Source organism: Clostridium sp. NkU-1 (assembly GCA_001312405.1).
Window position 1 is genome coordinate 170909 of record BBDR01000004.1, and the last position, 57671, is coordinate 228579.

Below are 57671 nucleotides of genomic sequence, written 5' to 3' on the forward strand. Positions count from 1 at the left end.
GCCCAAAAGGATCGGTATCATGCTGACGGACAGCCTTCTCATGACTCCGTCAAAGTCCGTCACCGCGGTGATGGGTGTCAGCGGAAAGCCTTACCGCTGTGAGATAAAGGGATGCGAATCCTGTGGAAAAACGGACTGTGCATACCGGAGAGATTAAAAGATACGAACGCAGATGGAGGAATGTATGGCAGGGATTTTAAAAGAGATAAAAAAGAGGATGGTATTTTTTTGACGGAGGTACAGGAAGTCTTTTGCAGGCCAGCGGCCTTGAGCCGGGAGAACTGCCGGAAACATGGAACGTAAAGCATCCGGATATCATTACAAAGCTTCACCGTGATTATCTGGAAGCGGGTGCGGACATCATAAAGACCAATACCTTTGGAGCCAATGGGCTGAAATTCCATAAAGGTGCGGAATTTGATCTGGAAGAGGTGGTGACCGCAGCGTTGCAGAACGCCAGAAAAGCGGTGGAGACAGCCTCTTATCCGGCCGGAAAGGAAAAGGGGTATATTGCCCTTGACTTAGGGCCTACGGGAAAGCTTTTAAAGCCTCTGGGAGATCTGGATTTTGAGGACGCCTATCAGATGTTTTCCCAGGTAGTTAAAATCGGGGAACGGGAGGGAGCAGACCTGGTGCTCATTGAGACCATGAGCGACAGCTATGAGGCCAAGGCGGCTGTGCTGGCTGCAAAGGAGAACTGCAGCTTCCCGTGTTCGTGACCATGATCTTTGATGATAAGGGAAAGCTTTTAACCGGAGGAAATGTTGAATCCACGGTTGCCCTTTTAGAGGGCCTGGGGGTCGATGCCCTGGGCATTAACTGCGGCCTGGGTCCGGTGCAGATGAAGGGCATATTAACAGACATCATGAAGGTGGTTTCCATACCGGTTATCGTGAATCCCAATGCAGGACTTCCGAGAAGCGAAGGCGGGAAAACGGTATATGATATTGATGCAGGAGAGTTTGCGGCTGCCATGAAGGAAATTGCAGAAGAGGGAGCCTGTGTGATCGGCGGATGCTGCGGAACCACGCCGGAGCACATTGAGAAAACAGTGGCCCTTTGCAAGGATTTTCCTGTAAGGATGCCGGATAAGAAAAACCGTACCGTGATATCTTCCTATGCACAGGCGGTTGTAATTGACAATGACCCAGTCATCATCGGGGAGAGGATCAATCCAACGGGAAAATCCAAATTTAAACAGGCGCTTCGGGATCATAACCTGGAATATATTCTCAGAGAGGGAGTGGCCCAGCAGGACAATGGAGCACACGTTCTGGATGTGAATGTAGGACTTCCGGAAATTGATGAGCCTTCCATGATGGTGGAAGTGATAAGGGAGCTTCAGAGCATCATTGACCTGCCTCTTCAGATCGATACCTCCAATACAGAGGCAATGGAACGGGCAATGAGGGCCTATAACGGAAAGCCTCTGATTAATTCCGTAAACGGGAAAAAGGAAGTAATGGAGGCTATTTTTCCTCTGGTAAAGCGGTATGGAGGCGTTGCGGTCGCCCTGGCCCTTGATGAAGACGGCATTCCGGAAACCGCAGAAGGCAGGATCACCGTTGCAAAGAAAATCTATGAAAAGGCCGCAGAATATGGAATTGAGAAAAAAAGACATTATTATAGATGCTCTCTGCATGACTGTCAGCTCCGACAGCAGAGGAGCACTGACCACCCTTGAAACCTTAAGACGTGTCCGGGATGAACTGGGAGGCAGAACCATTCTGGGCGTTTCCAACATTTCCTTCGGGCTGCCTCAGAGGGAGATCATCAATGCCGCCTTTTTTACAATGGCCCTTCAAAATGGCTTGAGCGCAGCTATCATAAACCCCAATTCGGAAGCATGATGCGTTCCTACTACAGTTTTCGGACTCTTGCGGATCTGGACCCTCAGTGCAGCGGTTATATCTCAGTCTACAGCGGTCAGGTAGCCACTCTGGGTGAGACAGTGAGGCAGGGAAACACTTCCTTTGCAGGAGGCATGTCCGGAGGTGAGATGACACTGTCGGAAAGCATTGCAAAAGGTCTTAAGGACCGGGCATATACGGCGGTGACAGAGCTCTTAAGGGAGCAGGAGCCTTTAACTATTATAAACGGGGAAATGATCCCGGCCCTGGACCGGGTGGGAAAAGGCTTTGAAAATGGAACGGTATTCCTTCCCCAGCTTCTTATGAGTGCGGAAGCGGCAAAGGCAGCTTTTGAAGTTATAAAGGAGAAAATGGCTGAGGGCGGCGTGGCCCAGGAGAAAAAAGGAAAGATCATCCTGGCTACGGTCAAGGGAGATATTCATGATATCGGAAAGAATATTGTTAAGGTCCTTCTGGAAAACTATGGCTATGATGTCATTGACTTAGGAAAGGACGTTCCGCCGGAAAAAATCGTAGAAACAGCGGTAAAGGATGAAGTAAAGCTGGTAGGCCTAAGCGCCTCATGACCACCACAGTTCCCAGCATGGAAGAGACCATCAGGCAGCTTAATGAGACTGCTCCTTTTGTAAAGGTAATGGTAGGAGGTGCGGTGCTTACGGAAGGGTATGCAAAGACCATTGGTGCCGACCAGTACTGCCGGGATGCCATGGCTTCGGTAAACTATGCAGAGGGAATTTTTCAGGCAAAATAAGCCGTTTCATTGACAAATATAGAATGAATGGTATAATATCCACGAAAGCAATGAGTAGTGCGAAACAGGGCAGGAGAAGATTTTCGTTGTGCTCGCACATAAGAAAATCTTCTCCTGCCCTGTTTCATAGGGCGAATGCCCGTGAGCGAAGGAATCCTACGGATTCGTTCGCTGCACTACGGACTTACGATATAAAAATCTGGAGGAACAAACATGGGAAAGATTATTTTAACAGGGGACCGGCCCACCGGAAAGCTTCATATCGGCCATTACGTTGGTTCATTAAAGCGCAGGGTGGAGCTGCAGAATTCCGGTGAATTTGACGAGATATTTATTATGATTGCGGATGCCCAGGCACTTACGGACAATTCCGATAATCCTGAAAAGGTCCGTCAGAATATTATTGAGGTTGCGCTGGATTACCTTTCCTGCGGGCTGGACCCGAAGAAATGTACCCTTTTCATCCAGTCACAGATTCCTGAGCTTACAGAGCTGTCCTTTTACTACATGAATCTGGTAACCGTATCCAGGCTGCAGCGCAATCCCACTGTAAAATCAGAGATCGCCATGCGGAATTTTGAAACCAGCATTCCGGTAGGCTTCTTTACCTATCCCATCAGCCAGGCGGCTGACATTACGGCGTTCCAGGCCACCACAGTGCCCGTAGGAGAAGACCAGGAGCCAATGATAGAGCAGACCAGGGAAATTGTGCGTAAGTTTAATTCCGTTTACGGAGAAGCATTGGTAGAGCCGGAGATTCTCCTTCCTGATAATAAGGCCTGCTTACGGCTTCCAGGTACCGATGGAAAAGCCAAGATGAGCAAGTCCCTGGGAAACTGCATCTATTTATCCGATCCGGAAGAAGAAGTAAAGAAAAAGGTCATGAGCATGTATACAGACCCCAACCACATCCAGGTATCCGACCCAGGAGAAGTGGAAGGAAACACAGTATTCACCTACCTGGATGCATTCTGCAAGGATGAAGATTTTGAAAAGTATCTGCCGGATTATAAAAATCTTGACGAGCTAAAAGACCACTACAGACGTGGCGGCTTAGGCGATGTGAAGGTAAAACGGTTCTTAAACAGCATCCTTCAGGCAGAGTTAGAGCCTATCCGCAAAAGGAGAAAAGAATATGAGGCCAACATTCCTTACGTGTACCAGATATTAAAAGAGGGAAGCGAAAAGGCAGAGGCAGCTGCGGCCCGTACCTTAAAGGGCGTGAAGGAAGCATGAAAATCAATTATTTTGATGATCAGGAATACATTGAGGAGCAGGCAAGAAAGTATAAGGGCCAGGAATAGAGGCATATATGAAGATAGTTTCCATTACCGAGATTTTGGAATGCAATGAATTTATAAAAGGCAAAGGCCTGGAATTTAAGATTCATTTAAGAGATGCCTGCGGCAAACAGTCCTGCTGGATCGAATCATTTCATGATAAAAACAGCAGCGGGCAATGGGAGGAGCTTTATAAGGCTTTGGAGGAGTTTTTTTGCAGGCTCCGGTTCCGACTGGAATACGGAGAAGATAAAACAAACTTCTGGCTGTTGTAATACGATCGACAGAAATGCCGGGGAAGTGCAAAGGGATTTTTTTCTTTGCACTTCCCCGGCATTTTTTTGCAGTGTAAAAGATCCTTTTAAATATTTTTCCCTGATACCAATTATCAACCTCATCAGCCGGACCATATGAGCCCCCCCGAAATAAGCCTGTCTGCTTCGTCGGTTGTATAAATTCCCAATGAAAACGAAATAGCTAGTTCCAACAACCCTTATAAATAAGTGTAATTAATGAAATATTTATTATATATTAGTAAAACTAATAAAATGAAATTAATATAAATAATAAATAAAGCATTAAAACTTTATTAAATTTTCTTGAATAAATAAGAAAAAAAACTTTATAATTATGTGGTAATTAAGAAACGGCAGTCTCTTAAAATAAAATCAAAAAGGAGCTTTACCATGGAGCAGTTCTTTAAACTCAAGGAAAATGGAACGAATGTCACAACTGAGGTTATAGCCGGAATCACCACATTTTTTGCCATGGCGTACATAGTTATAGTAAATCCTAATACATTAAGCCAGGCAGGCATGGAGTGGGGAGCAGTATTTTTAGCGACCATCATTTCTGCGATTATAGGTACCTTAATTATGGGCCTTGTGGCCAATGTGCCATATGCTCAGGCACCTGGTATGGGATTAAACGCATTTTTTTTGTTTACACGGTTTGTTTTGCACTAAAGTTCACATGGCAGCAGGCTTTATCAATGGTTTTCATCTGCGGACTCCTTAATATTTTTATCACTGTGACCAGTATCCGTAAGTATATTATTAAAGCCATCCCTCTAAGTCTGCAAAATGCCATCGGCGGTGGGATTGGTATCTTTATTGCATACATAGGTCTTTTGAATGCAGGTGCCATCAATTTTACGGCAGGCGTCCCTGCAATGTCTGTGATCTCAACAAAAGCACTTATATTATTTATCATAGGTCTTGTATTAATTGTTGTATTGACTGTGATGGACGTAAAGGGGGGTATTTTAATTGGCATTATCTTAACAACTTTGATCGGTATTCCATTAGGCATTACAAAAACAGGCGATACCGTTAATTTTTCAGAAGCCTTGTCAGTGCTTCCAACTACTTTTGGCGTAATTTTTACGGCAGACGGACTTCCTGCCTTATTTAACGATATGACAAAGCTTCCTATTGTTCTGATTACTATTTTCTCTTTCAGCTTATCCGATACATTTGATACAATCGGAACCTTCATTGGAACAGGCCGCAGAAGCGGAATCTTTAGTGCGGAGGACGAAGCTTCCTTAGAGTCAGGTAAAGGGTTCTCTTCCAAGATGGATAAAGCGTTATTTGCAGATGCCACAGCGACTTCCATAGGAGCCATTTTTGGCACCTCAAACACGACTACCTATGTGGAAAGTGCGGCAGGAATCGGAGCCGGCGGACGTACCGGCCTTACTTCCGTAGTTGTAGCTGCCTGCTTTGCTTTAAGTGCATTTTTATCCTCCTTTATCAGTGCAATCCCATCTGTGGCAACGGCACCAGCCCTTGTTATTGTTGGCTGTATGATGATTTCTTCCTTTAAGGAGATTGATTGGACCCAGCTCGAAGAAGCAATTCCGGCTTTTTTTGCAGGCGTTTTCATGGCGCTTTGTTACAGTATTTCTTATGGAATTGCAACGGCGTTTATTTTCTACTGCATCGTAAAGATCTGCAAAAAGAAAGCAAATGAGCTGAATCCTATTATTGTAGTGGCAACAATTCTGTTTATTGTAAACTTTGTATTACAGGCATTTCTGTAATTAATTTAACCGAATCAGGCAGTGAAGCGGATTGTGAATATCCGCCTGACAAACTGTTGTAACAAAAGTAAGAAAAATAGGACCATACAATTTTAAGCTTTTGTCTCTGTGTAATGCAGGGGCAGAAGCTTTTTTTCTTTTATGGAGAAGTTAGTAATAATTATCAGTGTCAGTATTGAAGTTTCTGGTAAAATGTGCTATAATCACAATGTGAATTAGGAGTAACTAACTCATAATAATTATGGAAATAAGCCATATTAATGTAGTATGGCTGCCAAAGCGGTCCATTCCTGGAATTTGGAATGAGGCTGCAGCTTACAGAACGGCATCAGAAAAGTTTTTTATATGATGATCAATGATGAAACATGGAAATTGGAAAGACTTCCCTTAAGGAATCCTTTCCATTGTAGAAATCATTTAAAAGAAAAGGAGAAAAACCATGAATTATCTGGAGATTGAAAAAGTAATAGGAAGAGAAATTATTGATTCCAGAGGAAATCCTACCGTAGAGGCTGAAGTACATCTGGCAGACGGAACCATAGCCAGGGGAGCGGCGCCCAGCGGTGCTTCTACCGGTGAATTTGAGGCTCTGGAGCTTCGGGATGGGGACAAGGCCCGCTATGGCGGAAAAGGTGTCTTAAATGCAGTTCATAACATCAATACAGTGATTCATTACGCAATCACGGGAATGGACGCTTCCGATATTTATGCCATTGACCAGGCAATGCTTTCTGCAGATGGGACAACGGATAAGTCAAGACTTGGAGCCAATGCGATATTAGCAGTGTCCATCGCCTGCGCCAGAGCAGCAGCTATGAGCATGGGAATTCCCCTTTACCGCTTCTTAGGCGGAATAACCGGCAACCGTCTCCCGGTTCCTATGATGAATATTTTAAACGGCGGAGCCATGCAGCCAATACAGTAGATGTGCAGGAATTTATGATCATGCCGGCAGGAGCCTCCAGCTTTAAGGACGGACTCCGGTGGTGTACGGAAGTATTTCATTGCCTGGCATCCATATTAAAGTCAAAGGGCCTGGCTACTGCTGTAGGAGATGAAGGTGGTTTTGCACCGGATCTGGATAGCGACGAGGCTGCCATTGAACTGATTCTTGAGGCCATCAGAAAGGCAGGCTATGAACCTGGACGTGACTTTGTCCTGGCTGTGGACGCAGCTTCCAGTGAGTGGAAGGGAGCCAGCAAGGGAGAGTATATCCTTCCCAAATGCGGGAAACATTTTACTTCTGAGGAACTCATTGAGTACTGGAAAAAGCTTTGCGAAAAATATCCCATTTATTCCATTGAGGATGGCCTTGATGAAGAAGATTGGGAAGGCTGGGAAAAGCTTACAAAAGAACTGGGCAGCAAGGTCCAGTTGGTTGGTGATGATTTGTTTGTAACCAATACAGAACGCTTAAAGAGAGGAATCATGAATGGATGCGGCAATTCTATCCTGATTAAGCTTAACCAGATTGGTTCTGTATCAGAAACTCTTGAGGCGATTAAGATGGCTCACAGCGCAGGTTACACGGCAATTACCTCCCACCGTTCCGGTGAGACGGAAGATACCACCATTGCAGACCTGGCAGTCGCTCTTAATACGTGTCAGATTAAGACAGGAGCACCAAGCAGAAGCGAACGTGTGGCAAAATATAACCAGCTGCTTCGGATTGAAGAAGAACTGGGAGGAAGTGCGGTTTATCCGGGAATGGAAGCATTCCATATCCGGCGGTCATAAGAAATGGGGGAAGACCCGGCAGGTCTTAAATGACAGACCTGCCGGGTCTGTTTTATAGAGTGGAAAAGGAATTGATGAAAGAGGCAAAAGATGATATGCTATAAGCCATAAGAAATCCAATGAGGAGACGTTTGAACCATAAAAAGATGGAAGTCAGATCTGGGGTCTACCTGTTTGAAAAAAACCGGAAAACAGGTGCTTTTAAAGCTGGTACTCCCTAAGATGGAAAATGGAGTAATCGATTGTATATACAGAAAAAGATAGAAAAAAAATCGTGAATATACAAGGCCTTCTTTCAATACAATGAACAATAGCGTAATGGCGCCAAAGGCAATCCTGAGCCGGGCTCATTGCCTGCAGAAATAAATGTATTTGAAAGAGAGATGAAAAAGTTGGCAGAAGTAAAACGGATCAGGTGCGGGAGTGTGAACAGCTATCTGATTGAGGAACATGGAAGAGCCATTTTTGTGGATACAGGAAGGAACGGATCGGAAGAAAAAAATACTGGCACAGTGCCGGAAAACAAAAGTGGAACTGATCCTGCTCACCCATGGTCATGTGGATCATGTGCAGAATACGGCCTATCTTAAGAAGAAACTGGGAGTGCCGGTAGCCATACATAAGGAGGATTTAAGCCTTATAAAGGATAATTTTAGTGAACCTCTCCGTTTTCAGGGGATGCTGGGAATGGCGGTTGCAGAGGTTTCAGCGAAAAGCTCAGAAACAGACCGGATACCTGAATTTACCCCGGAAATTTTTATAAATGAGGGAGACTGGCTGAAGGATTATGGGATCAATGCCAGGATCATGGGGCTTCCTGGCCATACCAGAGGTCCATAGGAATTGATATTGATGAAAAAGCTGCTATTGTTGGTGATGCACTGATGAACATGTTTTATCCGGGGTTGTCCCTGGTGTACTGGGACAGGGCGGAGATGTTAAAAAGCGCGGATAAGATCAGCGCCCTTGGCGCAAGAAAGGTATATTTCGGCCATGGAGGTCCGGTGGAAAACCGGGCGTGGAACAAGGCAGGGATTTAGACAAAGGTTTAAGACGGTATGGTACGGATTTATCTGGAACGGTATGAAGCCTCCCAAGGAAAGAAAAAAATGGGAGCAGGAGCACGAGCTTGGAAAAAAAGCTTCTTTATACGGGATTGAAGGATTTATATGGAATCAGTTCAGAATTACAGAATCAGCCGGTCATTTTAAAAGGGGAGCATGGCAAACCCTATTTAAAGGACTTTCCTCACATCCATTATAACATCAGCCATACAGATGGCATGGTGGCCTGCGCAATTGGAGACAGGCAGTTGGGAATCGATGTGGAGAGGATACGGTCCTTCCGGCAAAATATCCTTAAAAAGGTTTTTTCTGATGCCGAAAGACGCCGTATGGAGGAAATATCGGAGGAAGAACGTTCCCAGTATTTTTTCCGAATATGGACATTAAAGGAAAGCTACCTTAAGGCGACAGGCTTAGGTATTACCATTCCCCTGTCCACCATTTCTTTTGAATGGAAGGAGGAGGCTTCTTTTGCATGCTCTGTTCCAGGTGCGTCTTTTCACCAGACCATGCTGGAGGGAGGCTATGTTCTTTCCATATGCACCCTGGGAGATGAGGAAATTAATTTTGGGCAGAACCTTGTTTTTTTCCGCCAAAGACGAAAGCCTTTAGACCGGGCTTTGCTTTCAGAAACCATAAGACCTGAAAGTGTCAGCACGATTCCCCAGGCAGACTGGAAGCTGACGCGTTCATTTAGCAGGAGCATGGATGAGATCACGGTGATTACCGGGACCGCATAGATGTAAACACTGGTCTTTACAGAGCCCAGATCCTTTACGGCAAAATTCCAGGTGGCAAAGCATAGGGCGGAAGCGCCCAGGCCCAAAAACAGAATATTTAATAAGTTCTTTGTGTCAGCAAATCGGTAAAAGCCCAGACGGAAGGGGAGAATTGCCAGTACAGGAACCATGAACAGAAGGCCATAAAAGAAAATGTGCCTTGTTGTTTCAACGGTTCCATGGCCGTATTCGCCTATTTTTTTTGTGATTACGGAATAAGCGGCCCAGGTAACAGCGGCAGCCAGTGCAAGAAGATCTCCCTTGGGGTTTGTCCTCATACCTGATGATCTTTGAAAGCTGATCAGGCTGATTCCAAGAATGGCAATCAAAAATCCGGCCAGAAAACGGGGGCCGGGTTTTTCTCCTTTTAAGAACAGCCAGTCAAACAGGGCTGTAAAAAAGGGGGCTGCGGCTATGATCACGCTGACGTTGGCAGCAAGAGTAATGGTAAGGGCAAAATTTTCCATTAAAAAATATAAGGTCACGCCGCAGATTCCGGCAGCTGCGAAAAGGCATTCCTGCTTTTTGCTTTTCGTCCGCAAAAGGCGGGGACAAGCCAGCCATAAGGTGGCATAGCCGATGAGAAAGCGGAAAAACAAAATTTCAAGAGGGGTAAAGGCCTCAAGAAGAACTTTGGTAGAGATAAAGGTGGTCCCCCATACGAATATGGAGAATCCTGCGGCCAGGTGTCCGTATAAATGGTTCTGCTCATTCATGATTGTCTGCTCCTGTAAGTAATATTATGCCACCTTAAAGGAAGGGCAGTTATCTCGTTATATTACTGGCTCTTCCTTGCCTGGCGGTTGATTAAATTTTAGCACAGAACATAAAAAAATGTCCTGCAGAATGCCTCTGATATTGGAAAAATGGTATTTTGCCAAAAACAAGGCTTATGAAATCATAAAAAACGGGCAAAAATCTCATAAGGAATAAAAAGCAGATTGGAGGAAAAATCATGAAAACCATGACAGACAACTTTTTAATTTCCTTTTTACAGAGATTTGACGAGCATCCTTTTGATGTAAAGCTTCGCGGAGAGACTTATCATATCGGAGAGGGCAATCCGACGTTTATCGTGGATATGAAAGAGGACATCCAGGGCAAGGATTTACTGACCAGCACTTCTCTGGCACTGGGAGAGGCCTATATGAAAGGAAACCTTGATGTGGAAGGGGATCTGTTTCACGCACTGAATCATTTCCTGGGCCAGATGGGGAAATTTTCAATGGATCAGGGAAAGCTTAAGAAGCTGATTTTTTCATCCCAGTCCAAAAAGAATCAGGAAAAGGAAGTCACTTCCCATTATGATATCGGCAATGATTTCTACCGCCTGTGGCTTGACGATACCATGAGCTATTCCTGCGGCTATTTTAAGACAGAAAGCGATACTTTACACGATGCCCAGTGCAATAAGGTGGAGAGGATATTAAAGAAGCTGTACTTAAAAAAGGATATGACCCTTTTGGATATCGGCTGCGGCTGGGGATTTTTGCTGATCAGGGCTGCCAAGGAATACGGGGTACGGGGAGTTGGGATCACCTTAAGCAAAGAACAGAAAAAGAAATTTGAAGAACGGATCAGGGAGGAAGGCCTGACGGGCAGGGTGTCGGTGGAATTAATGGATTACCGGGATTTAGAAACCTGGGGCAGGACCTTTGACCGGGTTGTCAGCGTTGGCATGCTGGAGCATGTGGGAAGGAATAATTATGAGCTGTTCATAAAAAAATGCGGAGACAGTGCTAAATCCCGGCGGATTGCTTCTTCTTCACTATATCAGCGCCCTAAAAGAATATCCCGGCGATCCATGGATGAAGAAATATATTTTTCCGGGAGGCACCATACCAAGCCTTCGGGAGATCATCAATATTTTAAGTGAACACCGGTTTTACACCCTGGACGTGGAAAGCCTCCGCCGCCATTATTGCAGGACCCTGCTTTTGTGGGGAAGGAATTTTAATGACCACCGTTCCGAGATCGAGAAAAAATGGGAACAGAGTTTGCCAGAATGTGGGACTTATATTTAAGCGCCTGTGCCGCTACTTTCAATAACGGGGTCATTGATCTCCATCAGATTCTTGTATCCAAGGGAGTAAACAACCAACTTCCCATGACAAGATGGTATGAATAAATGAAAACAGCCGTGGCTGCCCATGTGTGTCAGCCGCGGCTTTTGCCGACCATTGGATCATCTGCCTGTCCTGTCTGTTTTGATGAGGAGAAATAGTTGCCGTATTTTGGAAAGCATGTTATGATTCCATAGGATAAAACTGACAGGAAGTGGAAAGGGATTTTTGTGGAACAACATGAACAAAAGAAAAAAAGAACTGGCTCCTGGTTCTGATTTATACAATCATGATTCTCCTTTGTTTTGGCATTGTCATGGTTGTGGATCATCTGGATACCTCCGACCGCGACAGGAAGGAAACCTCCGGCAGTCCCTATGAGGAAAGCCCAGACAGCCCGGGGCAGGAGGAAAGCACAGATAATAAAGACGATACAGCCTCTGAGACAGAAGCAGGCGGCGGGATGAGGGAGCCGGAAAGTAAGAAAGAGATCAGGAAAAAAAGGCCGGATAAGCCTGCTGAGAGAGAAGAAACAGAGGAAGAGACAGAGGAATATAAGCCTCCTGTGATCGTAGTCGCTTCTGATGTTCATTATTATTCTCCGGAGCTTACGGATTACGGTGAAGCTTTTGAGGAGATGGAAAAGCGTGACGATGGAAAGCTGGTCCATTATATTCCGCAGCTCATGGACGCATTTACAGTTGAAATGGAAGAGCTTAAACCCTCTGCCGTGATCTTAAGCGGGGATCTGACCCTTAATGGGGAAAAGGCAGGCCATGAAGCATTGGCGCAAAAGCTTGAGATCCTGGAAGAAAAGGGAGTAAAGGTACTTGTCATACCCGGCAATCATGATATCAACAATTATTCTTCAGCCTCCTATTTCGGCAAGGAGAAAAAAAGTGGCAGATATCGTAGATCCCGAAGGATTTTATAATATTTACCGCCGGTTTGGGTATGACCAGGCAAGGAGCCGGGATGAGAATTCTTTAAGCTATGTTTACGGGCTGGATGAGAAGAACTGGCTTCTCATGCTTGACTCTGCCCAGTATGACCCCCTTAACAAGGTTGGGGGAAGGATCAAAGAAGAAACCCTGGCGTGGATGAAGGAGCAGCTTGAGGAAGCAAGGGATCAGGGGATAACCGTAATACCGGTAGCTCATCATAACCTGTTAAAGGAAAGCATCCTCTATCCAACCGACTGTACTCTGGAAAACAGCCAGAATGTTATCTCCCTTTTGGAATCTTACAGGGTACCTCTTTACATAAGCGGCCATCTGCACTTGCGGAGGACGAAAAAACATAAGCCGGAGCCGGGAGAGAGCGGGGATGCGTACCATATCAGTGAAGTGGTTGCGGACTCCTTTGCCATTTCTCCCTGCAGGTACGGCATACTTAAATGGACCGAAGATGAAAGGCTGGTTTATACCACCAAAGAAACGGATGTGGAACGCTGGGCAAAAGAAACGGGGATTCCTGATGAAAATCTTCTTAATTTCAGGGAATACGGGACAGAATTTCTTGTAGAGGTGGTAAGCAGCCAGATTTCCGGCAGGATCAGGAACCTGCCCGAGGAACAGGTGGAAAAGATGGCGGGGCTGTATGGGGATATTAACAGATCCTATTGTGAGGGGATTCCTGTTGACGCAAAAGAAATACGCTCTGAGGAAGCCTTCCGCCTATGGCAGAGAAATCTGCCAGATAGCAGGATGTTTGATGAAATCGGCATGATCCTTAAAGACACGGGGCAGGACCACAATAACTGGGAGTGTGAGCTTCAGAAAAAGGAGTGAACCAGAAGGGAAAAGCAGGGGACGCCTCTTTACAATATATTTCATGTCGTGATATAATTATGAAACAAAATTACACAAAGTTCGAGGTAGATGGTTTATGCAGGAAAATATTAGCGTATCCGGTGTTCTCTGCTCATCCTATGATTCGTTTTTTTGAAGCGGAAAAAAGATTGCGGATTATATCCTGGCAAATAAAAGTGAAATAATCGATATGACGGTAGCGGAGCTGGCCCTTGCCAGCGGAACCAGTGATGCCACTGTGTCCAGATTCTGCAGAAGGTGCGGTTTTCATGGGTTTCATCACTTAAAGATCAATCTGGCAAAAGAGGTAGCAGAGGAAAGGGGCAATTCCATTGAGGTTTCCAATGACATCAGCCGGAACAGCATTGCCCAGTCCCTGCAGAATATATTGGCCAATAAGGTAGCGGAACTGACCCAGACCATATCCATGATGGACCCGGAAGAGTTAGACCGGATCCTGTCTGTGATCGAGCATGCCAGAACCGTACAGCTGGTGGCGGTGGGAAATACCATACCGGTTGCCCTGGATGGCTCTTTTAAATTCAACCAACTGGGGATTCCAGCCGTTTCCGGCACCATCTGGGAGACGCAGATGGCTTATACCTGCAATCTTAAGGAAGAGGACGCTATCATCGTCATATCCAATTCCGGCTTTTCCAAGCGGCTGATGACCCTGGTGGCGGTAGCAAAGGAAAACCATACGCCGATCATTGCCATTACGAACAATCAGTCCTCCCCTCTTGGCCAGGCCTGTGATTACCATATTACCACGGCTACCAGGGAAAAGCTCCTTTTAGGAGAGTTCTGCTTTTCCAGAGTATCTGCAACAACAGTGATCGAAATATTATACCTGTTTTTATCAGTCAGCAAAGAAGATTCCCATGACCGCATCAGGCGCCATGAAATTGCTATTTCTGATGATAAAAGATAAATCAGAACCGCCGGCAAAACCGGCGGTTTCTTATGCCTTCCGGGTCAGCTCCCATATAAACTTAAAATTTATGTAAAGTTGAAACAGAAAACTTATGAATGAATTCATCTAAGCCGATATAATTCAGTAAAGTTGATGGATCGGGCAATGCAACAATTGTCCGGGAATAATTGAAAAGGGAGATTAAGATGAACGAAGGAAAAATACTATGGAAAAACAGACTTTCAGTAAAAATTCCGGTTACAATGGCAATTATAATTTTGATTGTCATTGCCGCAATGTGTTCCTGTTTAAGTCTGCTGACGGGCAGCACCGTAACTAAAATGACGGAAAAAGAGCTGAATTATATTGCAGATGAAAATGCCAAAGAAGTGAGGTCATATTTGGACAGCATGCTGGTATTTTCCCAGGCATTATCTTTAGAAGTACAGAGGTATCAAACACTTAGCCCAGAAGAAGCAAACAAAATGGTGCAAAAATCTTTGCAGGGGGTATTGAATAATAACAAGATATTTTCAGCATATTTTGCTTTTGAACCAAACAAATTTATGCCGAATACACCAAACGGACTTTCTTATTATGCCTTCCGTGATGGCTCCGGCATAGGACTTGATGTTTTAAATGATTATGATACATATGGAAATGCAGATTATTATTTACCTGTTAAAACAAATTTATCGATTCATGTAACAGAACCATATGAATACCAGCTTTCTACAGGAGAAAAAGTTTGGCTGATTACATTGGGCTATCCTATTGTAAATGAAAGCGGCGAATTTTTAGGCGTTGCAAACTGCGATATTGATATGTCCAGTATTGCAGAATTAAGTTATGCAAACGGAGGATATAAGACTTCATACAGCTATATTGTTACAAGCAATGGAACTTGTCTGGCCCATACGGCGGATAAAGGAATCGTAGGAAGCGTGCCTAAGTCTGTTTCAGATTATGAAACGATTTTGAAGGCAGTAGCAAACGGAACTTCTGTAACAGATAAAATCAGGAATTCCTATTCTGATGGAAAGACTGCATTGGCTATTCATAAAGCCTTAATTTAGATGGGACTGATGTTAAATGGTCCAGTGCTTTTGTGGTGAATGAAAGCGAGGCCATGAGTTCCGTAACAAAGATCACTTTAGCATTAGCCGGCATTGGTATGATTGGTTTAGCTGTACTGATACTGGTCAGTGTTGTGGCGCTAAAGAAAGGCCTTGCTCCGGTGGATTCTGTCATGGGGCTTGCAGAAAAGATGAGGAAAGGCGATCTTTCTCACAGCAATGGGGCTGTGATTTATAAAAAAGATGAATTAGGGCTGTTGGCTAAAATCTTTTCGGAAACTTCGGAGGTATTGGGCGGCTATATCAATGAAATTTCAGAGGTGCTTGAAAATGTGGCTTCAGGCAATCTGGATATTTCAATTGAAAGAGACTTTATAGGAGATTTTAATAAAATAAAGCTTGATTTATGCCGTATTTTGGATTCACTAAATGATACCTTCAGCGAAATGAGAGTAGCGGCTGAACAGGTGGCAACCGGTGCAGAACAGTTTTCTGACGGTTCCCAGTCCCTGAGCCAGGGGTCAATTGAACAGGCAAGTTCGGTAGAAGAACTTTCTGCCAAAATCATGGAGATCACCAATCAGGTCAAGGAAAGCGCAATGTACGCCAATAATGCCAATAATAAAGCTGAGATCGTTGGAACGGAGCTGGTAAACAGTAATAAACAGATGAATGAACTACTTAAGTCCATAGGTGATATTACTGAAACCTCCAGCCAGATCGGAAATATTATAAAGACGATTGAAGATATTGCATTCCAGACTAATATACTGGCTCTTAATGCGGCTGTTGAAGCTGCCAGGGCCGGAGAAGCAGGAAAAGGATTTGCAGTTGTTGCGGATGAAGTGAGGAATCTTGCGTCAAAGAGTGCAGAGGCAGCTAAGAATACTACCGTTTTAATTGAAAGTTCTCTTCATTCCGTACAGGAGGGGGCTAAATTTGCTGAGATTGCAGCGGCTTCACTTGGAAATGTTGTGACAGGGGCCAGAGAAATTATTTCGGATATAGCTGAAATTTCAGAAAAAACAGAGGTGCAGTCTTCCTCTTTAGAAGAAGTTACAACGGGCCTTGAACAGATTTCAAGTGTTGTTCAGACCAATGCGGCGATCGCTGAGGAAAGCGCTGCTACCAGTCAGGAATTATCGGCACAGGCGCAGTTACTGAAAGAACAGATTGCAAGATTTATAATAAAGAAAAAAGGTCTTTTAATAAAATATCTCATTAAGAGCATATAGACGGCAGGTTTGCACAAGATTATGATGACTGTGTAAACCTGCTTTTTATATAGGTATTGGGTATGAATACTTTAAACTCGTTCAGGAAATATTATAAAGTCAATTAGCATAAAAAGCAGGTTTTTTCTTCCGGATAGAAGAGATAAATTGTGCAAAATCCTGAAAAATAGTAAGAAATAATATTTCTCGAATAAACGTGTTGACGAAATAAAGTAATCGTATTATATTATAGGAGAGGGAAGAAATAAAATTTTATAGATAAAAGGAGAGGTGACATATGATTTACACCGTAACATTTAATCCGGCATTGGATTATGTCGTAAGGGTAGATCACTTCACACTTGGAGCTGTCAATAGAACTGAGCAGGAAAGCATCTATTATGGGGGAAAAGGACTGAATGTATCTGCGGTTTTATCGACATTGGGGTATGGAAATACCGCACTGGGCTTTGTGGCAGGGTTTACCGGAGAAGAAATTGAACGGGGAGTCAAGGGCCTTGGGTTTCAGTCGGATTTTATCCGGGTTGAAAAGGGGCTGTCCAGGATCAATGTGAAGCTTAAATCCCAGGAAGAGACAGAGATCAACGGCATGGGTCCTGAAATCACCGGAAAAGACGTAAAGCAGCTTTTTGAAAAACTGGACCGTCTGACGGCCGGGGATGTTCTGGTCTTATCTGGCAGCATTCCAAAATCCATTGACGATGACATTTATGAGCGGATCATGAGGTCATTGGACGGAAGGGGAGTCCGTACGGTGGTGGATGCAACAAAGGATCTGCTTATTAATGTACTTCCTTACCAGCCATTTCTCATTAAGCCCAATAATCATGAGCTGGGAGAGATGTTTGGCGTAACCCTTCATGGCCCGGAGGAGATCATCAGCTATGGAAAGCGCCTACAGGAAAAAGGCGCCAGAAATGTGCTGATTTCCATGGCAGGAGACGGAGCTATCCTGATTACGGAACAAGAGGAAGTGTTCCGGATGGGAGTGCCAAAGGGAACGGTGAAGAATTCCGTAGGAGCAGGAGATTCCATGGTGGCCGGATTTATTGCAGGTTACCTGGAAAACGGCAGCTATAAGCACGCCCTGCGCTTAGGAAGCGCAGCGGGAAGCGCCAGCGCTTCTCAGAGGGGCTTGCAGGCAAGGAAGATATTATGAGACTGTATGAAGAATTATCAAAGGAGGGGTTTTGATGAGAATTACAGAATTGCTGAAAAAGGAAAGCATTGAACTGGGAGTAAAGGTTTCCGGCAAGGAAGAGGCCATTGACAGGCTGGTGGACTTAATGGAAGCCGGCGGAAGGCTTAAGGGTAAGGCCGGATACAAGGAAGGGATTCTGGCAAGGGAAGCGCTGGGAAGCACGGCAGTGGGTGACGGAATCGCCATTCCCCATGCAAAGGTAGCGGCAGTAAAGGAGCCGGGCCTTTCTGCATGGTAGTGCCGGAGGGCGTGGATTATGAAGCTTTTGACGGCTCACTTGCCCATTTGATCTTTATGATCGCAGCACCGGAAGGAGAAGCAGATGTCCACCTGGAGGCATTATCCAGGCTTTCTACCCTTCTCATGGACCCGGATTTTAAAAGTGATTTAATGAAAGCCCAATCAAAGGAAGAATTTTTACGTCTCATTGACGATAAAGAATCAGAACGGTATCAGAAGAGAGAAGAAAAATCAGAACCTGGGGCAAAGGCCCGCACCGGATATCAGGTTTTGGCAGTGACTGCATGTCCTACGGGAATTGCCCATACCTTTATGGCGGCAGAGAACTTGGAGCAGCAGGGGAAGAAGCTGGGGATTGCGCTTAAGGCAGAGACCAACGGAGCAGAAGGCGCCGGCAATGTCCTTACAAAGGATGAGATTGCTGCAGCGGACGGAATCATCATAGCTGCAGATAAAAAGGTGGATATGGCCCGGTTTGACGGAAAGCGGGTGGTCATGGCCACTGTAACGGAAGGCATCCAAAAGGGAGAAGAACTGATCAAAAAAGCGGTCAGCACAGAGACTCCTGTTTACCATCATTCAGAGTCTGCTTCCTCATCAGAGGACAGGGAGCAGGAACATGTCGGCCGCTCCATCTATAAGCATTTGATGAACGGCGTTTCCCACATGCTTCCTTTCGTGATCGGCGGAGGTATTTTAATTGCTCTGGCTTCCTGTTTGACGATTATTCCATTGATCCTTCTAATTTTGGCAAGAACACTCCCCTGGCCGCTTACTTAAAGACCATTGGAGAGCAGGCATTTGGAATGATGCTTCCGGTTCTGGCAGGATACATTGCCATGAGCATTGCGGACCGTCCCGGCCTGGCAGTGGGATTTGTCGGCGGACTTATTGCTAAAATGGGCGCCACCTTTGCAAACCCGGCAGGTGGAAGCGTGAACTCAGGCTTTCTTGGAGCTTTATTAGCCGGTTTTATCGGCGGATACATTGTGATCATGCTTAAAAAGGCATTCAGCAAGCTTCCAAAGTCCCTGGAAGGAATCAAGCCTGTTCTTTTATATCCGCTCATCGGTATTTTACTTGTAGCCGTGGTAACTACCTTTATCAATCCTTTTGTAGGCGCTATTAACGATGGAATTACGGGCCTGCTGAACGGTATGGGCGGTACCAGCAAGATCATTCTGGGTGCTGTGGTCGGCGGCATGATGTCCGTGGATATGGGCGGTCCTGTGAATAAGGCTGCTTATGTGTTTGGTACGGCTCAGTTAGCGGAAGGCAATTTTGATATTATGGCGGCTGTTATGGCTGGCGGTATGGTTCCGCCTATTGCTGTTGCTCTCTGCACCACATTTTTCAAAAAGAAATTTACGGAAAAAGAGCGTCAGTCAGGTGTAGTTAACTATATTATGGGATTGTCCTTTATTTCTGAGGGAGCCATTCCCTTTGCAGCCGCTGACCCAATCCGTGTAATTCCTTCCTGTATCATAGGTTCTGCAGTAGCAGGCGGTCTTTCCATGGCTCTTGGCTGCACCTTCGGGCGCCTCATGGAGGTATTTTTGTCCTTCCTACCATTGGAAATCCTTTTGGATACCTGATAGCCATTATCATAGGTTCTGCCGCAGGCTGCCTTATATTAGCAGCGTTAAAGAAGAATCTGGAAACAGAATAAGGTGTTTAAGGCGCCCCGGCGTTGCGGCTGGGGCGCTTTACTGCATCCTGGAAATGGGTGGATTTTTTTTCCGGTTATGTTTTATAATCTTAAGAAGCAGGATAGAATCGTCAGAGAAAGGGGTTAAGCAGTAAAAGAACAGGAAGGAGAAAACGATGTATAAATGCTGTATATTTGATCTGGACGGTACCATTATCAATACCATTCAATCCCTGGCTTACAGCATCAGCCTGACCATGGAGCATTTTGGATATGGGCCGGTTGATGTGGATCACACCAAGAAATTTGTAGGCGATGGATTTAAAAAGCTGGTTGAACGGGCCTTATTTATTCGGGAGATGATAAGCTGACCCATTATGAGGAAGCCCTTGCATTTTATGAGGATACCTTTGAGAAAAACTGCCTTTACAAGGTGGAGCCATACGAAGGGATGCCAGAGCTTTTGAAGTTTCTTAAAGATAAGGGAATCAAGATCGGGGTACTTACCAACAAAGGCCATGAACGGGCCGTTGAATGTGTGGAAGCTGTTTATGGCAAAGGCTTTTTTGATTTAATTACCGGGGAGGGCAATGGGGTCAAATGCAAGCCTGATCCCTCAGGAGCCTTTATGACAGCAGAGCACTTTCAGGCAAAGCCTTCGGAGTGCCTTTATTTTGGAGATACCAATACGGATATGAAGACAGGCATTCATGCCGGAATGGATACAGCAGCCGTAACCTGGGGGTTTCGTGACCGGGCGGAGCTGGAAGCATTTCATCCCAGGTACATGATCAGCCATCCCGATGAGATCAAGCATATTTTTGAATAAAATTTAAAAATAATGGTAAATTAAGGAGAGATATGTAAGAGTATCTCTTCTTTTTTATTTGGCAATGTGGGAGGAACTATGACGAATCACTTAAAATGGGGATTGATTATGATAGCGGCTGTCTGGGCTGCGTTAATAGGGATTATGCTGGGATATACCTGGAACATCATGCATATGCCCCAGAGGGCTCCAAATGTACAGATCCCTCAGATGCAAAATCCGAATATAAGCATTGAGACCCAGGAAAAAATGGAAGGCTACTGGACCGTGGCGGTGTTTGGCGTGGATTCCAGGGAAGGAACTCTGGGAAAGGGTACCAGGTCGGATATGCAGATGATCCTTAATGTAGATCTTGGCACCGGAGAAATCCGTCTGGTTTCTGTCTACCGGGACACCTATTTAAGAATCGATGATAAGGAGCGGTATGATAAGATCAATGAGGCGTATTTTAAAGGAGGCCATATACAGGCCATTGAGGCTTTAAGGGAAAATCTGGATTTAAGCATTGACGATTATGCATCATTTAGCTGGAAAGCCGTTGCGGATGCCATCAATCTTCTGGGAGGGATCGATGTGGATATCAGCCATGAGGAATTCCGGGTGATTAATGGCTTTATTACGGAAACTGTGGAATCTACAGGCGTAGGCTCCCATCACTTAAAGCAGGAAGGCCCTAATCACTTAGACGGGGTCCAGGCAGTTGCCTATGCAAGGCTCAGGAAAATGGATACGGATTTTAAGCGTACTGAGCGGCAGAGAGAGGTAGTGGACCTGGCGCTTAAAAAGGCCAGGGAAGCGGATGCGGCAACCTTAACAAAGGTGGTTACCGCCGTGCTTCCCCAGATATCCACCAGCATCGGTATGAAGGATATGCTTCCCTTGATGAAAAATGTAAAAAGGTTTCACCTGACTGAAACGGAAGGCTTCCCGTCAAAGCTTAAGGATGTGATGATCGGAAAAAGAGACTGTGTTGTCCCTGTGACCCTGGAGTCAAACGTAATAAGGCTTCACCAGTTTCTGTTTGATGAAGAAAACTATGAGCCTTCCGATACGGTAAAAGAAATCAGCAGACAGATCGAACTTCGGATAAAAAAATAAGGGCTGAAAAGGTGTTTGGCCTGTAAAGGGCAGAAGGAAGTTTTTCTTCTTATGTCTTTTACAGGCCTTTTCCTGTTCAAATAAAAAAACTGTCCTTTTCCTTCTGTTTAAAATGTGCTATACTATGCAAATGGAATCAGATAGGAGATGAAAAATGAATAAAAACAGCTTAAAAAAAACTCCTGTTTTTATGCCTGGCCATTCCTTTTGCAGCCGTGGCCTTATGGGGCTGCAGCAGAAATGACAGGCCCTCTGATACGGGAGAGCCTAAGCTCAAGGTCGTGACGACCCTGTTTCCATACTATGATTTTACAAGACAAGTAGCCGGTGACAGAGTGGAGCTGACCATGGTAGTTCCGGCAGGAATGGACAGTCACTCTTTTGAGCCAACTCCTGCAGATGTACAGACCATCCGGGAGGCAGATGTTTTAATATGCAACGGGGGAGCCCTGGAGCACTGGCTTTCCCAGGTTCTTAACGCGGTTGATTCCAGTGCCATGACCGTTGTTACGGGAATGGATTATGTGGATACGGTACAGGAAGAACTGGTGGAAGGGATGGAAGAGGAAGAGCACCAGCACCAGGAAGACGGGGATGACCATGGCGGGGACATAGAATATGATGAGCACATCTGGACTTCCCCTGTGAATGCCATGACTCTGGTGGAGGCTATCCGGGATACCCTTACAGAAAAGGATCCTGAAAACCGGAGCTATTATGAAGAGAGAGCAAAGGCGTACCTTGATAAGCTTAAAAAGCTTGACGGAGAGTTTCGCAAGGTGGCAGAGAATAAAAAGCGGGATATGATCATTGTAGGAGATAAATTTCCTTTCCGTTACCTGGCGGACGAATACGGCCTGTCCTACCGGGCAGCGTTTTCCGGATGCAGCACGGATACGGAACCCAGCGCCAGAACCATTGCCTATCTCATTGATAAAATGCGCCTGGAACAGATTCCGGTGATCTATTACCTGGAGCTTTCCAGCCACCGGGTGTCTGAGATCATTGCAGAGGAGACAGGGGCAGAACCCTTTTGCTTCATTCCTGCCACAATGTTTCAAGGCGGGAGTTTGACAGCGGTATTACTTATCTTGATCTTATGGAACAGAATGTGATTAATTTAACAAGAGGATTGGATGAATGAGCCATTAATACAATGCAGTCATGTGGATTTTGGATATGAGAACCAGGATGCTGTGGTGGATGTGACGATGGACGTTAATCCAGGGGAGTATGTCTGCATCGTTGGAGAGAACGGTTCCGGAAAGAGCACTTTGATGAAGGGGCTTTTAGGGCTGTTAAAGCCTACAGACGGCGTTATATCCGTGTCTGATGAACTAAAAAAAAGCGGAATCGGTTATTTGCCTCAGCAGACTGCGGCCCAGAAGGATTTCCCGGCAACGGTTTATGAAGTGGTCTTATCCGGCTGTTTAAGCCGCAGAGGAATCCGGCCCTTTTATTCAGGGAAGGAAAAAAAGGCTTGCGGTTCAAAATATGGAACGGCTGGGGATTAAAGCCCTTGCCGGAAAATGCTACCGGGAACTGTCAGGGGGCCAGCAGCAGAGAACCCTGATTGCAAGCACTCTGCGCCACTGATAAGCTTCTGATCATGGATGAGCCTATTACAGGTCTTGACCCCTCTGCCATAACGGAATTTTATGAAATAATCCGCAAATTGAACCGTGAGGAAGGGGTTGCCATTCTGATGGTGTCCCATGATATTGCCAATGTAGTGAAGCAGGCGGACAAGATCCTTCATTTAAAACGGGAGGTCCTGTTTTACGGACCAACTGAGGACTATTTAAAAAGCAATGCCGGATTTATTGATACAGGAGGTGCGTAAAGATGGGAATAATTGGTGAAATGCTGTCCTATCCGTTTCTGGTAAGGGCCCTGGCAGGAGGAATCCTGGTTTCCTTATGCGCATCCCTTTTAGGCGTCAGCCTGGTGCTGAAACGGTATTCCATGATTGGTGACGGACTGTCTCATGTCTCCTTTGGAGCCCTGTCCTTTGCGGTGGCCTTTGGCTGGTCCCCTTTAAGGATATCCGTGCCCGTGGTGGTGGTGGCCGCATTTTTCCTTCTGCGCATCACAGAGAATGGAAAGATAAAAAGCGATGCAGCCATTGCCATGATATCTGCCGTTGCCCTGGCAGCAGGCATTATCATCACTTCCATGACAACAGGAATGACAACGGATGTGAGCAGCTATATGTTTGGAAGCATACTGGCCATGAGCAAAGAGGATGTCCGTTTAAGCGTGATCCTGTCCTTTCTTGTGCTGGGCCTGTTTTTGATTTGCTATAATAAAATCTTTGCTGTGACCTTTGACGAAAGCTTTGCAAGGGCAACGGGAGTGAGAGTATCCTGGTACAATGTTCTGATTGCGGTTTTAACCGCAGTTACCATTGTTCTTGGAATGAGGATGATGGGAGCCATGCTGATTTCCAGCCTCATTATTTTTCCTTCCCTTACCTCCATGCGCGTGTTTAAAAGCTTCCGGGGAGTGGTTATATGTTCAGGGATTTTGTCGGTCGTGTGTTTTGTGATCGGTATGATGGCCTCCTATCGTTATTCCACCCCGCGGGAGCCAGTGTGGTGATGGTGAATTTGGCGGCATTTCTGGTTTTCTCAGCTGCAGGCTATGGGATAAGAATGAGCCGGGCCGATAAAAAGCGGGCCATGGGACCGCAAGAAAAGAGGAAAGTCAGTGAGATGAACATGGAAGAAAAACAATTAAAACGTGCCAGACGGCACATAAGCCAGACGCAGTTTATTGCTTATGGATTTTTTTGTCTGATCATGACAGGAGCCCTTCTTTTGATGCTTCCGATTTCCAGCAGGGATGGGCAGTCTGAAGACTTTTTTAAGCTGTCTGTTTACCGCTACCAGCGCCTCCTGTGTGACAGGACTGATTGTCAGGGATACCTGGACCCAGTGGTCTTTGTTTGGACAGATGGTGATTATGACGATGATACAGATCGGCGGTCTTGGGTTTGTAACGGTTGGCGTGTTTATTTCCATTGTGCTCAGACGGAAGATCGGATTAAAAGAGAGAGGTCTTTTGCAGGAAAGCGTCAATACCTTGCAGATCGGCGGAGTTGTAAGGCTGGCGAAAGGGATTATAAAAGGAACCTTTCTCTTTGAAGGAACAGGAGCCATCCTTCTGGCCCTCCGCTTTATTCCGAAATACGGGTTCTGGCGGGGGCTGTTTTACGGCATTTTCCACTCCATTTCCGCCTTCTGCAATGCTGGATTTGATTTAATGGGACATCAGGCGCCCTATAGTTCCTTTGTCTCCTATTACGATGACTGGCTGGTGAATCTGGTCATTATGTCTCTGATCATTATAGGCGGTATCGGTTTTATCGTATGGGAAGATCTATATAAGAACAAGCTTCACTTTAAAAAAATACATGCTCCATACCAAAATGGTTTTGGTGAGCACCGGGGTTCTGGTTTTTGGAAGCGGATTCCTTTTCTATCTGCTGGAAAGGAACAATCTTTTGGTGGGAATGAATGCCAGCGGACAGATCCTAACGTCCATGTTCAGTTCTGTAACAGCCAGAACAGCCGGTTTTAATACCACCGATACAGCGTCGCTGACCGATGGAAGCAAGCTGCTTACCATAATCCTCATGTTCATCGGAGGAAGCCCCGGGTCAACGGCAGGAGGAATTAAGACCACGACGATCTTTGTCCTTCTTATGTGCGTACATTCCAATATTAAGCAGACCTATGGGGTCAATATTTTCGGAAGGCGCCTGGAAGAGAACGTCATTAAGCGGGCAGGCGCTATTTTGACCATCAACCTGTTTTTGGCTCTTTCCGCATCTCTTGCCATTATGGCAATTCAGCCTCTGGGATTTTCGGATATCCTGTTTGAAACGGCATCAGCCATCGGAACGGTAGGAATGACCACAGGCATTACCAGGGATCTTTATCCTGTATCACGGGTGATCATCATTATTCTCATGTACAGCGGAAGGATCGGAAGCTTGTCATTTGCCCTGGCATTTGCCAGAGCCAGCGGAAGGCTCATGTGGAACAAGTAGCGGAAACCATCAATGTAGGTTAGAGGAAAAGGAGTGAAATCATGAAATCAATATTAATTATTGGACTCGGCCGGTTTGGCCATCATCTGTGTCTTAATATGGCAAAGCTTGGAAACGATGTCATGATCGTGGACCAGAAAGAAGAGTGCCTGGAAGACCTGCTTCCTTATGTGACCAGCGCAAAAATCGGTGACTGCACCAATGAAACAGTCTTAAAAAGCCTGGGAATAGCTAATTTCGATCTGTGCTTTGTATGCATCGGAACGAACTTCCAAAGCAGTCTGGAAATTACCAGCCTGGTCAAGGAGCTGGGGGCAGGAGAGTCATCAGCAAGGCAAACCGTGACATTCATGCCAAATTCCTGCTGAGAAACGGTGCGGATGAGGTCATTTATCCGGACAGGGACATTGCAGAAAAGCTGGCTGTCCGGTACAGCACGGATCATGTGTTTGACTATATTGAGCTGACACCGGAATATTCCATTTATGAGATTCCTCCTCTTCCGGAATGGGTGCATAAGACCATAAGGGAAATGGATATCAGAAACCGGTATCATATCAGTGTCCTTGGAATCAAGCGGGAAGGCAGGGCTCAGCTCATGCCGCCGGCAGATTATGTGATTCAGGCTCAGGAGCATTTGATGGTCATTGGCAAAAGAGAGCATATTGAGCATATATTAAAGGAACTAAAGTAGGGAAGCAATAGGAGGTTTGTTATGCCTGCATGGTTAGCTTCTAACGGTTCGACGGTTTTAGTAGCCCTTGTCATTTTGGTGCTGGTGTGTATTTCGATCAGGCAATTCATTAAAAATAAGGGAAAAGGCGGCTGCGGTCATTGCGGCGGGTGCTGCAGCCATTGCAGCGGAGGATGCAATCAATGCATCTTTGGAAATGCTGATGAGGAAAAGAAGGAATCATAAAGAGGAAAAGAATGAAGGAGGATGCCCATATGTTTTAGGGCATCCTCCTTCCGGTTTTCCATTATTTCAAATCCAATTTTAAGTCTCCGAATTTAATCCAGCCGATTTTTCTAAGTATTTCACCAAAGAGCAGGGTGAGAAGGGCAGGAAGGAGGAAGCAGACCATCAGGATTCCAAACCACATGAAAGGCCCGCCTTTCATTGCAGTGTAAACGCCGATAGGGCCTACCAGCGCAGGTGCCCATGCCGGAGCCTGCTGGTATGTTTTTTAGCTGGAATACCATGGTTGCTATGGGGCCGGTTATCATGGAAGCCAGGGTGGGGGCGATCCAGATCTTTGGATTTTTCACGATGTTTCCCATTTGCAGCATACTGGTGCCAAGGCCCTGGGCCATAAGGCCGCCTACTCCGTTTTCCCGGAAGGAGAGTACGGCAAAGCCGATCATCTGAGCACAGCAGCCGGCTGTGGCAGCACCTCCTGCCAGTCCGTCAAGGGATAAGGCGATGCAGATGGCAGCGCTGCTGATGGGCAGGGTCAGGGCGATGCCGATGAGGGCGGATACCAGGATTCCCATAAACAATGGCTGTAATTCGGTAGCTGTTTTCACAAGGACGCCAAACCAGTTCATAAAGCCTGCTACGCCTGGTCCTATGGACTGTGCCACGAGGACTCCGGAAATGATGGTCACTCCAGGGGTGACCAGAATGTCCAGCCGGGTTTCCTTTGAAACGATCTTCCCAAGCTCTGCTGCAACCACTGTTGCGGCAAGAGCGCCCACAGGTCCCCCGAGAGCATTGCCGGCAATACCTACGGTTGCTGCGGAAAAAAGGACCAGGCAGGGGCGTGAAGGGCATAGGCAATGGCAACGCCAGGGCCGCTCCGGTGGCGGCTTTTGCGTAGTCCGCAATCACAATAAAAATAGCGAGATTGAATTGCTGGCCCAGAGTACCGAATATGGTTCCGATCAAAAGAGACGCAAAAAGGCCAAATGCCATAGCACCCAATGCATCAATGAGATAGGTCTGGACAGTAATTGTGACGTTTTTCCTCTTCAGGAACTCTTTTACGCCGCATTTTTCCATAATAAAAATCTCCTTTAAATAGTATGGTGCACACATTTGACCTTTGTCAAAGCAGTTGCCATGTATTCTACCATAAAATAACCGGATTGCAAATATTTATGCAGAAATTTGTAAAAATTGATAATTTTTAAACAATATCTGCAGGAAAAACCCATGGGCCGCTGCTTGACTTTGTTTAAGGTTTGTGACACAATAAATAAATGTAATTTCATGTAAAACTCTGGAAAGAAAAGAGGTACCTATTGATATGACGAAAATTGATATTATTTCCGGTTTTCTTGGGGCTGGAAAAACGACTTTTATTAAGAAACTGCTGCAGGAAGCCATTGCCGGAGAGCAGGTTGTCCTGATTGAAAATGAATTTGGTGAGATCGGTATTGACGGAGGTTTTTTAAAGGATGCGGGGATTGAGATCCGGGAAATGAATTCCGGCTGTATCTGCTGTTCCCTGGTAGGTGATTTCGGTAAATCCCTTGAAGAGGTGCTGACAAAATACCATCCGGACCGTGTGATCATTGAACCGTCAGGCGTTGGTAAATTATCCGATGTCATGAAAGCGGTTGTTGATGTGGCTTCTGAGGTGGAAGTGACATTAAACAGTGCGGTCACCATCGTGGATGCGCAGAAATGCAGGATGTACAGAAAGAACTTCGGAGAGTTTTTCAATAACCAGATCGAGAATGCAGGAACAATCGTATTAAGCCGTACCGATATCGCTCCTTCCGACAAGGTGGATCAGGCAGTCCAGATCATCCGGGAGCTGAATCCAAAGGCTTCTGTTGTGACGACTCCATGTGAAGAACTGAGCGGAAAACAGCTTCTGGAAATTATAGAAAAACCGGATACCATGGCAGAGGATTTGATGAAAGAAGTGAGAGAACGCCGCCATCATCATGAGGAGGGCTGTGGCTGCGGTCATGACCACCATCACGATCATGTTGAAGCATGCGGCTGCGGAGGCCACCACCATGACCATGAGGAAGAGGAGTGCGGCTGCGGAGGGCATCATCATGACCATGAGAAAGAAGAGTGCGGCTGCGGAGGCCACCACCATGACCATGAGGAAGAAGAGTGTGGCTGCGGAGGCCATCATCATGACCATGAGGAAAAAGAATGCGGCTGCGGAGGCCACCATCATGACCATGAGAAAGAAGAGTGCGGCTGCGGAGGCCACCACCATGACCATGAGAAAGAAGAGTGCGGCTGCGGAGGGCACCATCATGACCATCACCACGATCATGGAGAGGAATGCGGCTGCGGACATGATCATGACCATCATCATGCGGATGAAGTATTCAGCAGCTGGGGCCTTGAGAATGTAGCTCCTATGAGCAAAGAAGAGCTGGATAAGATTCTTGATGAACTGGCTTATGGAGATGATTTTGGAGATGTACTGCGTGCCAAGGGCATGATTCCAGGTGAGGAAAAGGGCACATGGCTTTACTTTGACTTGGTTCCGGAGCAATACGAGATCCGAAACGGAGCTCCGGAATATACCGGTAAGGTTTGTGTAATCGGAGCGAATTTAAAGGAAGAAGAACTTAAGAAGTCCTTTGGAAGATAAGCAGAATGGAGGGAACCCCTTACAGGGATACCTATATGCCCTGAGAAAAAGGGTAGGAAAGAGGAAACTATGAGCAACACGGATACAATGGAAGACGACTTTATGCCGGTATTCCTTATAAATGGATTTTTGGAGTCTGGAAAGACCCAATTCCTTCAGTTCACCATGGAGCAGGATTATTTTCAGTCTGATGAGAAAACGCTGCTGATTGTTTGCGAAGACGGTGAAACCGAATATGACCAGTCGCTGTTAAAGCGTACCAGGACAGCAGGTGTATTTATAGAGAGCATAGAGGAACTGAATCCGGACAGGCTTTTAGAGCTGGAACTGCTTTATAATCCGGAACGGGTTTTGATCGAGTGGAATGGAATGTGGAATTTAGATGACCTAAAGCTTCCTGATGATTGGAAAATCTACCAGCAGATCACCCTGATCGATATGTCCACCTTTGATTTGTACTCAGCCAATATGAAACCTTTGCTGTATTCCATGGTCCGTAATTCGGAGATGGTCATTTGCAACCGCTGCGACGGAATAGAAGACTTATCCGGTTACCGGCGGACCCTTAAGGCGATGTGCCTAAGGGAGAGATTGTATTTGAAGATTCCGAGGGCGAGATCAATGAGATTTCTGAGGAAGATCTTCCCTATGATATGAGTGCAGAGGTGGTGAGCATTTCGCCGGAAGCTTATGGGATCTGGTATATTGATTGCATGGAAAGACGGGACCGTTATGAAGGAAAGACCGTGGAATTTACTGCTATGGTTCTGAAGACTCCCGATTTCCCGAAAAATTATTTTGTGCCCGGACGAATGGCAATGACCTGCTGCGAGGATGATATGACCTTTTTGGGCTTTGTCACCAAGCCAGGGAAGCCAAGGAACTGGAAACAAAGGAATGGGTTCGTGTAAAGGCAAAAATTGCATATGAATTCTGGAAGGATTATGAAGGAGAAGGGCCTGTATTGTATGCGGAGTCTGTGGTTCCGGCTCAGCCAATTAAGGGATATGTGCAGTTTTAAGAAGTAAAGATTGTTTCCCATGGCATGATTCTGGGATGACAGAAAGCCGCCCTGCTGACAAAAAAAACAGCGGGGCGGCCTTATTGCGTTATGGAGATTAATTTACATATTCCGAGGTTCAGTAAAATGCTGCATATACGGGCAAATTGCTCACGTTGTTCGTAATGGCACCATGAGGCCGCTACACAAACAAGCACCACCTGATTCCATATTTATCAATTAAATCTGTCATCAGTGGACTATATTCGCATGGTGAAAGGGGCATAAGAATTTTAGCATTTGCTTTCAATATTTCATATGCTTTCCTCACCATATCCTCATTTCCTTCTCCGTAATGAAGACAAAACTGCATTGCATTGCCTGTAATTGTTTCCCCGCCTTGAATGGCATATTCTGAATTCCGTTCTGCCACTGCTAAAATTTCTCCCTGAATATCTAACTCAGCATGATAAAATGTCCCGTCACTGTTAGGATAACTGCTTATAAGAGTAGCATCAAAAGCTTTTTGATAAAGAGCCACAGCCTTATCACTTCTTGTAACGTATGCCTGCATCATTGACCTTTTCATAATGGACCTCCTGAATATTATTCCTGTTATATGTCTTATCTGTCTTTTGCAAATGACAGCGAATATAAAATTTACCCATATTTTACAAGGCTCATCCATATAAGAGACTGCATTTTATTTTCAGTATAACAAAGTCCGGCTGTTTTTTCTATCCTTTAGAAGTGATTTTTCCTTTTTCTTCCATCTTGTTGGAGAAAGTTCCCTCCCCTCATTTGGGAGCAGGTATTTATACTGCTGGAAAAGAACTTGACGGCAAAACCACTCCGCCCTTATGGAGGCAAAAACAGAGGTGACAGGCTCGTTAAGGCGAGAAAAGAGGGTGTCGCAAATTGTAAAATTTCAACAAGATATGGACTCTGGCCATTTGGTCAACACCAATATCTTGTATGAAAAAAACAATTTGCGACACCCTCTTCTAAAAGCACCTGCCTGACTGGAGGCGCCGGCTTTATGGTTTTTGTTTTCAGATTACATTGGAGGTACCGGTGTCGGTCTTGCCGGATCAAAAACATCAGGAACATTAAATAAGTCCGTTAAGCTGTTAGGATAATAAAACATCCGGTATCCGTCAAGGTTTCTGCGGGCCTGGCGGAAGTAGTCAGTGCCCATCTGCATCCAGGTCGGCTTGCTGGCGTCTACGTTACAGAAATAACGGAAGCCAAGGGATTTTAAATATGTAAAACGCTCATTATTATCGGTATAAGGAGTCCAGCTTCCAATATCGCTTCCAAAGGGGAAGAGGATAATATCTGTGGGTCCGATCAGGGATTCAACGTTGCGTTCCCATTTGTCACTGTCTGCCTTAAAATGTTCCATGGATATGATTCCCATATTCCGATGGCCCCAGCTGTGGGAGGATAGCTCCCAGCCATGATCCTTTAAGGCCTGAGCTACCTTTGCAGCCTGTTCCCGGTCTGCTTCATAATTGGGATTCGTGGTCTTATAGGATTCATCTGTCCGATATCCCAGGATCCCGTTATAACCGGTAAATGCCAGGATTCCCCGGGCTCCCTTGTAGGAAAAGCCGGGATGGGTTTTTATAAAGTCTTCAAGAATCGGCACCAGATCATAGTCGCCAACAGAAACGCTTCCGTCAGCCATTGTCATCTCGCAGGTGGGATATCCATCCTCTCCGATGACAATGCGGGTGGCAAACCCGTCGCCCTGCATATATTCGTAATAGCACACATCATCCTGTGACAGGACAAAGGCTTTCTTTCCCGGAGGAAGCATGATATCACCATAAACAAATTTTGGATTGCCGTTTTCATCTTTCGTTTCATAAGCCAGGTCATGGATCTTTACAAGAACATACCCTTTGTCATACATAGACTGCATTATTTTAAGAAATTCAGATTTGGTGGTCATCATCTGGTTGTAACCCCCCTGCTTGGAATCCCCGTCAAAGGCTTTTGAAGTGTCTGCGATAAGGGAATGGAAAAAAACATGGGTGACATCCTGAGGATTGAACCGTACCAGGGCCTCCTTGGCGGTATTGTAACCGGCAACTGCAGAAGTCACTTCTTCACTTGTGCTGAAATCGGGGTCAGACTGGAGAAGACTGATCGCCCCGTCATAATCATATTCCAAAGAAAGGGCTTCTGCCTGGGAAAGAAGGGCTTTTAATTTCTCTTCGCTGGATGGTTCGCTTGCAGTGGCCTCTTCCGGGGAAGGATCCAGTGTTCCATCTCCGGAAGGAAGCTCTGCAACTGAAGTATCGGCAGGCAATGCCTTATATTTTAACTTTTTGTTAATCATAATTCCGCATAGAGTCAATACGGTAACGATTAAAATTCCAAGGAGAACGATCAGGATAACCTGTAATGTGTTGTTCCGGCCTCCGCCAGAATTTCGTCCACGAAAATCATGTCTGTTCATAGCTAAACCTCTTAATTCTGTAGTATTGGGGCAGTATTGATAGATTTTAAACATACCCGATACAAGTATAGCATACTTTACCAGAAGATGAAACGAAAAGATGTTAATTATTTTTGGAAAAAATGGCATATGTACGGGAAGCAGTCCCATACAATGATACAAAGGAATTTTAGGGGATCGTGTATCATATGAAGAGAGTTACGGCATTAATATTAAGCTGTCTTCTGCTATTTTTCTGTTTATGCTTTCCGGCAGCAGGGCAAGAGCCGGATGTGGCGGTAGCTCGGACATGATTATCCAGGCAGAAGAGGCGAAAAAGGTGAACGAGTCGGGCGGTCCGGCTTTGCAGTCACCCAGCGCCGTTTTGATGGAAGCGTCAACCGGTCAGATTATCTATGAAAAGAACGCGGATGAAAAAAAGGAGTCCGGCCAGTATCACGAAAATTATGACTTTGATACTTATTTTTGATGCGCTGGATTCCGGCAAAATCAAGCTGACAGATGAAGTGGTGACCAGCGCTCACGCAAAGTCCATGGGAGGCTCTCAGGTTTTCCTGGAAGAAGGAGAAGTACAGACGGTAGAAACCCTGATCAAGTGCATTGTAATCGCTTCCGGGAATGATGCCTCCGTAGCCATGGCGGAATACATAGCAGGAACAGAGGATGAATTTGTCAGGATGATGAATGAACGGGCGGCAGGACTTGGGATGACAAACACTCATTTTGAAGATTGCTGCGGACTTACCGAATCGGGCACCCATGTGACGACGGCCAGGGATATTGCGGTTATGTCAAGGGAATTGATTACCAAATATCCTCAGATTCATAACTATTCCACCATCTGGATGGAGAATATCACCCATGTGACAAAGCAGGGAACAAAGGAATTCGGCCTTTCCAATACCAATAAGCTTTTAAAGATGGCTACGAATTTTACAGTGACCGGTTTAAAGACCGGCTCCACATCAGTGGCAAAGTATTGTCTTTCCGCAACAGCGGAAAAGGAGGGGGTCCGCCTCATTGCTTCGATTATGGCGGCTCCGGATTACAAGGTCAGGTTTGCCGATGCCCAGACCCTTTTAAACTATGGATATGCCAACTGCAAGCTGTATGAGGATAAGGAAATGCTTCCTCTTCCCGATATGGTGGTGGATAACGGAGTAACGGATCAGGTGGCCTTGCAATATGGGGGATCTTTTTCTTATTTAAGCCTTAAGGGAGAAGATTTTTCCACCATTGAAAAGAAGCTGGAACTGGAACCTTCCATCTCTGCACCGGTAGAAGAGGGACAGAAGGCTGGAAATCTTGTTTACACCCTTGGAGGGCAAAAGATAGGAGAAGTTCCCATATTAACTGCCGAGGCAGTCAGGGAAGCCAAATTTACGGATTACTTTAAGCGTCTTTGGAGGGCCTTTAATCTGTAAGATATTCATGGGATAAACAATACCCTGCAAGCGGTACACAAAAAAGAACCTGTGTACCGCTTGCAGGGTATTTTGCCGTATGCTTAAGAGAAAGAGCCGTTGTATCTTGACGTTTTCTCTTCTTTCTGCAAAAATATTGACGGAAGGTCAAGGAAAGGATAAGATTAGTTAGTGCATGGGAGAAAACGAATCAGGGGAGGAAAACAGGTGGGAGATCGATTGCTTGCCCTTTGGTATCAGATGTCCTTGAAGCGGAAGCTGTATGTGATCATCGGAAGTGCGGGGATCATTATGGCAGCTTCCATCTTCATCAATCTGAAAGTGGCATATATTTTTATAAACGATGTGAGCATTATCATGGATGACAACCTGGCCTGTTACAAGTTCCAGGAGTCCATGAAGAATGAGAGCGGATTGTTTGCCCAGCTGCTGGCAAACAATACTGCAGAAAATAAAGCAGCATACCAGTCAGCCTGCCAGGAGACCAGGGGATATTTAAACAGCCTGCCTATGATTATGATAAAATCGGGGAAGAGCGTTATGGGATCACCTGGAACATCATCAATTGTTATGATACCTATGAGAAACAGCGGGAAAAAGTGGTGGAAATGAGTCAGAATGACCCCGGCTATATCAAGGAACTGTATATAACATACAATATGCAGAAATATCTGGATAACTATGGGACACGCCTGACCAAGGTGGTTTTAATGGGCGGAAATGATTACTACGAGATCCAGATTCCTGTGCTTAAGCGCATGCCTTATATTCTGGTTGCCATCAGCATCGCCGCTTTTTTGGTGCTTATGATGCTTTTGCGATTTATTACGGGCAGCATTGTAAAAACAGTGGTGCAGCTGGCCACGGTCTCAGGTAAGATCGAGAAAAACGATTTTTCTTCCCCTGACGTCCACTGGGATGGAAGGGATGAAATCGGGCAGCTGGTGAGCGCATTCAACAAGATGAAGCATGCCACACGGGACTATATTACGGCAACAGAAGAGAAACGGCTGATGGAAGAAAAGCTGTACCGCCAGGAATTGGAAAGGACAGAGCTTGAGAAACGGTTTTCCATGGCCCAGCTTCAGCTGATCAAAAGCCAGTTAAATCCTCACTTTCTCTTTAATACGCTGAACATGATCACCAGGATGGCGCAGATGGAAGAAGCTCCGGTGACAGAGGAAATGCTGGTTGCCATCAGTAACCTTCTTCGTTACAGCCTCCGTACGTCCAGTGCCTTTGAGCCTCTAGAACAGGAGTTAAAGGTGATAAGGGATTACATGTATATCCAAAAGATGCGTTTTGGGGATCGGATTCAATGGAAAATCCACTGCAGCACGGACTTATACAAGGACGAGGTTCCGGTCTTTATGCTGCAGCCTCTGGTGGAAAATGCGGTAATCCACGGCATACAGGAAAAGGAGAGCGGAGGAAGCATTGATATACGGATCGAGAAAAGAGGAGAGCTTTTATGGATATCCGTAGCGGATACTGGAAAGGGAATGGACCCGGAAACCCTTGCCGCTATCAGGGGGGCCGTTGAAACAAAGGGGACCGGGCTCGGAATCGGGCTGGGGAACATATACAGAAGGGTTTCTTATTATTATGAATACGGGAAGGTAACCATTGACAGCGGAGAAAACAGCGGCACAGTGGTACAGATAGAATTTGGCCGGAGAAGGGATATGATGGATCATGTATCGGTTAATGATAGTGGAAGATGAGATGATTGAGCGGATTGTGCTCAAAAAGATGCTTCAGAAGAAATTCGGAGGGGAGTGTCAGGTTCTTGAAGCGCAGAACGGAAATGAGGCTGTGGAGATTTTTAAAAGGGAGGATGTTCAGGTGGTGATCCTGGATATCGGGATGCCGGGAATGAATGGAATCCAGACTGCGGAGATTATGAGGAAGGAAAAGAAGGATTGCTGCCTTATTTTTCTGACAGCCTATGACCGTTTTGATTATGCAAAAAAAGGCGATTTCCATCAGGGCTATGGAATATCTGCTGAAGCCTTATTCCCAGAAAGAGGTTTTAAATGTGGTTGAAGAAGCCCTGCGGCTTGCCGGTGAGCGGGAGGAGAAGCAGGGAGGAATAAAAATACATAAGGAGGAGGAATGTGCCGAAGCGCCGGCTGAAGAGGAAAATGTCCATCAGGTCCAGGACGATGAGCCTGATTTTAACGGAAGCCGTTTGTCTGTGCTGACATCCATGGTGGAGGAATACATCCGGTCCAATTATATGAATGATATCTCCATGAGTGAAACAGCCCGGGCCGTAGGATATTCAGAGCCTTATTTTTGCAGGATGTTCAAGCTGCAGTTTGGACAGAGCTTTACTTCCTATCTGGCGGAATACAGGGTCGGGGAAGCCAAAAAGCTTCTGGTCCAGCCCAATGTAAACGTGAAAGAAGTAGGGGCCAGGGTAGGATATATGGATTCTAATTATTTTACAAAGGTTTTCAAGCGCCTGGAAGGGGTGAATCCCTCAGAGTACAGAATGGCAAGACTGAAAGACCTTCAAAGTTAAACGGATTGTAAAAATACCTGTCACCATAGAGTGGCAGGTATTTTTATGTCCATTTAGCTGAAAAGGCAAAATTCTACTATGGATGATAAAAAGTTACGATAGAATCTGCCAGGACCTGCCGGTATAATGAGTTCAAACACAGAAAGTGTATACAAAGCAGAGAGGAGGATGGGGCATGGAACAGGAACTGTTTCGAATGGAAGGGATAAGTAAAAGCTTCCCCGGAGTCAAGGCTCTCGATAAGGTAAATCTGTCGGTTAACAAGGGGGAGGTCTTAGGGCTTGTCGGTGAAAACGGAGCCGGTAAATCCACCCTGATGAAGATCTTATCCGGTGTGCACCGGGCAGATGAAGGAGAAATATTCATTGAAGGAAATAAGGTGGTCATAGATTCCGTTGCAAAGGCTCATGAGCTTGGTGTGTGCATCATCATGCAGGAGCTTAATATGTGCGGTCATCTCAGCGTGGCAGACAATATCTTCATTGGCAGGGCACATAAAAAGGGAATTTTCATCGATGACAGCAAGATGCATGAGGAGGCTAAAAAGATCCTTGATGATCTGGGCATTGAACTAAATACCTATGCCCATGTAGGGAGCTTAAGCATTGCCCAGCAGCAGATGGTGGAAATTGCAAAAGCGATCAGCTTTCATTCGAAGATACTGGTTCTTGATGAACCGACGGCAACCCTTACGGAAAAGGAAATCGAGCAGCTGTTCGGGATCATCCGCCGTTTAAAGGAAAAGGGAGTGGGCATGGTGTATATTTCCCACCGAATGGCGGAGCTTAATCAGATCTGTGAACGGGTTACGATCATCAGGGATGGCCAGTACATAGGCACCAGGAATCTTAATGAGATCACCATGGATGAGCTGGTGAACATGATCGTGGGCCGTTCTTTGGAGGATAAGTATCCTAAATATAAGCGTAACATCGGAGAAATAGTTCTTGAGGCCAGAAATGTCCGCAGAGGCACAAAAGTGAATGCGGATTATTTTTATGTGAGAAAGGGAGAAATCCTTGGAATATCCGGACTGGTGGGAGCGGGAAGAACAGAGCTTATGCGCTGCATCTTCGGTGCGGATCAGGCGGATTCCATGGAACTGACTCTGGAAGGAAAACCCATCAAGGTAAACTCCGTGATCCAGGCCATTAAGCATGGGATCGGATATGCAACGGAGGACCGGAAGCGGGATGGTCTGGCTCTTGGCCTTGATATCAAATATAACACGAACATGGCCCATCTCCCAAACCTCACCCGTTATGGATTTATCAATGACAGGGAAGGCCTTAAGAATGCGGAAAAATATGTGGAGCTTCTGCACACGAAAACCCCAAGCGTGCATCAGCTTTGCGGGAATCTTTCCGGAGGCAATCAGCAAAAGGTAGTTTTGTCCAAATGGCTGTGCAATGATGTAAAGGTGCTGATCGTTGACGAGCCGACCAGAGGAATCGATGTAGGAGCCAAGTATGAGGTGTATGAGCTGTTTAACAAGCTGAGCGCCCAGGGAGTGTCCATTATCATGATTTCCTCGGAGCTGCCGGAGATCCTTGGCATGAGCGACAGGATTCTGGTCATCCATCAGGGAGAAATCAACGGGGAATTGGATGCAAAGACCGCTACTCAGGAAGATATCCTGTATCTTGCGGCAGGTTATAACAAACTAGAAGGAAAACCGGCGCCAGTGCTGTCAGGCGGCGGAAATAGAAAGGGAGAGTAAGGATGGGAAACTTAAAAGCAAAGGGACAGGACAAGAAAGGCGGTTCGTTCAACAAGCTAAATGCAGCCACACGCCGGGCAATCTACTCATTGTGCATCCTTGTGGGACTGTTTGTGCTGTTTTCAATTCTTCAGCCTGCTAAATTTTTAGCTCCGGCCAATCTGCAGAATCTTCTGCAGCAGATCGTTACCTATACCATCATCGGCTGCGGCCTGACCTTCTGTCTGGTCTGCGGAGGAAACGATTTATCCGCCGGCGCTTCCATGGCATTGTCAGGCATTATTATGGTATCACTTCTGATGCAGGGACTGCCTCTTGTGGTATGCATCGCGCTTTGCCTGGTCATGGGTATTATGACAGGTATTATGAATGGTTTTTTTATAGAAATTCTGGGTGTTGTGCCCTTTGTTGCAACTTTGGCAACCCAGTGGGTATACCGGGGCATGGCAAACGTGCTGGTAAACGGTGCGCCTCTGTATACCACCAACATTCCTTCTAAGGCCATACAAAAGCAGTTTTACGTTCTGGGCGGCGGAAGGATCGGAGGGGATGGACTTCCCTACAGCGTTATCATCACTCTGGTATATGCTTTGGTTTTAGGGATCGTTCTTGCAAAAATGCGGATTGGACGCCAGATCTATGCCTGTGGTTCAAACCTGGAGGCTGCTAAGCTTTCCGGCATTAATGCAGTAAAAACCCGTATGTTTGCATATTGTATTTCCGGTTTGTCCGCAGCGATCTGCGGAATCCTGGTTGCTTCCCGTCTTTCCAGCGCCCAGCCTACGGCAGGAAACGGATATGAGATGGAAGCCATTGCAGCGTCCGTGTTAGGAGGAATCTCTATCCTTGGCGGAGAAGGAACGATACTTAATACAGTAATCGGAGCCTTGATGATGGGAGTAATCAGGAACGGACTGAACTTAAACGGTGTCAATTCGTTCTGGCAGCAGATGATTGTAGGTATTATCCTGCTGATCGCAGTGGCATCCCAGACGGCGAAAAAGAGTGGAGACTTAGGGGCAATCAAGCGGTTTTTTTGGCTTGAAAAAATAATAACAATCAATTCAGGAGGAAAAGAAGAATGAGAAAAGTAACGGCAGTTTTGTTGGCAGCGGCTATGGCAGTTGCCGGTCTGACCGGCTGTGGAAGCCAGTCAAGCAGCACTACCACCGCGGCAGCAGAATCCAGCCAGGGGGCAGCTGCTGAAAAGACGGAGGAATCGAAAGATTCAGCCAAGGGTGAAAAGGCAAAAGGCGACAAAACCATTTACGTAATTGTAAAGGTTCTGGGAAACCAGTACTGGAGCGTGCTTCAGGCCGGCGCAGAACAGGCTGGTAAGGAACTGGGCTGCAACGTAGTAGTAGTAGGAACCGCTCTGGAGTCAGATATCGAAGGCCAGCTTACCCTGCTGCAGAATGCAGTATCCGCACAGGCAGATGGAATCGTTATTGCTCCTCTTGACAGTGTATCTCTTGACGCTCCTATTACAGAGGCGTATAATTCAGGTATCCCTGTAGTTCTGGTGGATACGGTGATCAACAGCGAAAACTACAGCGCAGCTCTTCTGACCAACAACGTGGAAGCAGGAAAGGTTGCTGCTGAGGAACTGATCCGCAGAATGAAAGATCAGGGAGTTTCTGAAACAGAAGATGCTCAGGTCGCCATTCAGGTTGGCTCCACCGGTTCTCAGACCATCAATGACCGCGTTAAGGGCTTTAATGAGTACTGGAATGATAATGCGCCTGAAAAATGGCAGGTTTTAAGCAATGATATTAAGGTAAACGATGGGGATATCAGCAAGGCAGTAGCTTTGCCAGGACTTTATCACCACATATCCGAACTTAAAGGCAGTATTTGGTCCTAACAACGGTTCTACCGTAGGCTTTGTAACCGGCCTTACAGAAACCGGACGCACTGACATCTCCATGGTTGGATTTGATTTCTCTGCGGAAATTGAAACCATGATCCGCAGCGGCGAATACGATGTGTCTTCTGTAGTACAGCGCCAGTTTTACATGGGATATGACGGCGTAAAAACAGCTCTTGAGCTGTCCGACGGAAACCAGGTTAGAGAAAAAAACTGTAGATACAGGCGTTATCCTGGTAAACACTGAAAATGTGGATGACCCTGAGGTACAGAGCATCATCAATCCATAATTTAAAAATCATATAAATATCAAACGCTTCCTCTGTGCCCAGGGGAGGCGTTTTGGGGGTAGAAGGAATGAACAAACAGATTGTAAAAAGGGTGGCCTGGTTCTTTTTTTGCGGCAGCTGCCGCTTGCTTTTTTTTCGCTCTCCTGAAATTGGGAAATCAGGGAAATGCCCTTTTAATGGGAAGCCGGAAGGAGGCACCGGAATATGTGTTTTCCTATGCGGATAACCAGCCAGAGGATTATCCCACGGTACAGGGTGCAAGAAAATTTGCGGAGCTGGTGCAGGAAAAGACATCCGGAAGAATCAGGATCAATGTGTTTGCAGGCGGTGAAATGGGGAACGAAAATGAAGTAGTGGAGCAGCTGCAATACGGCGGGATCGATTTTGCCCGGGCTTCGGTTATGATGCTGACCGATATAAAACCTAAGTTTAATGTGCTGCAGCTTCCTTATCTGTATCGGGATGAAACGCATATGTGGAAGGTATTAGATGGAGAAATTGGAGAGGAATTTAAGACGGAGCTTAAAGGAAGCGGTCTGGTGGCTCTTTCCTGGTATGATGCAGGCGCCAGGCATTTTTATAACTCCTCCGGTCCCATAGAACGTATGGAAGATATGAAAAAAATGCGCATTCGCGTTGCCAATTCCGACATGATGTCGGCTATGGTGGAGGCTTTGGGAGCCAGGGCAGTGCCAATGCCTTATTCCGAAGTATATGCGGCTCTGGAGACCAAAAGCATTGATGGTGCGGAAAACAACTGGCCTTCCTATGAAACTATGAGGCATTATGAGGTGGCGAAATACATCACCCTGGATGCCCACAGCCGGATCCCTGAGATGCAGCTTGCCTCTCAGGCTACCTGGGAGAAGTTAAGCGAGGCGGACAGGGAAATCATTTCGGCCTGTGCAGAAGAGTCCGCCAGGTATGAAAGAAGGCTGTGGGAGATACGTGAACAGAGTGACAGGGAGCGGCTGATAAAGGCCGGCTGTGTTGTCACGGAGTTAAGTGGGAAGGAACAGGTGCGCTTCCGGGCGGCCGCCATGACGGTTTATCAGATGTATTGCATTGAATATATTGATGTGGTGAACCGGATCTCCCAGATACGGTGACGGATTGTTTTTGGAAACAGGATAGGGAAATCATAATGGATGCGTTCATGCTGAATTACTTGAATGCATCCGTTTTTTTAGTTTCTCTTAAGGGGAGGTTAAAAAATTTTTAATTAGATGTTGACAAGTAATATTATATCGCATATAATAATATTATACGACGTATAATATAGGGAATAAAATAATATTATATATCAGTTCAATAGAAGAAAGGAAGGTGGGCAATCGTGGAACCAAAACGTTTGTACCGGTCTGTAAAGAACAGAGTCCTCTGCGGTGTATGCGGTGGCATTGGAGAATATTTTCAGGTAGATCCTGTTATGATAAGGCTGATTTGGGTTCTTTTGATGTTTCTTCAGTCATGGCGCCATTTGTTCCGTTCGTTCATGGGGTTTTCCCTGGTGGGAGGAAGTCTGGTTCTCTACATCATTGCTGCGGTCATCATACCCCAGGCGCCAAAGGATGAAGCATAACAGGGTTTTTTTTAAGTATCAGGAATACACCCTTCGGGTATACCTGTATGCCCAGAAAACGTAGGCAAGAATAAGGATAGGAGTGGGAACATGGTTTTTAACACAGGAGCAGCATTATTGGACGCCATTGTCCTTGCGATAGTGTCAAGGGATCAGGAGGGTACCTATGGTTATAAAATCACGCAAGACGTGAGAAACGTCATTGAGATTTCAGAATCAACCTTTATCCGGTACTCCGAAGATTGCAGAAGGAAGAGTGTCTGGAGGTTTATGATCTGGCATTTGACGGAAGAAACCGAAGATATTATAGGATTACGGAAAAGGGAAGAGTTCAATTGAATCTCTATAAAGGTGAGTGGGAAAGCTACTCCCAGAAGATATCCCGGATTTTTGAGGAGGCACATATATGAGCAGGGATGAGTTTATGAGAGAGCTGGAATATCTGCTTTCGGATATTCCAGATAATGAAAAGGCGGATGCATCGGATATTACAGGGATTACCTGGAAGAAGCAGGTCCGGAAAATGAAGAAAAGGTAATCAGGGAATTTGTAAGCCCTGAGCGCATAGCGGCCATTATCCGCTCGGACATATCCGGGAATTTAAAGGATGGGGGAGAATTCACGGAGACCGGTTATCAGGATGAACGGTTTAAAGATCCAAATTACCAGATGGCAAAGCGGTATGATCTTCCTGAGGTATCCGATGATAACCGGAACGGTCACCAAGGACCGGATAAAAAACATGGCGGGCGAAGAAGGGGCATGGATGGGAATAAGACGGCGAAAACTGTTTTATGGATCATTTTAATTATTGCAGCTTCGCCTATGCTGCTGGGAATAGGAGGCGGTCTTGCAGGATTGATAGGAGGAATTTTTGGCTGCCTAGTGGCAGCAGTCGTTGGAGTCGGAGCTCTGACCTTTGCCTTTCTTGCGGCCGGGGTCTGTATGATCTTAGCCGGTGTTGTCTCTATGGTGATTCATCCCTTAAGCGGAGCCCTGCTTTTAGGACTGGGAATTTTGCTTCTTGGCCTGGGACTGATTGCCCTGGCTGTCTGCAGTGCTTTTTATGGAAGCTTTCTTCCATTTCTTTTCAGGAGCTGTGTGAACGTCCTTAGCAGATTATTTCACGGAAGGAGAGGCCGTTTATGAAGAGGTTTGTAAAGATATGTTTGATCGCCGGAAGTGCCTGCGTTCTGATCGGCGGGGGAATTTCAGCCGTATCCGCTGTGCTTGGAGGAAGTTTAAGTGAAATAGTACCCCAAAGAGCCCTTGAGTGGAGAAGAGAGATATCAGGAGTTAACCTGGATGGTTTCTGGGAAGGGGTAGATTTTGACGATATTTACATTCCCGAAGTTTCTAATAAGGAAGAAAAGGGACAGGAAATTTTTTCTTCTCCGGAAGTAAAAAAACTGGATATAGTAATACGGTCAGGAAATGTTATTTTTGTGGAGGGTCCCAAGGGAAGTGAAGTAAAGGTTTTTTTGCAACAGAGATAAAACCTGTTTTAACTTATACGAAGATAATGGTGATCTGGAGCTTCAGGAATATGATGGCTGGGAAAGAAGGGAAGGCCCGGAACTGATTTTTACGGTCCAGGTACCAAAGGATTACCGTTTTTCCGAGGTTGAATTAAAATCCGTTCATTCAAACCGGTTTTTAGGCGGGGAAGGTTCCGGTCCGGCTATGATGGCCCGGGTACTGTCCGCGGAAGAATTGAATATTGAAGCACAGGTGGGCGCCGTAAAAATCGATAGTGGCAGCGTGGGAAACCTTTACGTGAAATGCAATGCAGGCGCTGTGGAGTTTTCCGGAACAACTTCCGGTGACATTGAAGCGGAATGCCAGGTGGGTGCCATAAGGCTTGAACTTGCAGGAAAAAAGGAAGATTATAATTACGATATCAAGTGCAGTATGGGAGCCGTAAAGATCGCAGATGAAGGCAGTGCGGCCTTAAAGGGCAGAAAGCAGACGGATAACGGGGCCGGAAAAGATATGGAACTGGAATGCAAAACAGGAGCCATACAGGTGGATTTTATGAATGAATTATAATATAATTTTAGAATTTACAGGTCAAAGGACAGAAAGGAGATACAAAAATGGAAGACAATCAGAAAAAATTATACCGTTCTGATACAGACAAAATGCTTTGCGGTGTATGTGGCGGAGTTGCAGAATATTTTAACGTGGATTCTACTCTTATCCGGCTTTTGTGGGCAGTGCTGGCTTGCTCAGGCCCGGGCATTGTGGCCTATTTTATTGCGGCAATCATCATTCCCAGAAGATAAAAAGAGATTTTCAAAGGCAGAAAGCAGAAAAAAACAGGCTGCAGCGGACCAGAGTTCCGCTGCAGCCCGTTTTTTTGAAAATACTGGAATAAATATACGTTTAATTCTCCTGGCAGGGGGCATACTCTCTTTAGATTTAAGAAAAGGAGATGCAGAAAATGCCAAAGGTAAAGAAAAACGAACCATTTGATCCTCGCAATATGAAGCCGGAGGAAGTACTTAAATTTGAGATTGCCACAGAGCTTGGTCTTGGTGATAAGGTAATACAGAGCGGATGGCGCAGCTGAGCGCAAAGGAAAGCGGCCGGATCGGAGGCTGATTACAAAAAGAAAAAGAGAAATGAAGAACGAAGCCCTGTCAAAGGGTGAAGAAGCATAGGGAAACAAAGAGGAAAATGAAAACTCAGGAATTTTCTTGCACCAAAGGGGAAAATATTTTATAATGTACCTCAAAGAGGAAACAGCAAGTACCCTCCTGATGCCCGGAAAGCATGGGCAGGAAAGATGCAGGAAGATGGAGAAAAAGGAATTAAGAAGCGGATTCACTACGGGAACCTGTGCCGCTGTTGCTGCCAAAGCAGCGGCGGTCATGCTGTTGACCGGGCGTGAATTACAACATATGAAGCTTATGATGCCTAAAGGAAGGTCGGCTGATCTTCCTGTTTTTCATGTTATCATAAAACAGGATAAGGCAGAATGCGCTGTTAAAAAGGATGCAGGAGATGACCCGGATGTGACACATCAGGCCATGGTGTTTGCTGCCGTTAAGTATTCTGATGAAAAGGAAGTAGAGCAGGCTGCCGGGATCTACCGCAGGGACGGAGAGGAGGGGAAAGGCCCTCTTTTCCTCACTGCCGGCGAAGGAATCGGCTGGGTGACAAGGCCGGGATTATCCTGTCCTGTAGCATGCCGGCCATTAACCCGGTTCCCCGTGACATGATATTCCGGGGGGTGGAGGAAGCCAGGAGAGAAGCCGACTTTGATGGTTCTTTAACAATCACCATCTGGATTCCGGAAGGAAAAAAACTGGCGGAAAAAAACCTTTAATTCCAGGCTGGGAATTGAAGGTGGCCTTTCCATACTGGGGACAACAGGAATCGTAAAGCCCATGAGCGAAGAGGCGCTGATTGCCACCATACGCTTAGAATTGCATATGAGGGCAGTGGCAGGGCTGAAACGGGTGATCCTGGTTCCGGGAAATTATGGAGAGGCTTTTATCCAGGAAACACTTGGACTTGACCTAAAGGCTGGGGTGATCTGCAGCAATTTTATAGGGGAAGCTTTAAAAGCGGCAGGTGAAGAAGGATTTGACCAGATCCTGTTTGCAGGGCATATAGGGAAACTAATTAAGACTGCAGGAGGCGTACCCAATACCCATTCAAAATATGGGGACCGCCGTATGGAAATATTGTGGGAATGTACTGTCCCTTTCTCAGAGGACAGAGACGGATTAAAAGATAAGATATTGACAGCCAATACCACGGAGGAGGCCGCAGGAATCCTTAAAAGCTGCGGGATTTTAGAGCCTGTCATGGAAGAGGCTGTAGACAGGATCCAGAGATATATGACCCTCTGGTCAGGCGGGAGAAAGGTAGAACTGGTGACATTTTCCACGATGTACGGTATACTGGGAATGAGCCGGGGAGCAATGGAACTTATCGGATTGTTTTCCGGGGCAGCGGCCGGACAGAAAAAAACGGGAGGAATAAACAATGGCTGGAATCATGTACGGGATCGGAGTAGGTCCGGGAGATCCGGAGCTTATGACATTAAAGGCGGTAAAAAGGATCAGGGAATTAAAGGTCATTGCCATTCCCCATAAAAATAAAGAACAGTGTACAGCGTATCAGATCGCAAGGCAGGCGGTACCGGAAATTGAAGAAAAGGAATGCCTTTATCTGCACATGCCCATGACAAAGGATGAAAATGTGCTTAAGGAAAGCCATGATCTGGCGGCAAGGACGGTAATGGAGTATCTGGAGAAGGGGGAGGATGTGGGATTTATCACCCTTGGAGATGTAAGCATTTATTCCACCTTTGTCTATCTTATGGAACGGCTTTGGAAGGAAGGCTATGACACCCGCTTAGAAAGCGGAATCCCATCCTTTTGCGCCGTGGCGGCAAGGCTTGGAATCTCTCTTGTATCAGGGGCAGAGGAGCTTCATATCATACCGGCCTCTTACCAGGTAAGGGATGCCTTAAAGCTTCCGGGTGTAAAAGTGCTTATGAAGGCAGGCAGACAGATGGAAACGGTGAAAAGAGAATTAAAAGACTGTGGAGCCAGCGTTGTGATGGTGGAAAACTGTGGTATGCCGGATGAACGGATCTATGGTTCCCTGGAGGAGATTCCAGAGGATGCCGGCTATTATTCTTTGGTGATTGTGAGGTAATTATGATACATATCGTAGGAGCAGGTCCGGGAGCACCGGACTTAATTACAATAAGGGGCAAGGAGTTGCTTGGCAGGGCAGATGTGATCATTTATGCAGGTTCCCTGGTAAATCCGGCCCTTCTGGAATATAGAAAAGACCAGTGCCAGGTTTTTGACAGTGCTAAAATGACCCTTGAGGAAGTGATTGCTGTTATGGAGGAGGCAGAGCGGGAAGGCAAGATGACGGTAAGGCTCCATACCGGCGATCCCTGCATTTATGGTGCAATCAGGGAGCAGATGGATGAGCTGGAGGAAAGAGGAATCCCTTATGAAGTATGTCCGGGAGTCAGTTCTTTTTGCGGCGCAGCTCTTCCCTTAAGATGGAATATACCCTGCCAGGTGTGAGCCAAAGCGTGATCATTACCCGCATGGCAGGCAGGACGCCTGTGCCGGAGCGGGAATCCATCGCTTCCTTTGCAGCCCATGGAGCCACTATGGTGATTTTTTTTAAGCACCGGAATGCTGGATCAGCTTTCAGAAGAGTTGATAAAAGGTGGATATTTTCCGGATACGCCTGCTGCCATTGTATACAAGGCCACCTGGGAGGACGAAAAGACAATAGTCTGTACGGTGGAAAGCTTAAGTGCAAGCGCCAGGCGGGAGAATATAAGGAAAACAGCCCTGATTCTTGTGGGCAATGCGGTTGCCCAGGACAGCTACCAGCGTTCCAAGCTTTATGACCCGGTTTTTACTACGGAATACCGGAAGGGAACGGGGGAGGAATGATGAAGCTTTCCATCATTTGTTTTACGGAGGCGGGAGCCAGGCTGGGCGTAAAGCTTTTAAAAGAATTTTTAAAAGACGGACAGCCCTGTGAAGTCCATGGATCAGAAGGGCTTTGCAAGTCCTGCCCTGGTGGGGATCTTATGATCCCTGTTTCCACATCCCTGTCAGAATGGACAAAGGAACAATTTTTACAGAAGGAAGGCATTGTGTTCATAGGAGCGGCAGGCATTGCTGTCCGGGCAATTGCACCCTTTCTAAGGAGTAAGGCAGAGGATCCGGCCGTGGTGGTCATGGATGATATGGCAGATTCTCCATTTCTCTTTTATCCGGCCACCTGGGAGGAGCCAATGAACTGGCGGAGCGGCTGGCAGGAATGGTGGGCGGTCAGGCGGTGATTACCACTGCAACGGACATCCATGGCAGTTTTGCTGTGGATTTATTTGCCAAGGAGCAGGGACTGGTCATTACAGAATTAAAAAAAGGTGAAAGTGATTTCCTCTGCCATCTTAAAGGGAGAAAACGTAGGGTTTCACTGTGATTTTCCGGTCTCAGGAAAGCTCCCTCCAGGGCTTGTCCCAGGGGAGGCATGGGGGACAAATCTTTGGATCACCATAAAGGAGGAATCTCAGGAGGAGTTCCTTATGGAGTCCTTAAAGCTGGTTCCAAGGCTTCTGGTTCTGGGAATCGGCTGCAGAAAAGGGGTTTCAGGTGAGACCATAGAAAGAGTCATTAACCAGGTTTTCAAGGAATGGAACTTATCTACGGAAGGACTGGCCGCATGTGCCAGCATTGATATAAAGAAGGAAGAAGAGGGAATCTGCCGGTTTGCTGCTTCAAAAGGGATCCCGTTTTATACATTTTCAGCGGGCGTGCTTGAGGAAACGGAAGGGGAGTTTTCTTCCTCTTCTTTTGTAAAGCAGGTCACAGGAGTTGATAATGTATGCGAGCGGGCAGCCCTTGCCTGTGCAAAGGAATTGGGAGGCGGCAAACTTCTGGTAAAAAAAGCAGGCGGCAGACGGAGTAACGGCAGCTGTAGCTGTCAGGGATTGGGTGCTGGATATGCAAGCATATCCCCTTGATCCAATAGGAGGCAAATGATGAAAAAAATCAGGAAAGCTTTACGTGGTAGGGATCGGACCGGGTTCCTATGAGGATATGACCATAAGGCTATAAAGGCGCTGGAAGAAAGTGAGGTCATTGTAGGGTATACTGTATACATAGATCTGATCAAGGAGCATTTCCCTCATAAGGAGATGCTTACCACGCCCATGCGCAGGGAACAGGACCGGTGCCAGATGGCCATTGATGAAGCAAAAAAAGGGAAAACCGCGGCAATGGTCTGCAGCGGAGATTCAGGTGTTTACGGCATGAGCGGATTGATCCTTCAAATGGCCCGGCAGGAAGAGGGCCTTGAGATTGAGATTATACCCGGTGTGACTGCAGCCTTAAGCGGAGGAGCCGTTCTGGGAGCCCCTCTGGGACATGATTTTGCGGTGATCAGCTTAAGCGATCTGCTCACCCCCATGGAATTAATTGAAGACAGGCTTAGGGCTTGTGCCCAGGCAGACATGGTCATCTGTCTTTATAATCCTTCCAGTAAAAAGAGGGCCGGATATTTGAAACGGGCCTGTGAGATCGTAATGGAATATAAAAGCCGGTCAACAATATGCGGCCTTGTAAAAAATATTGGCAGGAAAGAGGAAGAAATGGCGGTCATGACCCTGGAAGCACTAAAGGATACCCAGACAGATATGTTTACCACCGTTTATATAGGAAATTCCATGACAAAATTGATTAATGGCAGAATGGTAACACCGCGAGGATACAAAAATGTGTAAGGTTCTGATTTTCGGAGGCACCACGGAGGGCCGGATTCTGGCGGAGTACTGCCATGAAAAGAAAATACACGCATGGGTCAGTGTGGCCACAGGATATGGAAGAGCGGTACTTTTGGAAAGTGAGTATCTCCATATTCATGAAAGCCCCATGGCTGCCCATGAGATGGAAGGGTTTATAAAACAAAACGGCATCACCCTTGTACTTGATGCTACCCACCCCTATGCCACGCTGGCAAGCGAGAACATACGCTCCGCCTGCAAAGGGACAGGAACTTCCTGCATAAGGGTCGTAAGGGAGCCTTCTGCTGAGGGAAAGCCGGGAGAACAGGGGGAAGGAAAGGTCCTGTGGGTCTGTGACCTTAAGGAAGCAATTCTTGCCTTACATGAAATACCTGGAAATATTCTTGTCACAACAGGAAGCAAGGAGCTTTCAGCCTTTACCGGACTGGATTCCTGGGAGGAACGGGTTTTTGCCAGAGTCCTTCCCGGCATATCCGTAATCTCTGCCTGCGAACAGATGGGATTTAAGGGGAAACACTTAATTGCCATGCAAGGTCCTTTTACAGCCGAGATGAACCGGGCTATGATAAGGCAGTATGACATTTGCTGTCTTGTGACAAAAGAAGCAGGAAATGCAGGAGGCTTTCCGGAAAAAAATGGAAGCAGCGGCAGACTGCGGGATAACGGCAGTCGTCATCGGACGTCCTGGAAAAGAAGAAGGAGTTACAGTAAGGGCTGCAAAGAAGCTTTTATCTGATTATATAGAGGAGAAATTCCAGTCTCAGGCAATGCCGGAGATTCATGCCCGGCCTGGGAAGCGAAAAGTATCCCTGATCGGAACCGGCATGGGCGGAGAAGATCAGATGACCGTAAAGGCATGGAAGGAATTGCAGCAATGTGATGTGGTCTTTGGAGCAGAGCGGATGCTCTCCGGCATTTCTTCCCCAATTCCCCATGCCGTAAAAATTCCCTTTTATACAAGCAGGGACATCCTGCCCTGGCTTGAGGAGCATAAGGAGTTTGCCAGAATCGGAATCCTGTATTCCGGTGATACAGGCTTTTACAGCGGGGCCAAAAAGATGGCAGAAGCATTGGGGCAGGAACCATATTGCCAAAGATATGACACGGTGGTTCTTCCGGGGATATCATCGGTTTCCTACTTGTGCTCCCGGTTAAAAACGGACTGGGAGGATGTTCGGCTTGTGAGCCTTCATGGCCGGACCTGTGACATCATAAAGGAATTGACCCTTAATCCCAGGGTATTTGTCCTGTTGGACGGTATCAATACGGTGAAAAGCCTGTGCCGCCTTCTTAAGGAGCAGGGACTTCAGAAGGTCAGGCTGTCCGTAGGAGAGAGGCTTTCCTATCCGGATGAACGCATAACCGTTGGAACGCCGGAGGAACTGGAAGAACAGGATTTTGATCTGCTGTCAGCTGTATTGATAGAGAGGCAAGGTTGAAAGAAAAACGTCCTTAGGAGGCAATGAATGAGAGATGAACTGTTTATCCGGGGAGATGTGCCCATGACGAAAAGTGAGGTAAGGGCTGTTTCCATATCAAAGCTGGAGCTGGAACCGGATTCCGTCCTGTATGATATAGGGGCCGGGACCGGCTCCGTATCCATAGAAGCGTCCCGGTATCTCACAGACGGCCGGGTCTATGCAATTGAAAAAAAGGCGGAAGCCATTGACCTTATAAAGGCCAATAAGGAAAGATTCAGGGCAAGCTGCCTGGAAATCGTTGAGGGGGCTGCGCCAGAGGCATTAGGGGGTCTTGAAGCCCCTTCCCACGTATTCATCGGAGGAACCTCCGGTACCATGGATAAAGTGCTTTCTCTGGTTTTAAAGAAGAATCCAAAGGCCAGGATCGTAATCAATGTAATTGCCTTGGAGTCCCTGGCAGAAATCCTTTCCTGGCTGAAAATCCATTCTGTCACTGCGGAAATCGTACAGGTTCAGATATCCAAAGGGAGGCAGGCCGGAGACTATCATCTGATGATGGGCCAGAACCCGGTCTATGTGGTTTCTTTTGGCGGGGAAGGGAGGAACAACCTTGAATAATTCCTATCCCAGGCTGATGCTTGCCGCCCCTAAAAGCGGCAGCGGAAAGACCATGATGACCTGCGGGCTTTTAAATGCGCTTCTTATAAGGAAGCTGTCCTGCCGTTCCTTTAAATGCGGCCCGGATTATATTGATCCCATGTTTCATAAATATGTGCTTGGCATTGACGGGGGAAATCTGGATACCTTTTTCCTGGATAAAGAGCAGGTCAGAGAGCAGTTTTCAGACCAGGCAAGGGGAGCCGGAATTTCTGTTATTGAAGGCGTTATGGGGTATTATGACGGAGTGGGAGGAGATACCACTGAGGCAAGCTCCTATGAGGTGGCATGTGCTCTGGATATGCCGGTTGTCCTGGTTTTAGACTGCAAGGGAGCCAGCCTGTCCCTTGCAGCAGTGGTGAAGGGCTTTCTGGAATACAAGGAAAACAGCCATATAAAGGGCGTGATCTTAAACCGGACCTCTTCTGTTATGGCAGAACGGCTGAAGCCGGCCATGGAAGAACTGGGAGTACATGTTTACGGATATTTGCCGGAATGCAAGGAGGGGGCTTTGGGAAGCCGTCACTTAGGCCTGGTGCTTCCGGGGGAATTAAAGGGCTTAAAAGACCAGCTTAATCAGCTAGCCATGAAGCTGGAGACCACAATAGACATCAATGGACTGATTAAGCTGGCCCAGGATACCAGGCCTTTACCGCCTTCCCAGGCCGGACTAAAGAGACGGGTTTCTGATGCGCCCATAGGAAGAGAAGTACTGATAGGAATGGCGTTAGATGAGGCTTTCTGCTTTTATTATCAGGAGAATTTAAGGCTTCTTAAAGAAATGGGAGCAAAGCTCATACCCTTTAGCCCGATCCATGATAAGAGGCTGCCGTCCGGGATCCGCGGCCTTTTGCTTGGCGGAGGCTATCCGGAGCTTTATTGCCGGGAGCTGTCGGAAAATGAAGCCATGCTCCGGGACATAAGGCAGGTGTCAGAACGCGGCCTTCCCATACTGGCTGAATGCGGGGGATTCCTGTATCTCCATGACCAGCTGGAAACAAAGGATCATGAAACATATCCAATGGCCGGCATCATCCATGGAAAGGCATTCTGGGCAGAACGCCTGCTCAGGTTTGGCTATATTGAGGCATTTCCCAAAGCAGATATCCCATTCTTGAAAAAGGGTGAGTCCATCCGTGGCCATGAATTTCATTATTGGGACAGCACCAATAATGGAGGCTGTATGGAAGCAAAGAAACCAGGCGGAAGAAAAAGCTGGGACTGCGTTCATGGGAAAGGTAATTTACTGGCAGGCTTTCCCCACTTTTATTATCCTTCCAACCCTGCATTGCCAAAGCGTTTTGTGGAGGCCTGCCGGGAGTTAAGGGAAGGAGAAGAATAAACAATAGAATAATCTTTGACTTGGAAAGGTTTCAAACAATGAATGAAGAATTAAGTACATATCTTTCACAGATCCGGACCCTAAGCGCTTCCTCTATGGAAATAGCCCGTAAACGGTGGTCCCAGGTAGCAAAGCCTCTTAATAGCTTAGGCGTCCTGGAAGATGATATCATAAAGATTGCAGGCATAAGGGAAACCTCAAAGGTGGATATAGAGAAACGGGCCCTTGTCATTCTTTGCGCAGACAATGGGATCGTGGAGGAAGGAGTCACCCAGACCGGCAGGGAAGTGACCGCTCTTGTGGCCGAGAACATGACAAATGGAAACAGCAGCGTCTGCATCATGGCAGAACAGGCAGGGGTGGATGTATTCCCTGTGGATATAGGGGTTGCCAGAGATTTAAATTCCGGCTTTTCTCACCCTCTTTTTTGCAGAAAGATCGCTTACGGGACAAAAAAAATTTCCGGAATGAACCTGCCATGAAACGGGAGGAGGCAGTCCGGGCCATAGAAACCGGCATGAAACTGGTGGAGGAACTGGCAGAAAAAGGCTATCAGCTCATCGCTACCGGAGAAATGGGAATCGGAAATACCACCACCAGCAGCGCGGTCGCCTCCCTTCTATTAAAAAAAGCCCCGGAAGCACTGACCGGAAGAGGGGCAGGATTAAATGACGAGGGCTTAAGGCGGAAGCTTGAAGTGATAAAAAAAGGCGGTAGAACAATATGGCCCGGTATGCCGGGATACGGTGGATATACTTGCAAGTGTAGGAGGATTTGATCTGGCGGGGCTTACCGGCGTATTTTTAGGCGGTGCCATTTACCGGATACCGGTACTGGTGGATGGATTTATTTCTGCCGTTGCCGCACTTTCGGCTGACCGTATTTATCCTGGCTGCCGGAACTTTATGCTGGCTTCCCATGTTTCAGCAGAGCCTGCAGGCAGGCTGCTTCTTGATGAGCTGGGGCTTGAACCCTTCATACAGGCAGGAATGTGTCTGGGAGAGGGGACCGGAGCCGTGGCAGCAATACCTCTTCTTCATATGGCGGCTGGCGTTTATAATACAATGAGCTCCTTTGAAGACATACAGATTGAGGCATATAAGCCATGGGAGGCGTGTAATGATCACTCTGGTTATTGGCGGAAGCGGAAGCGGAAAATCAGAATATGCGGAAAGCCTGGTGATGAGCCTGGGACAGGGGAGGCGGATTTATATTGCCACCATGAAACCATGGGATGAGGAATGCAGGCGCAGAATTGAACGCCACAGACAGATGAGGGCAAAAAAACAGTTTGAAACCATAGAATGCTACCGCAATTTAAAGGGACTGAAGCTGGACATAAACGGGCAGCCGACCGTGGTTCTTTTAGAATGCATGTCAAATCTGGTATCCAATGAGCTTTTTGGTCTTGGGGAAGAGGGGGAAGCCCCATGTATGGAAGGCGCCTTGGCGGCTGCGGAGATTTTGGAAGGAATCGGGAAAATAAAGGAAAAGGCTGAACATATTGTCATCGTAACAAATGAGGTTTTTTTCCGATGGGGACAGCTACAGCAGTGAGACCATGGCTTACCGGAAGGTTCTTGGCGGGATCAACCAGAAAATAGCAGAAGTTTCTGATGTGGTGATTGAGGTGGTTGCCGGAATCCCGGTTGTGGTGAAAAAAAATGAATCAAAATCGTTGTGCAATGGCTTACCAAAGCTGCAGCACAGCGGTTTTTTTAACGGTTAAAAACAGTAAAAAGGCAGAACCGGCAGGCAAAGGGAAAAGAAGCTTGAGTAAATAAAGAAGTTTGTTATATAATATGGCGGGATGGAGGTCTGAAATGTATAAACTACTGATAGTGGAAGATGAAAAGTCAATTGCATACGGAATCGCAAACAGCATTGAATGGGAAAAGTGGGGATTTGTTATCAGCGGCGTCTGCGGCAATGGAATAGAGGCGCTGGAACAAATCGAAAAGGACAAACCCCATGTGGTGCTTTCCGATATCCGGATGCCGGAAATGGATGGGGTGGAGCTGATGCAGCATTTAAGCCAGCATTACCCGGAAATCAAGATCATTATTCTAAGCGGATACAATGATTTTGAATATTTGCAGATGTCCATTAAAAACCGGGTCATGGAATACTTACTAAAGCCCACGGACCTTGATGAATTTGAAGTGACCTTCCGGAAAATAAAAGAACGTCTTGATGAGGAAGGAAAAAAGGAATTAGAAGAAAGAGAATTAAAGTCAGCCTATGAAGAGAGCAGGGGCTTAAAGCTTAGAAGAACATTCAACGCTTTGATCAAGGGATATGGCTACCATGAGGAAGAGATGGAGGAAGAATTCTTCCGCAAGGGAGAAAACTGGTATGGTGTGATACTGATCCATCCGGATGTGCCAAATACGGAAGATAAAAACGCCTTCTATCAGGATCAGATGAAGGTGGAGAAGATATTAAACGAGAAGTTTTCAAAAGAAGGGATTGCCGGAACCTATGTCCTGAACTTTGAGGAAAAGATAACCGGGATCTTAAGCGCTGGAGAAGAACCCCAGGAAGAGGAACTGTATTCTTATGTCAGGGAAATGGCAGAGGTAGTCTTACAGGAGAACGGCATTCCCATTTATGCCGGTATCAGCAATTTTTATACAGATTTCCAGATGCTTCCCCAGTGCTATGAACAGGCAAAATGCTGTGCCAGCCAGAAGATTTACAGCGAGGGAAAGAACCTGGTCATGACCTATAAGGAGATACAGGAAGCAGATTTTGATTACTATGCGGTTTCCTTTGATACGGGCCAGATTTTAAAGGAAATCATGGAACAGGAAGAAAATAAGGCAGAGGAAATTTTAAATGGGATTTTTTTCTGAATTCAAGGGAAAGGTGATTCTGGATTATGATTACATTAACCGCTTAAGCCTTGAGCTGCTGTTTAATTTGTCCCGGGCATTACTGCGCTATGGCGTCCGGCTGGAAAAAGTGATGAAAAAGCTGGACTGCACCTATACCGGCATTTATCCCTTAAAAAGCCTTCATGAGAAAAAAAGAATTTTTATCCCGGATCCTTCGGGAGGTTTCAAAGGAAATGGCGGATATGAAGGGAGAATGGAAGAGCCAGAGCAGCCTTGCCCAGAAGATCAGGGAGATTGTGGATGAGGAATACGATTCCAATCAGATTTCCCTGGAATACGTGGGGTCAAAGGTGCATAAGAATTCTGCCTATATTTCCAAAATATTTAAAAATGAATTCGGGTGTAATTTCAGCGATTACATCATTACAAAGAGACTGGAAAAAAAGCAAGAAGCTTCTTGCGGATCCTGCAAGGAAGATCTATGAAATTTCCGAGGAAATGGGCTGGGCCGATGTATCCAACTATATTAAGCTGTTTAAGAAAAAGTACGGGATAAGTCCGAAAGAGTACCGGAACATTATCCAGCCGGAGGGAGGAAGTGCAGAAAAAAAACAATGAAAATGAATAAGGGAAAGGGGCAGGCAAAGAAAAGAAATATCGGATTAAAGCGCAGGATGCTGTACGGCATTCTCCAGGTGCTTATCCCGGTTATTATGATCATAACCATACTGTTCTGGCATACGCGAAAGGTTATGAGACAGGAGTACATGCGCACGACTCAGGGCCGGGTCACGGATATTGCCAATAAGATTGATGCAAAGCTTCAGGATATTTACAGCGTTTCCGACAATTTTGCAGCCAATGACCAGCTTGATGAATACATTGAAAAAGAATATTCCCCACAGGAACAGTTGTATAAAAAGCTTGACATTGTAAGGATTTACAGCAACATTTTCGGAGCCTATGATATGCTGAACCAGCGGGTGAGGATCAGCGCCATCTATACGTACAAAGGAGAATTATTTAATTTCCTGGACCCCAATAATGATACAGAAGAGGTGATTCATAAACTGCGGGCCATGAACATTGAGGACCCCGACCTCCTGATGAAATTCCGCTGGTATCCTCTTCAGGACAACTTCCTTCTCAGTGACGTGCCAGGGGAGGTCCGGGCCAGAAAGGCCGTGATGGGCATTCGAAGGATCTATTCCTGGAAAAAGGGAAGATATGAATATGTGCAGCTGTTTGCCTTAAAAGAGAAGGATATCTATGATCAGTATGCGGAACTGGCAAAATCCATTCCAGGTGATATCTACGTGATCACAGAAGATGGCAAACTGATTTCCTCCAGCAATGAAAAGGCTGTTGCGGCAGGAGAGATTTCAGAAAAGCTGAAAGGAAAGATCCTGGATCAGACGGGAAATTTAAAAGAAGGATGGGAAGCTTTCGGAAATCAGATGATCCAGGTAAAGGCTTCCGACGTAAATGACTGGAAGATCGTTATGGTAGTTCCCATAAAATCGGTCACAAGGGAAGTGGATGTGCTCTACTACAGGATCTTCCTGGTCATGGTGGCATGCGTGGCTTTTGTGCATGATGATACTATATTTATACAAAAGCTTCATGGACCCCATTGGAAAGCTTAACGCCTCCATGAAAGAGGTGTACGGAGGAAATTTAAACGCCTATGTTGAGGTAAAACAGAAAAATGAAGTGGGGGATATGATCCGCTATTACAATTCCATGCTGGAACGGATCAATACCCATATCATTGAAGGGCTGCAGTCTGACCGGAAGAAAAAGGAGCTGGAGCTGGAAGTGCTCATGAGCCAGATCAATCCCCATTTTCTCTATAATACCCTGGAAAATATCGTATGGATGTCCAATGAGGCAGGAAGGCCGGACATTGGCAGGACAGCTGCTTCTCTAGGAAGAATGTACCGCTTATCCATAAGCGGAGGACAGGTCATCGTCCCA

Annotated in this window: 52 protein-coding genes and 21 pseudogenes (2 of these 73 running past the window's edge); 69 read left to right on the forward strand and 4 right to left on the reverse strand. The window is 46.3% G+C overall.

The annotated features are described in order from the left end of the window. The 9 genes and pseudogenes from JCM10519_RS08480 to JCM10519_RS27950 all read left to right on the forward strand — a co-directional run. On the forward strand, positions 1-157 hold the final stretch of the coding sequence (locus JCM10519_RS08480; RefSeq protein ID WP_054738596.1) for a vitamin B12 dependent-methionine synthase activation domain-containing protein. The gene continues 488 nt to the left of window position 1, outside the view; 157 of the gene's 645 nt are visible here — the last part of the coding sequence; the start codon falls outside the window, past its left edge; its stop codon occupies positions 155-157. A 27-nt stretch (positions 158-184) separates the two neighbouring features. Next, positions 185-2622, forward strand: a pseudogene (locus JCM10519_RS08485) (homocysteine S-methyltransferase family protein). A gap of 213 nt (positions 2623-2835) precedes the next feature. After that, positions 2836-3926 (forward strand): annotated as a pseudogene (gene trpS / locus JCM10519_RS08490) (tryptophan--tRNA ligase). Positions 3927-3934: 8 nt separating this feature from the next. After that, the gene (locus JCM10519_RS08495) at positions 3935-4177 is read left to right on the forward strand and encodes a hypothetical protein (protein ID WP_054738599.1); all 243 of its coding nucleotides are present in this window, start codon (positions 3935-3937) and stop codon (positions 4175-4177) included. 492 nt (positions 4178-4669) lie between these two features. Continuing rightward, positions 4670-5946, forward strand: a pseudogene (locus JCM10519_RS08500) (NCS2 family permease). 439 nt (positions 5947-6385) lie between these two features. Next, positions 6386-7683: pseudogene (gene eno, locus JCM10519_RS08505) on the forward strand (phosphopyruvate hydratase). A gap of 465 nt (positions 7684-8148) precedes the next feature. Then, positions 8149-8523 carry an MBL fold metallo-hydrolase gene (locus JCM10519_RS08510; protein WP_054738601.1) on the forward strand — a complete coding sequence of 125 codons (375 nt, stop codon included), beginning with the start codon at positions 8149-8151 and terminating at the stop codon, positions 8521-8523. 44 nt (positions 8524-8567) lie between these two features. Next, entirely contained in the window at positions 8568-8723 is a 156-nt protein-coding gene (locus JCM10519_RS27945; RefSeq protein WP_347843584.1) for a hypothetical protein, read from the forward strand. A 43-nt stretch (positions 8724-8766) separates the two neighbouring features. After that, positions 8767-8946, forward strand: a complete 180-nt coding sequence (locus JCM10519_RS27950; RefSeq protein ID WP_347843585.1) for a hypothetical protein — start codon at positions 8767-8769, stop codon at positions 8944-8946. A gap of 324 nt (positions 8947-9270) precedes the next feature. Here JCM10519_RS27950 and JCM10519_RS27955 read toward each other — a convergent pair whose 3' ends face one another. Beyond that, entirely contained in the window at positions 9271-10242 is a 972-nt protein-coding gene (locus JCM10519_RS27955; RefSeq protein ID WP_347843586.1) for a DMT family transporter, read from the reverse strand. Positions 10243-10481: 239 nt separating this feature from the next. Between JCM10519_RS27955 and JCM10519_RS08525 the strand changes: the two are divergent. The 17 genes and pseudogenes from JCM10519_RS08525 to JCM10519_RS08595 all read left to right on the forward strand — a co-directional run bounded on the left by JCM10519_RS08525 (position 10482) and on the right by JCM10519_RS08595 (position 26613). Beyond that, a pseudogene (locus JCM10519_RS08525) lies at positions 10482-11654 on the forward strand (cyclopropane-fatty-acyl-phospholipid synthase family protein). Between the two features lie 224 nt (positions 11655-11878). Continuing rightward, positions 11879-12523 carry a metallophosphoesterase gene (locus JCM10519_RS27960; RefSeq protein WP_347843587.1) on the forward strand — a complete coding sequence of 215 codons (645 nt, stop codon included), beginning with the start codon at positions 11879-11881 and terminating at the stop codon, positions 12521-12523. Continuing rightward, positions 12489-13379 carry a metallophosphoesterase gene (locus JCM10519_RS27965; RefSeq protein ID WP_347843588.1) on the forward strand — a complete coding sequence of 297 codons (891 nt, stop codon included), beginning with the start codon at positions 12489-12491 and terminating at the stop codon, positions 13377-13379. The genes JCM10519_RS27960 and JCM10519_RS27965 overlap by 35 nt, the downstream gene beginning before the upstream one ends. 97 nt (positions 13380-13476) lie before the next feature. Then, a pseudogene (locus JCM10519_RS08535) lies at positions 13477-14331 on the forward strand (MurR/RpiR family transcriptional regulator). Positions 14332-14654: 323 nt separating this feature from the next. After that, positions 14655-15389: a cache domain-containing protein gene (locus JCM10519_RS08540; protein ID WP_347843693.1), complete on the forward strand. Its 735-nt coding sequence runs from the start codon at positions 14655-14657 to the stop codon at positions 15387-15389. A gap of 32 nt (positions 15390-15421) precedes the next feature. Next, entirely contained in the window at positions 15422-16624 is a 1203-nt protein-coding gene (locus tag JCM10519_RS08545; RefSeq protein WP_054738609.1) for a methyl-accepting chemotaxis protein, read from the forward strand. 277 nt (positions 16625-16901) lie between these two features. After that, positions 16902-17818 (forward strand): annotated as a pseudogene (gene pfkB, locus JCM10519_RS08550) (1-phosphofructokinase). Then, a pseudogene (locus JCM10519_RS08555) lies at positions 17818-19734 on the forward strand (fructose-specific PTS transporter subunit EIIC). The pseudogenes pfkB and JCM10519_RS08555 overlap by 1 nt, the downstream one beginning before the upstream one ends. A 155-nt stretch (positions 19735-19889) precedes the next feature. Further along, positions 19890-20084, forward strand: a complete 195-nt coding sequence (locus JCM10519_RS27970) for an HAD hydrolase-like protein (protein ID WP_347843589.1) — start codon at positions 19890-19892, stop codon at positions 20082-20084. Positions 20085-20146: 62 nt separating this feature from the next. Then, on the forward strand, positions 20147-20542 hold the full coding sequence (locus JCM10519_RS27975; protein ID WP_347843590.1) for an HAD-IA family hydrolase: 396 nt from the start codon (positions 20147-20149) through the stop codon (positions 20540-20542). A 78-nt stretch (positions 20543-20620) separates the two neighbouring features. After that, positions 20621-21640, forward strand: a complete 1020-nt coding sequence (locus JCM10519_RS08565) for an LCP family protein (protein ID WP_054738611.1) — start codon at positions 20621-20623, stop codon at positions 21638-21640. 260 nt (positions 21641-21900) lie between these two features. Beyond that, positions 21901-22784: pseudogene (locus JCM10519_RS08570) on the forward strand (metal ABC transporter substrate-binding protein); the annotation flags it as partial. Then, positions 22777-23483, forward strand: a pseudogene (locus JCM10519_RS08575) (metal ABC transporter ATP-binding protein). The pseudogenes JCM10519_RS08570 and JCM10519_RS08575, both read left to right, overlap by 8 nt. Positions 23484-23485: 2 nt before the next feature. After that, positions 23486-24273 (forward strand): annotated as a pseudogene (locus tag JCM10519_RS08580) (metal ABC transporter permease); the annotation flags it as partial. Between the two features lie 87 nt (positions 24274-24360). Beyond that, positions 24361-25717: pseudogene (locus tag JCM10519_RS08585) on the forward strand (TrkH family potassium uptake protein). A gap of 18 nt (positions 25718-25735) precedes the next feature. Then, positions 25736-26388, forward strand: a pseudogene (locus JCM10519_RS08590) (TrkA family potassium uptake protein). A gap of 21 nt (positions 26389-26409) precedes the next feature. After that, complete coding sequence (locus tag JCM10519_RS08595) at positions 26410-26613, forward strand: hypothetical protein (RefSeq protein ID WP_054738613.1); 204 nt, start codon at positions 26410-26412, stop codon at positions 26611-26613. Positions 26614-26674: 61 nt separating this feature from the next. Here the strand turns inward: JCM10519_RS08595 and JCM10519_RS08600 are convergent. Then, positions 26675-27696: pseudogene (locus tag JCM10519_RS08600) on the reverse strand (PTS sugar transporter subunit IIC). 247 nt (positions 27697-27943) lie between these two features. On the opposite strand from JCM10519_RS08600, the gene JCM10519_RS08605 reads away from it, so the two are divergent. The 3 genes from JCM10519_RS08605 to JCM10519_RS27985 all read left to right on the forward strand — a co-directional run bounded on the left by JCM10519_RS08605 (position 27944) and on the right by JCM10519_RS27985 (position 30171). Then, positions 27944-29260 (forward strand): GTP-binding protein, encoded by a 1317-nt coding sequence (locus JCM10519_RS08605; protein WP_054738615.1) that lies wholly within the window; start codon positions 27944-27946, stop codon positions 29258-29260. Between the two features lie 69 nt (positions 29261-29329). Beyond that, on the forward strand, positions 29330-29917 hold the full coding sequence (locus JCM10519_RS27980) for a GTP-binding protein (protein WP_347843591.1): 588 nt from the start codon (positions 29330-29332) through the stop codon (positions 29915-29917). Then, positions 29914-30171 (forward strand): hypothetical protein, encoded by a 258-nt coding sequence (locus JCM10519_RS27985; protein WP_347843592.1) that lies wholly within the window; start codon positions 29914-29916, stop codon positions 30169-30171. The genes JCM10519_RS27980 and JCM10519_RS27985 overlap by 4 nt, the downstream gene beginning before the upstream one ends. Before the next feature lie 291 nt (positions 30172-30462). Here the strand turns inward: JCM10519_RS27985 and JCM10519_RS08615 are convergent, their stop codons facing one another. Together JCM10519_RS08615 and JCM10519_RS08620 are read right to left on the reverse strand one after the other, a co-directional pair. After that, positions 30463-30948, reverse strand: coding sequence for a VOC family protein (locus JCM10519_RS08615; protein WP_347843593.1), 486 nt, complete (start codon positions 30946-30948; stop codon positions 30463-30465). 369 nt (positions 30949-31317) lie between these two features. Next, positions 31318-32727, reverse strand: a complete 1410-nt coding sequence (locus JCM10519_RS08620) for a polysaccharide deacetylase family protein (RefSeq protein WP_054738620.1) — start codon at positions 32725-32727, stop codon at positions 31318-31320. A 188-nt stretch (positions 32728-32915) separates the two neighbouring features. Between JCM10519_RS08620 and JCM10519_RS08625 the strand changes: the two are divergent. From JCM10519_RS08625 to JCM10519_RS08760, 40 genes and pseudogenes are all read left to right on the forward strand, one after another. Further along, positions 32916-34151 (forward strand): annotated as a pseudogene (locus JCM10519_RS08625) (D-alanyl-D-alanine carboxypeptidase family protein). Positions 34152-34358: 207 nt separating this feature from the next. Continuing rightward, complete coding sequence (locus tag JCM10519_RS08630; RefSeq protein ID WP_054738623.1) at positions 34359-34763, forward strand: hypothetical protein; 405 nt, start codon at positions 34359-34361, stop codon at positions 34761-34763. After that, positions 34760-35875 (forward strand): sensor histidine kinase, encoded by a 1116-nt coding sequence (locus JCM10519_RS08635; RefSeq protein WP_347843594.1) that lies wholly within the window; start codon positions 34760-34762, stop codon positions 35873-35875. The genes JCM10519_RS08630 and JCM10519_RS08635 overlap by 4 nt, the downstream gene beginning before the upstream one ends. Beyond that, complete coding sequence (locus JCM10519_RS27990) at positions 35847-36197, forward strand: response regulator (RefSeq protein WP_347843595.1); 351 nt, start codon at positions 35847-35849, stop codon at positions 36195-36197. Before JCM10519_RS08635 ends, JCM10519_RS27990 begins: the two co-directional genes overlap by 29 nt. After that, entirely contained in the window at positions 36145-36678 is a 534-nt protein-coding gene (locus tag JCM10519_RS27995; RefSeq protein WP_347843596.1) for an AraC family transcriptional regulator, read from the forward strand. The genes JCM10519_RS27990 and JCM10519_RS27995 overlap by 53 nt, the downstream gene beginning before the upstream one ends. 175 nt (positions 36679-36853) lie before the next feature. After that, entirely contained in the window at positions 36854-38398 is a 1545-nt protein-coding gene (locus tag JCM10519_RS08645) for an ATP-binding cassette domain-containing protein (RefSeq protein WP_054738627.1), read from the forward strand. Positions 38399-38400: 2 nt separating this feature from the next. Next, positions 38401-39483, forward strand: a complete 1083-nt coding sequence (locus tag JCM10519_RS08650) for an ATPase (protein WP_054738629.1) — start codon at positions 38401-38403, stop codon at positions 39481-39483. After that, a complete protein-coding gene (locus tag JCM10519_RS08655; protein ID WP_054738631.1) occupies positions 39480-40262 on the forward strand; it encodes a substrate-binding domain-containing protein in 783 nt (260 codons plus the stop codon). The genes JCM10519_RS08650 and JCM10519_RS08655 overlap by 4 nt, the downstream gene beginning before the upstream one ends. After that, a complete protein-coding gene (locus JCM10519_RS28000; protein ID WP_347843694.1) occupies positions 40222-40512 on the forward strand; it encodes a substrate-binding domain-containing protein in 291 nt (96 codons plus the stop codon). The genes JCM10519_RS08655 and JCM10519_RS28000 overlap by 41 nt, the downstream gene beginning before the upstream one ends. 219 nt (positions 40513-40731) lie before the next feature. Next, entirely contained in the window at positions 40732-41664 is a 933-nt protein-coding gene (locus JCM10519_RS08665; RefSeq protein ID WP_347843597.1) for a TRAP transporter substrate-binding protein, read from the forward strand. A 227-nt stretch (positions 41665-41891) separates the two neighbouring features. Further along, positions 41892-42137 carry a PspC domain-containing protein gene (locus JCM10519_RS08670; RefSeq protein WP_054738636.1) on the forward strand — a complete coding sequence of 82 codons (246 nt, stop codon included), beginning with the start codon at positions 41892-41894 and terminating at the stop codon, positions 42135-42137. A 90-nt stretch (positions 42138-42227) separates the two neighbouring features. Next, positions 42228-42547: pseudogene (locus JCM10519_RS08675) on the forward strand (PadR family transcriptional regulator). Continuing rightward, on the forward strand, positions 42544-42675 hold the full coding sequence (locus JCM10519_RS28005; RefSeq protein ID WP_347843598.1) for a hypothetical protein: 132 nt from the start codon (positions 42544-42546) through the stop codon (positions 42673-42675). The pseudogene JCM10519_RS08675 and the gene JCM10519_RS28005 overlap by 4 nt, the downstream one beginning before the upstream one ends. A gap of 131 nt (positions 42676-42806) precedes the next feature. After that, the gene (locus JCM10519_RS28010) at positions 42807-43286 is read left to right on the forward strand and encodes a hypothetical protein (protein WP_347843599.1); all 480 of its coding nucleotides are present in this window, start codon (positions 42807-42809) and stop codon (positions 43284-43286) included. Continuing rightward, entirely contained in the window at positions 43283-43633 is a 351-nt protein-coding gene (locus tag JCM10519_RS08685; RefSeq protein ID WP_054738637.1) for a hypothetical protein, read from the forward strand. The genes JCM10519_RS28010 and JCM10519_RS08685 overlap by 4 nt, the downstream gene beginning before the upstream one ends. A 187-nt stretch (positions 43634-43820) precedes the next feature. After that, on the forward strand, positions 43821-44186 hold the full coding sequence (locus JCM10519_RS08690; protein WP_054738639.1) for a DUF4097 family beta strand repeat-containing protein: 366 nt from the start codon (positions 43821-43823) through the stop codon (positions 44184-44186). 47 nt (positions 44187-44233) lie between these two features. After that, positions 44234-44422, forward strand: a complete 189-nt coding sequence (locus tag JCM10519_RS08695; RefSeq protein WP_054738640.1) for a PspC domain-containing protein — start codon at positions 44234-44236, stop codon at positions 44420-44422. A gap of 158 nt (positions 44423-44580) precedes the next feature. Continuing rightward, positions 44581-44800 (forward strand): annotated as a pseudogene (locus JCM10519_RS28015) (small, acid-soluble spore protein, alpha/beta type). 135 nt (positions 44801-44935) lie between these two features. Further along, positions 44936-45361 carry a cobalt-precorrin-5B (C(1))-methyltransferase gene (locus tag JCM10519_RS28020; RefSeq protein WP_347843600.1) on the forward strand — a complete coding sequence of 142 codons (426 nt, stop codon included), beginning with the start codon at positions 44936-44938 and terminating at the stop codon, positions 45359-45361. Between the two features lie 105 nt (positions 45362-45466). Next, a pseudogene (locus tag JCM10519_RS28025) lies at positions 45467-46243 on the forward strand (cobalt-precorrin-5B (C(1))-methyltransferase); the annotation flags it as partial. After that, on the forward strand, positions 46134-46811 hold the full coding sequence (gene cobI, locus JCM10519_RS08710) for a precorrin-2 C(20)-methyltransferase (protein ID WP_054738644.1): 678 nt from the start codon (positions 46134-46136) through the stop codon (positions 46809-46811). The pseudogene JCM10519_RS28025 and the gene cobI, both read left to right, overlap by 110 nt. A 2-nt stretch (positions 46812-46813) precedes the next feature. Further along, positions 46814-47578 (forward strand): annotated as a pseudogene (gene cobM, locus JCM10519_RS08715) (precorrin-4 C(11)-methyltransferase). Positions 47579-47718: 140 nt separating this feature from the next. Beyond that, positions 47719-47930: pseudogene (locus tag JCM10519_RS28030) on the forward strand (cobalamin biosynthesis protein CbiG); the annotation flags it as partial. A 21-nt stretch (positions 47931-47951) separates the two neighbouring features. Next, on the forward strand, positions 47952-48116 hold the full coding sequence (locus tag JCM10519_RS28035) for a hypothetical protein (RefSeq protein ID WP_347843704.1): 165 nt from the start codon (positions 47952-47954) through the stop codon (positions 48114-48116). 103 nt (positions 48117-48219) lie between these two features. Then, positions 48220-48657 (forward strand): cobalamin biosynthesis protein, encoded by a 438-nt coding sequence (locus JCM10519_RS28040; RefSeq protein WP_347843601.1) that lies wholly within the window; start codon positions 48220-48222, stop codon positions 48655-48657. A gap of 76 nt (positions 48658-48733) precedes the next feature. After that, positions 48734-49416 (forward strand): annotated as a pseudogene (gene cobJ, locus JCM10519_RS08725) (precorrin-3B C(17)-methyltransferase). Then, positions 49409-50173 (forward strand): precorrin-6A reductase, encoded by a 765-nt coding sequence (cobK, locus tag JCM10519_RS28045; protein ID WP_347843602.1) that lies wholly within the window; start codon positions 49409-49411, stop codon positions 50171-50173. The pseudogene cobJ and the gene cobK overlap by 8 nt, the downstream one beginning before the upstream one ends. Then, positions 50073-50876 (forward strand): precorrin-6y C5,15-methyltransferase (decarboxylating) subunit CbiE, encoded by an 804-nt coding sequence (gene cbiE, locus JCM10519_RS28050; RefSeq protein WP_347843603.1) that lies wholly within the window; start codon positions 50073-50075, stop codon positions 50874-50876. Before cobK ends, cbiE begins: the two co-directional genes overlap by 101 nt. A gap of 27 nt (positions 50877-50903) precedes the next feature. Further along, entirely contained in the window at positions 50904-51476 is a 573-nt protein-coding gene (gene cbiT, locus JCM10519_RS08735; RefSeq protein ID WP_054738646.1) for a precorrin-6Y C5,15-methyltransferase (decarboxylating) subunit CbiT, read from the forward strand. Next, a complete protein-coding gene (locus JCM10519_RS08740; RefSeq protein ID WP_347843604.1) occupies positions 51469-52857 on the forward strand; it encodes a cobyrinate a,c-diamide synthase in 1389 nt (462 codons plus the stop codon). The genes cbiT and JCM10519_RS08740 overlap by 8 nt, the downstream gene beginning before the upstream one ends. A 38-nt stretch (positions 52858-52895) precedes the next feature. Continuing rightward, the gene (locus JCM10519_RS28055; protein WP_347843605.1) at positions 52896-53339 is read left to right on the forward strand and encodes a nicotinate-nucleotide--dimethylbenzimidazole phosphoribosyltransferase; all 444 of its coding nucleotides are present in this window, start codon (positions 52896-52898) and stop codon (positions 53337-53339) included. Next, positions 53336-53635, forward strand: a complete 300-nt coding sequence (locus JCM10519_RS28060) for a nicotinate-nucleotide--dimethylbenzimidazole phosphoribosyltransferase (protein WP_347843606.1) — start codon at positions 53336-53338, stop codon at positions 53633-53635. The genes JCM10519_RS28055 and JCM10519_RS28060 overlap by 4 nt, the downstream gene beginning before the upstream one ends. Further along, entirely contained in the window at positions 53604-54095 is a 492-nt protein-coding gene (locus tag JCM10519_RS28065; RefSeq protein WP_347843607.1) for a nicotinate-nucleotide--dimethylbenzimidazole phosphoribosyltransferase, read from the forward strand. The genes JCM10519_RS28060 and JCM10519_RS28065 overlap by 32 nt, the downstream gene beginning before the upstream one ends. After that, a complete protein-coding gene (locus tag JCM10519_RS28070; RefSeq protein ID WP_347843695.1) occupies positions 54040-54414 on the forward strand; it encodes a bifunctional adenosylcobinamide kinase/adenosylcobinamide-phosphate guanylyltransferase in 375 nt (124 codons plus the stop codon). Before JCM10519_RS28065 ends, JCM10519_RS28070 begins: the two co-directional genes overlap by 56 nt. 4 nt (positions 54415-54418) lie before the next feature. Beyond that, positions 54419-54586 (forward strand): hypothetical protein, encoded by a 168-nt coding sequence (locus JCM10519_RS28075; RefSeq protein WP_347843608.1) that lies wholly within the window; start codon positions 54419-54421, stop codon positions 54584-54586. A 94-nt stretch (positions 54587-54680) separates the two neighbouring features. Then, positions 54681-55712: a response regulator gene (locus JCM10519_RS28080; protein WP_347843609.1), complete on the forward strand. Its 1032-nt coding sequence runs from the start codon at positions 54681-54683 to the stop codon at positions 55710-55712. Further along, positions 55696-55998, forward strand: a complete 303-nt coding sequence (locus JCM10519_RS28085; RefSeq protein WP_347843610.1) for a hypothetical protein — start codon at positions 55696-55698, stop codon at positions 55996-55998. Before JCM10519_RS28080 ends, JCM10519_RS28085 begins: the two co-directional genes overlap by 17 nt. A gap of 86 nt (positions 55999-56084) precedes the next feature. Continuing rightward, positions 56085-56312, forward strand: a complete 228-nt coding sequence (locus tag JCM10519_RS28090; RefSeq protein ID WP_347843611.1) for a helix-turn-helix domain-containing protein — start codon at positions 56085-56087, stop codon at positions 56310-56312. Continuing rightward, complete coding sequence (locus JCM10519_RS28095) at positions 56309-57340, forward strand: cache domain-containing protein (protein WP_347843612.1); 1032 nt, start codon at positions 56309-56311, stop codon at positions 57338-57340. The genes JCM10519_RS28090 and JCM10519_RS28095 overlap by 4 nt, the downstream gene beginning before the upstream one ends. Further along, on the forward strand, positions 57288-57671 hold the 5' end (the start) of the coding sequence (locus JCM10519_RS08760; RefSeq protein ID WP_347843613.1) for a histidine kinase. 552 nt of this gene lie beyond the right edge of the window; only the first 384 of its 936 coding nucleotides appear in the window; it begins with the start codon at positions 57288-57290; its stop codon lies off the right edge, out of view. Before JCM10519_RS28095 ends, JCM10519_RS08760 begins: the two co-directional genes overlap by 53 nt.

Excerpts from the sequence above, each read along its gene's own strand:
- JCM10519_RS27980 (WP_347843591.1), top strand. The coding sequence starts at position 29,330 with ATGAGCAACACGGATACAATGGAAGACGACTTTATGCCGGTATTCCTT.
- cbiE (WP_347843603.1), top strand. The coding sequence starts at position 50,073 with ATGGAAGCAGCGGCAGACTGCGGGATAACGGCAGTCGTCATCGGACGT.
- JCM10519_RS08650 (WP_054738629.1), top strand. The coding sequence starts at position 38,401 with ATGGGAAACTTAAAAGCAAAGGGACAGGACAAGAAAGGCGGTTCGTTC.
- JCM10519_RS28085 (WP_347843610.1), top strand. The coding sequence starts at position 55,696 with ATGGGATTTTTTTCTGAATTCAAGGGAAAGGTGATTCTGGATTATGAT.
- JCM10519_RS27995 (WP_347843596.1), top strand. The coding sequence starts at position 36,145 with ATGGAATATCTGCTGAAGCCTTATTCCCAGAAAGAGGTTTTAAATGTG.
- JCM10519_RS28010 (WP_347843599.1), top strand. The coding sequence starts at position 42,807 with ATGGCAAAGCGGTATGATCTTCCTGAGGTATCCGATGATAACCGGAAC.
- JCM10519_RS27955 (WP_347843586.1), bottom strand. The coding sequence starts at position 10,242 with ATGAATGAGCAGAACCATTTATACGGACACCTGGCCGCAGGATTCTCC.
- JCM10519_RS08605 (WP_054738615.1), top strand. The coding sequence starts at position 27,944 with ATGACGAAAATTGATATTATTTCCGGTTTTCTTGGGGCTGGAAAAACG.
- JCM10519_RS28095 (WP_347843612.1), top strand. The coding sequence starts at position 56,309 with ATGAAAATGAATAAGGGAAAGGGGCAGGCAAAGAAAAGAAATATCGGA.
- JCM10519_RS08685 (WP_054738637.1), top strand. The coding sequence starts at position 43,283 with ATGAAGAGGTTTGTAAAGATATGTTTGATCGCCGGAAGTGCCTGCGTT.
- JCM10519_RS08645 (WP_054738627.1), top strand. The coding sequence starts at position 36,854 with ATGGAACAGGAACTGTTTCGAATGGAAGGGATAAGTAAAAGCTTCCCC.
- JCM10519_RS08695 (WP_054738640.1), top strand. The coding sequence starts at position 44,234 with ATGGAAGACAATCAGAAAAAATTATACCGTTCTGATACAGACAAAATG.
- JCM10519_RS27950 (WP_347843585.1), top strand. The coding sequence starts at position 8,767 with ATGAAGCCTCCCAAGGAAAGAAAAAAATGGGAGCAGGAGCACGAGCTT.
- JCM10519_RS28060 (WP_347843606.1), top strand. The coding sequence starts at position 53,336 with ATGAAACGGGAGGAGGCAGTCCGGGCCATAGAAACCGGCATGAAACTG.
- JCM10519_RS08595 (WP_054738613.1), top strand. The coding sequence starts at position 26,410 with ATGCCTGCATGGTTAGCTTCTAACGGTTCGACGGTTTTAGTAGCCCTT.
- cbiT (WP_054738646.1), top strand. The coding sequence starts at position 50,904 with ATGAGAGATGAACTGTTTATCCGGGGAGATGTGCCCATGACGAAAAGT.
- JCM10519_RS08635 (WP_347843594.1), top strand. The coding sequence starts at position 34,760 with ATGAGTCAGAATGACCCCGGCTATATCAAGGAACTGTATATAACATAC.
- JCM10519_RS08615 (WP_347843593.1), bottom strand. The coding sequence starts at position 30,948 with ATGGATGAGCCTTGTAAAATATGGGTAAATTTTATATTCGCTGTCATT.
- cobI (WP_054738644.1), top strand. The coding sequence starts at position 46,134 with ATGGCTGGAATCATGTACGGGATCGGAGTAGGTCCGGGAGATCCGGAG.
- JCM10519_RS28090 (WP_347843611.1), top strand. The coding sequence starts at position 56,085 with ATGAATTCGGGTGTAATTTCAGCGATTACATCATTACAAAGAGACTGG.
- JCM10519_RS28035 (WP_347843704.1), top strand. The coding sequence starts at position 47,952 with ATGGTGGGCGGTCAGGCGGTGATTACCACTGCAACGGACATCCATGGC.
- JCM10519_RS08690 (WP_054738639.1), top strand. The coding sequence starts at position 43,821 with ATGATGGCCCGGGTACTGTCCGCGGAAGAATTGAATATTGAAGCACAG.
- JCM10519_RS28055 (WP_347843605.1), top strand. The coding sequence starts at position 52,896 with ATGAATGAAGAATTAAGTACATATCTTTCACAGATCCGGACCCTAAGC.
- JCM10519_RS28005 (WP_347843598.1), top strand. The coding sequence starts at position 42,544 with ATGAGCAGGGATGAGTTTATGAGAGAGCTGGAATATCTGCTTTCGGAT.
- JCM10519_RS27985 (WP_347843592.1), top strand. The coding sequence starts at position 29,914 with ATGAGTGCAGAGGTGGTGAGCATTTCGCCGGAAGCTTATGGGATCTGG.
- JCM10519_RS28020 (WP_347843600.1), top strand. The coding sequence starts at position 44,936 with ATGGAGAAAAAGGAATTAAGAAGCGGATTCACTACGGGAACCTGTGCC.
- JCM10519_RS08540 (WP_347843693.1), top strand. The coding sequence starts at position 14,655 with ATGACGGAAAAAGAGCTGAATTATATTGCAGATGAAAATGCCAAAGAA.
- JCM10519_RS28040 (WP_347843601.1), top strand. The coding sequence starts at position 48,220 with ATGGAGTCCTTAAAGCTGGTTCCAAGGCTTCTGGTTCTGGGAATCGGC.
- JCM10519_RS27970 (WP_347843589.1), top strand. The coding sequence starts at position 19,890 with ATGTATAAATGCTGTATATTTGATCTGGACGGTACCATTATCAATACC.
- JCM10519_RS27960 (WP_347843587.1), top strand. The coding sequence starts at position 11,879 with ATGATTCTCCTTTGTTTTGGCATTGTCATGGTTGTGGATCATCTGGAT.
- JCM10519_RS08495 (WP_054738599.1), top strand. The coding sequence starts at position 3,935 with ATGAAGATAGTTTCCATTACCGAGATTTTGGAATGCAATGAATTTATA.
- JCM10519_RS27945 (WP_347843584.1), top strand. The coding sequence starts at position 8,568 with ATGAACATGTTTTATCCGGGGTTGTCCCTGGTGTACTGGGACAGGGCG.
- JCM10519_RS27990 (WP_347843595.1), top strand. The coding sequence starts at position 35,847 with ATGTATCGGTTAATGATAGTGGAAGATGAGATGATTGAGCGGATTGTG.
- JCM10519_RS08565 (WP_054738611.1), top strand. The coding sequence starts at position 20,621 with ATGACGAATCACTTAAAATGGGGATTGATTATGATAGCGGCTGTCTGG.
- JCM10519_RS28070 (WP_347843695.1), top strand. The coding sequence starts at position 54,040 with ATGAGCCTGGGACAGGGGAGGCGGATTTATATTGCCACCATGAAACCA.
- JCM10519_RS28075 (WP_347843608.1), top strand. The coding sequence starts at position 54,419 with ATGGCTTACCGGAAGGTTCTTGGCGGGATCAACCAGAAAATAGCAGAA.
- JCM10519_RS08665 (WP_347843597.1), top strand. The coding sequence starts at position 40,732 with ATGGGAAGCCGGAAGGAGGCACCGGAATATGTGTTTTCCTATGCGGAT.
- JCM10519_RS28080 (WP_347843609.1), top strand. The coding sequence starts at position 54,681 with ATGTATAAACTACTGATAGTGGAAGATGAAAAGTCAATTGCATACGGA.
- cobK (WP_347843602.1), top strand. The coding sequence starts at position 49,409 with ATGTGTAAGGTTCTGATTTTCGGAGGCACCACGGAGGGCCGGATTCTG.
- JCM10519_RS08655 (WP_054738631.1), top strand. The coding sequence starts at position 39,480 with ATGAGAAAAGTAACGGCAGTTTTGTTGGCAGCGGCTATGGCAGTTGCC.
- JCM10519_RS08620 (WP_054738620.1), bottom strand. The coding sequence starts at position 32,727 with ATGAACAGACATGATTTTCGTGGACGAAATTCTGGCGGAGGCCGGAAC.